The organism is Streptomyces sulfonofaciens, from assembly GCF_014656295.1.
In the GTDB taxonomy this organism is placed as follows: domain Bacteria; phylum Actinomycetota; class Actinomycetes; order Streptomycetales; family Streptomycetaceae; genus Streptomyces; species Streptomyces sulfonofaciens.
Map to the genome: position 1 here is coordinate 281,694 of NZ_BNCD01000009.1, position 48,363 is coordinate 330,056.

The window sequence follows — 48,363 nt, forward strand, 5'->3', positions numbered from 1 at the left end:
CCGGCCTCCGGAGCGCTTGGCGAGGGGGGTGAGGAGCGGCGGGGCCGCGAGGTGGCGGACAGCGATCTGACGGAGGGGATGCGGCGCCGCCTCGACGGGCCCGCGGTCGTCGGCGCCACGGTACGGGTCAGGGACCTGAAGGGGCTGCGTTTCGCACGGCAGGCGCACTGGGGTCCGGACACCCGTGTCCAGGTCGGCGCGCTGGGCCTGAGCCATCCGGACCGGGCGGCACTGGTGATGCGGGTGCGCGGACTCGACGACGACCTCGCCGACGCGCTGTGGAAGAGGCTCGACGACGAACGGCCGGCGCGCCCGAGGGTGCTCGTGCAGCAGGGGTACGCCACCGGCGACCAGTTCGGCATCGCCGCCGCGCTGATCGCCGACCCGAACCTGCACGTCGTCGTCGTGGCCGGACTCGACGTGGAGAAGAGCAAGCCGGGCACGGCGCGGACCATCGCCGACTTCTACCTCGCCAGCGGGGTCCCCCCTGCGCAGGTCCGGCTGGTCGAGGCCCGCGGCCGCAGGCTGGAGGAGGTGGGGCAGCGGGAGGCGGAGTCGATCCTCGGACGCAAGCTGCCCGGCGACTTCAACGACCACCGCAAGGTGCTGCTGCGCATCAACGCGGGCACCAAGTGGGTCGCCGGCAACTTCACCGTGGGTGTGCGCCGTGCGGTGCGCAAGGCATGGGGGGTGGACGACACCGGCTTCCCCCGTCAGAGCCAGGAAGCCGTCGGCACATGGCTGGCCGGCCAGGGCGCCGTGCCCTCCCCCCACCAGGACACCATCGTCCTGTGGTCACGCTTCAGCGGCAAGAAGGGCGACGCCCACGCCGAACACGACACCTCCTACGAAGGCATCCGCCAGATCCTGAAAGACCTCGCCACACGCTCCACCCACCACGGCGAAAACCCACTCGTCGTCATCGCCGGCGACGCCTACGCCGACCCCGCCCACCGCGACAAATACCAGCAGATCGTCCAGGAAGCCCGCGCCCAGGGCCTCAACGTCCACAACCTGACCAACTTCTGGAAAGGCGACAAGGACGCCCTGCGCACCTGGGGCGGCGACGACCGCATCGGCCAACTCAAGCTCTACGAATACCTCCACCGCCACAGCCGCACCACCCGCCACCTCGGCTTCCGCAGCGGCAACCTCGAATCCCTCGCCCTCATCGGCCACACCGTCCGCTACATGGAGGAACCGAACAGTGCGGGCGGCGACCGGATGGCGCAGTGGCACGCCGCAACGAACTCGCTGCGCACTCCGTGGGGAGCCCTGGCCACCGGCTACGAGCGCATCCTGGTGGCCGAGCCGCCGACCCGGACCGGCAAGGTGATGACCCGGCTGCGGGACCAGGCCGCGCGGATGTCGCGTGCGGACCTCGCCAGGAACCCCCTGCCGGACTTCAGGCGCCCCGCCTGGCTGTACGGCGCCTCCCACCGGCAGCCCAAACCGGCGAAGTTCTTCGGCCGCGTCGAGAAGGGGTTCTCCCCCGAGGACCGCCGCCAGATCGCCGACTACCTCCTGCCGCCACGGGCCCGCGCCACCACGGCACCCCGCACCACCACGGCACCCCGCACCACCACGGCTCCCCACGACGGCCCGGTGCGGCCCGGCCCCGCCCCGGCCGACCCCGTCATGCCGGTCGCCGTCCATCCGGCCGACGCCCCGCGCCGCCGCTCCGGGACGCTCGTCGACGACCCCTTCGACGCCGATCAGGCGCGCCGCTGGAAGATCCGCAAGCTGACGTCCGCCATCGGCAGGATGCTGAGCGACCCGGGCGTCGACGCCGTACGGCGCCAGGACGAGGCGGCCCGGATGGCGGCCGAGGTGGGCCGGCTCAGGCGGGCCCTGCTCGACACCGATCTGACGGCGTTCCTGAGCGGTCCCGACATGGACCTGGAAGAGGGCCTCGACGCACGCCAGACCCGCATCCGCGAGCTGCGCATCGCCCTGTCCGGCCGCGGTACGGACGTGCCGCCGTCCCAGGACCTCCTGGAGGAACTGGCGGTGCTGCACGCCGAGGCCGCGCAGATCCGTGCCGAACTGCGGCGCCGCGAGGAGGAGGTCCCGCACAGCCAGCGGATGGTGCCCTCGCTCGCCGACATGCGGATCACCAGGCTGCTGGTGTCCGGCGGCGACCCCGAGAAGGTCCTCCAGGAGATGTGGGCCGAGAACTCGGACCTGTCGGAGCGCAGCCGGCGCCTGGCGCCCGCCGGACCGGGCGGGACGGGCGCGGACGACGACGGCCGGGACGCCGTGCGCCTCCTCGTCGAGCACCGCGGGGAGCGCGCCGAGGAGGACCTGCGCGTCTACCACACCCTGGCCCGGCGGCGGGGCGTGTGGGACCGGGTGGACCAGACCCTGGCCCTGAACCTGGTGATGGCCGAACGGCGCGCGAAACAGCTCGGGGCGCGGGACATGCTGGCCGCCCGTGAGCGGATCGCGTCCACCCCGGCGACGGCCGGGCTCTACGCCCTGCCCGACGCCGAGGCGGAGCCGTTCCTCGAAGCCGTGCACCGGCACCTGGCCGGGGGCATGTCCCTGGTGAGCCATGTCGCGTTGGACGGCGAGGCGAACGGCGGCCCGCTGCTCACCGCGCTGACGGCCGGGCCCGACGTACCGCTCGGCGAGGTGCTGGCGAGCGCCGCGGGCGCACCGCCGGTGGCCGCCCCCGAGGAGCGCTCGCTGCCGGCCGCGCTGGTCTCCACCCGGTACCAGCGGGGCGGTGCCGCACACCCGGGCGGCGCGGTCATCCGCTGGAAGCCGGCGGTACGCGAGCGGACGGTCCACACCTTCACCGCGGACGACGTCCGCGCCCCCGCCGACCCCGGCCACGGCGCGACGCTGTCCTCGCTGTACCCCCTGCTCGCCCACGGCGACTCGAACGCGGTGCGGCTCGCCCTGGCGGAGGCGACGGGCTTCGCCGCCGACCGCGAGCTGCGCCGGCGGTTCGCGGCCGGACGGCCGGCCACCGACGCCCACTTCGGTGCCCTGATCCACGGTGACCTTCGCTGGCGGGACGTGCAGGAGGTCGTGCTGACCCACTCCGACGCCGCGTCCGAGCGGCAGGCGCGGCTGCACAAGGAGCGGCTGGAGCGCTTCTCCCGGCAGCACGGCCTGGGGCTGCGGGTCTCGCTGACCCGGGTGCCGGCCGCGCGGCCCGCGGACTCCGGGCCCGGGCAGGATCCGTCGGAGCCGGTGAGCACGGCGCTGACGGCGGACACCGGCAGTGGGCGCGGGACCGTGGGCCGGGACTACACACCGCTCCTCGAACGCGAGGCGGGCGGACTCGACGGCCTCGTGACGCACGAGGTGGCCCTAGCGGAGGAACGCAGGTCGGGCTACGCCCTCACCATGTCCAGGGCGCCCTGGTCGGCCCCGGGCACCCCTGCGCCCTTCCTCGTCAAGGCGCTGGGCACGCCCGGTGGCATCACGGTCCAGCTCGGCGACGGCACGACCACGACCCTGGACCCGGGGGAGTTCGCCGACCTGCTGGCCGACGACCCCGACCTGCGGCAGGCGCCACCGGGCACCCCCGTGGTGCTGGCCGTGCCCTTCGGCGGCGCGCACGGGCTCGACCTGCCCCGTCTGGTGGCGGCCAGGACAGGACGCGAGGTGTGGTCGGTGAGCGGGCCGGTCGAGGTGGTGCCCGCCGTCGGCGGGAAACGGCTCATCACGCGGTTCCGGCCGGCCGACCGTGCGGAACCGGTCGGCAACTGGATCGTCAGCCGGCCTGGCGACCTGCCGCGCGGGGACGGCGCGGCGGACGGGGCTGCGGTGGTGCCCGGCGTCATCCGCGCGGTGGACGGGGACATCGTCCTGGACACCGACGTGGTCACCCATACGATCACCGGCCCCGACCACCGGTCGGTGGGCCGCGCCTCGCACACCCCGGCGGCCCAGGGCGAACGCGAGGCGAGTCAGCAGGAGCTGCACCGGCGGCTGGGCTTCCTTCCCGCGGAGTTGGTCGGCGGCAGGCTGCGGACCACGTCGGAACAGGAGCGCGACCTGCCGTGGGCGCAGGACGTCGCCGAGGGCCGCACACCGTACTTCTTCAACGCGCACGCCGACTCGGCGGCGGTGGACCTCGTGACGGTCGTCGGGGGTCCGAAGCAGTCGGGGGGCCGCTCCGCACTGCGCACCGTGCGGGTGGGCGGCTCGGAGTTCGGCAGGTACCTGCGGCGGCGCCCGAGCCTGGCCCGGCTCGCCCCGGGGACACCCGTCGTACTGATGGCCTGTTCGACGGGGGACGGGACGGCGGACGGCACCCGGCCGGTGGCGCAGCTCGTCGCGGACAAGACCGGGCGGGTGGTCTACGCCCCCACCGGACCGTCGAACGTGGACGCCCTCGTGGCACCGGGGCAGCGCAAGCGCACGCCGGGCTGGGAGCGGTTCGAGCCGCGCACCCGGCCCGCCCAGGGCGCGGTGCAGGACGGTCGGCCCGGCGCCACCGCCGCGCACGGCGCTCCGGCACCCGGCACGCACCCGCCCGCCGGCCTCGTGCTCACCGGCCCGGCGACCGAGGCGCCCGCGGATCCGCAGCCCGCCGTGCCCGGGGCGGAGGGTGCCGTGCCCGAGCGGGAAGTCGGCACCGGGCGGGAGGCCGACGACGTACGGGAGGCCGAGACCGTACGGAAGGCCGACCCCGACCGGGAGCAGGACCCCGACCGGGCGGAGGACCCCGACCGGGAGCAGGGTCCGGGCCAGGAGGAGGGACCCGGTCAGGAGGAGGGACCCGGTCAGGCGGAGGGCGCCCTCGACGCGGCCGTGCCCGCCCGGGAGGGGGAGGCGCCCTACACGGTGTCGGGCCCCTCCGAACTGACCGCCCCGGACGGGACCGTGCTGGACCTGAGCGGGGCCCCGGGCGCGGGCAGCGGCTTCGTCGACGCGCTCGCCGATGCCCTCGAACGGGACGGGGGGACGGTGCGCGGGCTGTCCCCGGAACCCGGGGAGAGCCCTGCCGACGCGCTGCGGCGCACCCTGGCCGCCGGGCTCACGGAGGCCGATGCGCCCGACGGTCCGCTGCCCGTCGACGGTGTGGAGGTCTCCATCGCGGCGCTGGACGCGGCCGGGATCGCCCTGGGCGCACCGGAACGCGCCCAGGCCGAGTTGCTCGGCGGCCGGTTGCCCCTCGCCGAGGCCGGCCTGGCCCCGCACCGCCAACTCGCCGTCCTGCTGCGCTCGTCCCACGACCGGAACGACTCGGTGGCCCGGGCGGCCGCGAGCGTCGCGGCCGGGGTGCTGCCGATCGGCCTGCACCTGGTCGACACCCGCAGCGGTGCCGTGACACGCTTCCCCGGCGCGGACGGGCAGGCGCCGGTGGTGCTCGCGACCGACGGAAACGGCTTCCGGGCGGCCCTGCCCAGGCCCGGCGCCGCCGTGCCGGACGTGCCTGACGACGTCACCCCCGCCGGTCCCCGTCCGGACGGCGCCGACGGCCGGCGGCAGCCCGCACCGTCCGAAGGCCCACCGGCGCAGTGGCACGAGGCGGGCCCACCGGCAGCGACTCCGCCGAACACGCCCGTGACGACCGAGTCGCGCGGCTGAGTCGCGAGGAAGGAAGGACAGGTCGTGAACGGCCAGAGAACGGAAGCGGCCCCCGAACGGGATCCGCGTCGGCCCCCTCGGTCCCCGGGCCCCGACGGCACCGGAGCCGGTGCGGGCTCCCGGGACGCGGAGACCGGGGCGGCGCCAGGGGGTGCCGGAGCCGGTGCGCGGGAGGACCTCGGCGGGTGGGCGGCACGGCTGCGCGCGGTGCCCGTCGGCCCGGACGCCGTGCGCCCGGTGCCCGACAGCGCCGGACTCCCGGAGGCGACCGACGAGGTCCGCGAGGCGGCCCGGCTGCTCCCCGACCACTGGCTGGGCGTCGTCGACCCCATGTGGGACGACACCCAGGACCCCCCGGCGTGGGCGATCGTGGGGCAGTGGCGGTCCGACGCCGACGGCGAGGTGGTGGAGTGGGCCGACAACCCCGACCACCGCCCCTCGCCCGCGATACTCGGCTGGGAGGAACCCGAGGACGCCCTCGACGCGGCGGTCCAACTGGCGGCCACCGGATACGGTCCCGCCGGTGAGGTCGCGCGGGTGCTCGCCTCGGCCGAGGTCTCGGTGCTGGTGGACGCGTCCGGCGCGCCCGTCACGGCATCGGCCCCGGACGGCACGGCGGTGGTGCCGGTCTTCAGCTCGCACCCGCATGTGAGGAAGATGGGTGCCTTGCGGCACCGGGTGGTCACGGCCTCGGAGCTGGTCGCACAGATCCCCGAAGGGCACCGGTTGTATCTTAATCCGGCGGGGCCGGTGGGGTTCGTCGTGGACCACGGTGCGCTCCTGGAGGCGATCCGGGAGGCGGCCGCGTAGGGCACCCACCCACACCATCCTGCCGCCGCCCGGGGAACCGGGCCGGGCGGCTGCCGCCCAGGTCATCACAGGCAAGGACGAGAACCAGATGGAGACGCCCCCCAACCGGCCCGCGGAAGAGGCCGCCCGGCCGCGGGACCCGGTGGACGCGGTGCAGGGCCCCGGGACCCCCTCGAACACCGCACCGGCCGCCGTACCGGCCGCCGGGAGCCCCTCGCCGCCGACCGCCGCGGCAACGGTGGACGCACCGCGGGTGCCCGACGACATCCGCGAGGCGGCCCGCCTCGCCCCGGACCACTGGCTGGGCGCGGTGGACCCCGGGTGGACGGGTGACGAACCGCCGCCGGACTGGGCGCTCATCGGCGAGTGGCGGTCGGGCCCGACCGGCCAGGTCGAGGAGTGGCGGCCCAACGACGACTACCGCCCCTCGCCCCGGATGCTGGGCTGGCCGGAGCCCTCCGACCCGGTGGACGCCGCCGTCCAGCTCGCCGCCACCGGCTACGGGCCCCGGCAGGACGCCGTCCGCGCCCTGGCCGCGGCCGAAGTGACCGTGCTGCGTGCTCCCGACGGCGGACCGCTGGTCGCCACCGGCCCCGAGGGCACCCCGGTGGTACCCGTCTTCACCTCCGTCCCCCACCAGCCGTTCGCCCGAGGGCTGGCCCACGAGGCGGTGGCCGCCGGCGAACTCGCGCACCGGTGCGCGGGGGACGGCACCGCACTGAGCGTCAATCCCGCAGGCCCGGCCACCCTGGTCGTCGGTGCCGACGAGGTGCTGGGTGCCCTGGGCGGCACGCCCCCCGGCGACGGCTCCGGCACCGCGGCGGCCGAGGCCGCTTCCCACCCCCACCTCGCCACTTCCACCGGAAGGACGCCATGACGGCTTCCCCATCGCCCCCGCACCGCGACGGACAGGGACCTGCCGCCTCCGCGGCACCCGCGTCCGGCACCGCCGCACCCGCCGAGTCGACCTCGCGGGCCTCCGAGGCCGAGACAGCACTCCTCGCCGAGTCGGCACCCACCGCGGCTCCGTCGACCGCCGCCCGGGCGGACCGGGACCGACCGGAGGAACCGGAGTCAGAAGAGGGGGCGGCCGGGACCGGGCCCACCGAGGAGGCGGCAGCGGCGCCCCCCGCACAGGCAGCGGCCGGGCAGAAGGGTGCCGAAGCGAAGGCGGCCGAGACCGACGCCCAGGCCGACACGGACACCGACGCCGACACGGACACCGACGCCGACACGGACGCCGAGGCCGACACGGACACCGGCACCGACACCGGCGCCGAGGCCGAGGGCGGCTCCGCGACCGGCACCGCGACCCCCGCCGAAGCCGCCGCCGAGGCGAAGGCCGGCACAACGATCGGTACCAAGGCCGGTACCAAGGCCGAGAGCGGCCGGGAGGCGGAGGCACGCGCCGCCACCGCCGCGGAAGCCGCCTCGGAGGCGGTGGCCGCCGAAGCCGCCACCACGGAAGCCGCGGCCGCGCCCGGGCGGCCACGCAAGAGCATGCTGGCCGGCGCCGCCATCGCGGGTGCGCTGCTGATCTCCGTCCCGTTCATGCTGACCGGGAACGACGGCGGATCCGACAGGGCCGCCAGGACGAACGCGCCGGCCGGGACGGTGCTCTCCGACGGCCAGGTGGCCGGCTCGTCGTCGGGTGTCTTCAGCCCGGCGTCACCGTCCGCGGACGCCGGGCGCGGGCACCACCCGAAGCACCCGGGAGCAGGGTCCGCCGGGGCACCGTCCGGACACGGAACCGGCTCCCCGGGTGACGAGAACAAGCCCGGCACCGACAGCGGGACCGGATCCGACTCCGGGTCCGACTCGGGGTCGGGATCCGGCTCGGGTACCACGCACCACGACACCACCTCCAACACGCCGACGAAGACAGGCACGTCGTCCCACACCACGCACCCCGGCGGATCCTCCGGCAGCTCCGCCACCGTCCAGTACGTCACACGCATCAGGGGCCATGCCTCCGGCCGCTGCATCGACGTCCTCGACGGCGGGCAGGGCAACGGCACACCGCTTCAGGTGTGGGACTGCGGCGGCGTCGCCTGGCAGCAGTGGAGCTACTACTCCGACGGCACCTTCCGCACGATGGGCAAGTGCATGACGCTGGCCTCCGGTTCGACCGCGAACGGCACCCCGCTCACGCTGTCGGACTGCAACGGAAGCTGGACACAGCAGTTCCGCCTGGTCTCGGCACAGGACCTGGTCAACCCGCACGCCGACAAGTGCGTCGACGCGAAGGACCAGGGGACCGCCAACGGCACCCGGTTGCAACTGTGGACCTGCAACGGGCAGGACAACCAGAAGTGGAGCAGCTTCTGAGCGGTCACCGGACCCGCTGACACCCGGCCCGGTCGACCCGGACCGCCCAGGACCGCCCCGGCCGCGTTCGACCGGGGCGGTCCGTCCTGACGGCGCCCCTGGTCGCGGCCCGGGCCGCGGGGCCCGGACCGGGTGCGCCGCGGCGAGCGGCGGGAGCACAAGTATCTTGACATCGAGCTTTATCGCCGCGCAGGCTACCCATGGATCCCCTGCCGATCGAGGTGGTCGCGCCCGCGGCCCGAAGCAGCACCTCCGAAGCCCCGGGGCCCGGTCGTCCGGCTGAAGAGCGGTGTCGACGCCGAAGCGACGTGAGACTCCAGTCCCCGCCGACGCGGGCCTGAGAAAGGCTAGGAAAGAAGAGCATGAGCGACGCCAGTGGATTCGTGGACACTCCCCCGACCGCCCTCGCCGACGTCCTCGGGCGGGAGCAGGTCATGGACGTCGGCATACGCCCCCTCTGGTCCCCGATGCCGCGCGTGGCCGGCCCCGCGTTCACGGTGCGGTGTCCTCCCGGCGACAACCTGATGCTGCACGCCGCCGTCCACCGCGCGGAGCCGGGCTCGGTCATCGTGGTGGAGTCGGGAGACCTGGACTACGCGCTCGCCGGCGGGAACGTCTGCGCGGTCGCCCAGCGCCGTGGCGTCGTGGGCTTCGTGCTCGACGGGTTGATCCGCGATGTCGCCGAGGCACGCGAGCACGGCTTCCCCGTCTTCGCCCGCGGTGTGATCCCCGTCCCCGGCGCGAAGTCGGCCGTCGAGCCGCTCAACGTCCCGGTGCGGTGCGGAGGGGTGCGGGTGCACCCCGGCGACATCGTGGTGGCCGACGAGGAGGGCGTCGTGGCCGTCCCCCGCGCCCGCCGGGAGGAAGCGCTCCGCGGGGCCCTGGCGAAGGTGGCCAAGGAGGCCGGGGAATCCCTGGACGCCTGGGAAGAGGCCCACAGGACCCGTATCGACAGGATCCTGAGCGAGAAGGGCTTCGAGGTCTGACGAACCCGGGGCCGGCAGGCGCCCCCGGGGCCGACCGACGCCCCGTGCCGGCAGGAGCGGTGGACGCCCTCCGGCCGTGTCAGAAGGAGCGGTGGACGCCCTCCGGATCGTCGAGGGCGAGCCCCGCGAACTCCTGGAAGTCCATGTTGGAGACGTAGAGGTTGGCGTGGATCTCGCTCACGCCACCCGGCACCGTGCGGAACTGGCCGCCGTACTGGACCATCTCCTCGTACCACGTGTCGTCACCGACCAGTTCGGGAGTGGCGGTGGTGACGGCGAGCAGGGCGTGGTGGTCGGCCTGCATGGTGGTGCGGTCGGCCACGAAGACGGGGTAGGGACAGGTGTCGGCGCCGACGGCGGCCGGCAGGTCCTCGGTGGAGACCCCGGCGAAGCCCGGATCGTCCACGACGTGGACGGTCGCCTCGAACTCCCCGTCGCCCCATTTCGGGTTCTGGCACACATTCCGTGAATCACCACGCTGAGTGAGGATTGCCGGGCGGGCAGCACCTCGGGAAGCTGCCTAAAAATGATTCGTCCCCAGTGCGGTGTGGCTGACAGTTTGGCCCGTGGCAGAGGTGGTGCTCCGGCTGGAGGAGTTGCTGTTCCCGTCAATCGCAGATGTGGCTGTGCTGTCGGTCGACGTGAACGATGAGGCGGTACGTATTGAGGCCCGAAGCACGGTGGCCGGGTTCGATTGCCCTGGCTGCGGGAGCTGGTCTCGGCGCGTTCACAGCTCCTACCTGCGGTTTCCCGCTGATGTGCCCAGCGGCGGCAGACGGGTCGTCCTCTGCCTGCGGGTCCGCAGGTTCCTCTGCCCGGTCATCTCGTGCGGGCGCCGGACCTTCGCCGAGCAGATGCCGGGGCTGACTCGTCGGTACGGCCGACGGACCGAGCGCCTGCGGTCGACGCTGGCCGCGGTCGGCCTCGCACTTGCCGGTCGGGCCGGGGCCCGCATGGCGAGAGTCTTCGGCTTGTCCGTCAGCCGCAGCACGGTGCTGCGGCTGGTCGAATCCTTGCCCGACCCAGAAGTTTCCGCCCCGCGCGTCGTCGGCGTCGATGAGTACGCGACCCGCAAAGGCCGCCACTACGGGACCGTCCTGGTCGACGTCGAAAGCCGACGCCCGGTGGACCTGCTGCCCGACCGGAAGCCTCCAGCCTGCCCGCTTGGCTCGCGAAGCGGCCAGGGGTCGAAGTGGTCTGCCGCGATCGGGCACCGTTCTTCGCCGAAGGCGCCACCGCCGGGGCGCCCCAGGCAGTGCAGGTTGCGGACAGGTGGCATCTCTGGCACAACCTGAGCGAAGCCGCCGAGCGTTGTGTCGCAGACCACCGCGGATGCCTGCGGGTGCTGGCCCCAGATCCAGCCCAGCCTGCCCCCGAGCTGGAGAAGTTCGAAGACCCGTCCGGCTCGCCCTGGCCAAGGGGACACCGCTTCGCTGACCGAACCCGGGCCAACCACGCGACTGTCCACGAACTGCTGACCGCCGGACTCAGCCGGAGGGCGATTGGCCGCCAACTCCGCATGACCTCGCGTACCGTCAAACTCTTCGCCGACGCAGCCACCCCAGAGGACCTCTTCCGCGGGCAGTGGCAGGGCCGGCCGTCCAAGCTGGACGCGTTCAAGCCCTACCTGGATGACCGCTGGAACCAGGGCTGCACGAACGCCTGGGCGGTATGGGAGGAGATCGTGTCACTCGGCTATCAGGGCAGCTACCAGCGCGTTCGCGCCTACTTCCGGGAGAAGAGGACCTCTCCCAACCCGATCACAGCTCGACCACCATCACCCCGCGTCGTCGCCGGCTGGATCCTCCGACGCCCCGAGACCCTCCCTGAGATCGACCATCTTCGGCTCAAGGCAGTCTTGGTCCACTGCCCCGAGCTCGGCGCCCTCACTTCTCACGTCCGGTCCTTCGCCCGGATGCTCACCGAGCGCCAGGGCGAACGGCTTCCGCAGTGGCTCGACGCCGTCCGGCGCGACGACCTCCCCAGCCTCCACACCCTGGCCGCGGGCATCGAACGTGACCGTGAGGCCGTCATTGCCGGGCTCACCCTGCCCTGGAACTCCGGCGTCGTCGAAGGACACGTCAACCGGATCAAAATGCTCAAACGCCAGATGTTCGGCCGGGCCGGCTTCGCTCTCCTGCGGAAGAGGGTTCTTCTGGCCAGCTGACCACAGCCACCCATAGGGTGACGGGGACGAGAGAAGATGCACCATGGATCCCCGCATACCCCGCCTGCGTCGCAAGCTGGCCGCGATCCCGTTCCAACCCCTGCGCAGCCACTCCTTCGGAGAAGAGCAACACAAGTTCCGCCTAGGTCCGAAGCTGGCAGAAGCACGCGTCGCTGCGTTCGAGGCCGAGCACGACATCGCCCTGCCCGACGCCTACCGGCAGTTCCTCACGCACATCGGCGGCTCAGGCGCGGCGCCGTTCTACGGCCTCATGCCGCTGGAGCGGTGTTCCCTGCTGGTCATGAACCCGCGTGAGGAACCGGGGACACCCCGCGGATTCGACGACGCAGAACCCGGGGGTCAGGGACGCGACCTCTTCCTCCACGTCATCGAAATGGGCTGCACCGACGTATGCGTCATCGCGGTGACCGGTCCCCTCACCGGCCGCGTCCTCATCGGCAACAGCGACGGGTTCTGGGGCCCCAACGTCTCCTCCGCCACCGACTTCCTCGACTGGTACGAACGCTGGCTCAACCACATGAGCGCCGGACGCGACAACCGGGCCCTGGAACTCACCTCACCCCAGCTTCGTGCCCATCCCGACAGGCATCGCATGGCACCGAAGATTTGACTCTCCGTAACCACTCCACGGAAAGTGAGCCAGAACCCCATTTCGCGTTCAGGAGCGCCTTGACGGTCTCCCGCGCGTCGTCGTCCCCGAAATCGGTGCGGACGACCGGGGCGTCCCCGTCGTCGTGGTCCGTGATCGGGGGCAGAGTGGTCATGGGCGGCTCTCCTGTACTCGGACACCCGCGACGGTCAGCGGGCGGGCAACGTGCAATGGGCGACGGCAACTGCGGTAGACGGGCAGGGCTGTCGCACACCCCGCTGACACCGCTCCGCACGGGGCGAGGAGATCTCACACACCGTAGGGGCGTCGCGATGTTCGGTCACATTCCCGCGCGGTACGAAATCGTGAGCTTATTCCTTACGCGCTGCAAAACAGCCGACTTCGCACCTCGCATTACACGGCACCGTGCACCCGTACGTAAGATGACCGCCTGCCGGGACGCGCGCCGCGTTCCTCCCGCGTACCAGCGGTGCCACCGCCGAACGCGCGGTGCGGCGGCCGGGGCCGGGTCGGGCCGCAACCACGGCGAGTTCCTCCGGCGCGCGGTTCCGCGGGCCCGGTTCGCACCCGCTCTCACCGACCTCTGGTATTCCGCACTTTCCACCAGCTCTATGATCTCCCCATGGCACAGAAAATCGTCACCATCTACACGGACGACCTCACGGGCGAAGAGTCGACAGAGGCCGCCACTCACACCTTCGCGCTGGACGGCGTGACATATGAAATCGATCTGTCCCCGGACAGTTACGATCAGCTCCTTGAGGCTCTTGGCCCGTTTGTGCACGCCGGGCGTAAGACCGGGAAAGTCCGCGGGCAGCGGAAGCCGGCACCCCGCGCCGAGGACACCGGGGCGATCCGGGTCTGGGCCAAGGAGAACGGCTACGACGTCAACGAGCGCGGCCGTGTCCCCGCCAACATCCGCGAGGCCTACCAGAAGGCCCACTGACGCCACTCGCCGGCGCACGGGCCCGGCCGGACACCGCCGGGCCGCGCGTACCGCGCCGCGGCCGTCGGGCCCGGTGCGGGGGCCTCACCCCGGAACGTCCCGGACGGTCCACCCGGGAAACGGACTTCGGCGGGCGCCGGCCGCCGAGCGGGCGGCATTGGCGCACCCGCCCCGCGCTTCCCGCGGTAATGCGGCCGGCGGTTCGCCGGCCGCATTACCGGTGTCCACCCGGTTCTGGATTCGGCCGGGTCGATCCACGCGCCGCCCTCCACGTCGCGCCCACGGCCCGTCGTGGGATGCCGCCGAGCGGACCTTTGCCCGAACCGCCCGGCCGGCCTCCGGCGCTCACCTCGCGGGGAAGCCGTACACGCGCTCTGCGCCCGTCCGAAGGCTTTCCGCAATTCCCGCCGGCCCTGCCGGAAGTCCCGCGGCGCACGGGGGGCGTCCGTGTGCCGGAGGCGGTCGAATCGAGCGCTGCTCACCTTTTGGACGCGGTTCACGATGTTCTTATATGCGCGTGGCGAATCGGGAAAACGCGGCTCGAACCCGTTCCGTGCGGCGGTCCGACCTGCCCGCCACCGAGCTGCCCGCCACCGGCCTACCGGCCGGCTGAAACCGTCGGCACGGCGCCCTCCGCCAAGCGGGCGGGGCGCGGGCCGTTCGGCCGCTCCCCCTGCTGCACCCCTCCCACGGGCCGGGCGTGGAAGGCCGGCCGACCTGTCGACTCCCCCTTTGCCGACGAGCCGGCCAGCCGTCCATCAGACGATCCCAGCGGGACGTTGGCCTATCAAGGCCGAAGTGGTGCACAATCCATGAGCCACGCTCATCGATGCGGGGGGGCAAGGGGAGCACCGCATTGGACCTGACGGAGATAGAGACCTTCCTGACGCTGTCGGAGGAACTGCACTTCGGACGCACCGCGGAGCGCATGGGCCTGTCCCAGTCACGCGTCAGCCAGTTGATCCGCTCGCTGGAACGGCGCATCGGCGCGGCGCTGTTCACCCGCACCAGCCGCCGGGTCGCGATGACCCCGCTGGGCGAACACACCCGGTGCACACTGGGCGCCGCGTACACGGACCTCAGGAAGAGCTACGACGAGGCGTGCGCCATCGCGCAGGGCATGGTCGGAACCCTGCACGTCGGCTTCATGGGCTGCCTCAACGGCCCGCCGCTGACCGACCTGGTTCTCGCCTTCGACCGCCGCTACCCGGCCTGCGACATCACGGTGGCCGAGGTGCCCTGGCACGACCCCTACCGGCAGCTACGAGCCGGCGAGATCGACGTCCTGCTCACCCTGCTGCCGGTCGACGAACCGGATCTGGAGGTGGGCACCGTACTGGTGTCCCACCCGCGAGTGCTGGCAGCCGACCTGGACCATCCGCTGATGGAGCGCGACGAGATCGACATCGAGGACCTGGCGGACTGGGTCCTGCTCGACGGCCCCGCCGAACTGCCCGCCCCGCTCCGACACGGTTTCTGCCCGCGGTTCACCCCGCTCGGCCGGCCCCTGCGCCGCGGGCACGGCGGCCGGACCTACCAGGAGGCGCTGCACCGGGTCGCCACCGGCGACACGGTGTGGACGGCCCACGAAGGGCTGTTCCGCACCTACCGGCACCCCCGCGTCGGGCACCGGCCGCTCAGCGGACTGTCCCCGGCCAACGGCGCCCTCGTCTGGCGGGCGGACGCCAAGAACGCCAAGACCCGTGCGTTCACGTCCCTGGCCGCGCAGTCGGCCCCCGGCCGCCCCGTCCCGGCGGCGCGTGCCGCTGCGCGGTCCCCGGCCGGGGCGGCTCGGGCCACCACCCGCTGAGCCCCCGGGTCCCGGTGCCCGATCCGGGGGGTGCGGGTCCGGGGCTCTGCACCCCGGCCGCCCGCGATAATCCCACCAGTTGTTTCCGAAGACGTGGGGTCCCCGCGGGGGCCCGAGGGGGGTGGCTCGCCCGATGGCGATCAAGAAGTCCGTGGTGGACGAGTTCGTGGTGCCTGGCCTGGTCGGGTACTGGCTCGGTGCCAGTGCGCACGCCCTGCAGACGGCGGGTTTCACCGGGCTGTGGAGTCCGAACCCGCAGTCCGAGGTCGCCGCGCGGTACAGGAAGGCCACGGTGTACGGCGAGTTGCGGGTGGGCGTCTACGCGGCGAGCCCCCAGGACTCCAGGATCGTCATGACCGCCAAGGCCAACGTGGACAACGTCTACGCCCTGTTCAGGAGCCCCGGGCGCCGCATCATCGAGGCGTTCAGGACCTCGCTCCTCGGCCGTGCCGGTTAGGGCGTGCCGCCCCGGCGCCGGGGCGGAACGCGGGGGTGCCGGTGCCCTGTCACACCACCGGCCCCCGACGGTCGAAGGGGTACGGAGGCCGAGCAGACGGAGAGGTGAGCGATCTTGGACGTCTACGAGGCGGTCACGAGCCGGCGGGCCGTACGCGGCTTCACCGACCGGCCCGTGCCGAGGGAGGTGCTCCGGCGCGTGCTGTCCGCCGCGGCCCGGGCGCCCTCCGGCTCGAACCTCCAGCCGTGGCACTCCTACGTGCTGACCGGCGGACCGCTGGCCGAGCTCAAGAGGCGCACCGGCGAGCGCGTGGCCGCGGACGACGCCTGGGACGAGCGGGAGTACGAGATGTACCCGCCCACGCTGAAGTCCCCCTATCTGGAGCGCCGGTCCGCCTTCGCCGAGCAGCGCTACGGCGCACTCGGCATCACACGCGAGGACCTGGAGGCACGTCAGCGGGCCGCCCGTGCGAACTGGGACTGCTTCGGCGCGCCCGCCGCCCTGTTCTGCTACATCGACCGCGACATGGGACCGGCCCAGTGGTCCGATGTCGGCATGTACCTCCAGACCGTCATGCTGCTGCTGCGCGCCGAGGGACTGCACAGTTGCCCGCAGATGGCGTGGTCGGTGTACCGCAGGACCGTCGCCGAGATCCTGTCGCCCCCGGACGGACTCGTCCTCTTCTGCGGCGTGTCGATCGGCTACGAGGACGCCACGGTGGGCCAGGACCGCACGGACCGGGCACCCCTGCACGAGACGGTCACGTTCGTGGAGGGGTAGCCCGTCGCCGGGCGCGCGGTGGCCGGAGAGGGGCACCCCGGGAGAGGGGCGCCTCGGAGGCGGGGGCGCGCCTCCTTCTCCGGACACCGCTCGCCGGGCCGGCCCGATGCGGTCCGAACGACCTCCCCTACAGGCGGATCGACTTCTTGTTCATGAACTCCTCGATGCCGAGCGCGCCGAGTTCGCGGCCCATGCCGGAGCGCTTGATGCCGCCGAAGGGCAGGTCCGCCACGGAGCCCCCGGACCTGTTGAGGTAGACCATGCCGGCCTCGATCCGGTCGGCGACGCCGCGGGCCCGCTCCGGATCGGTGCCGAAGACCGCGGCGCCCAGGCCGAACGGCGAGTCGTTGGCGATGTCGATCGCCTCCTCCTCGGTCCCGGCCCTGAACACCAGCGCGACCGGACCGAAGATCTCCTCGTGGTAGGCGTCCATCTGCGGTGTCACATCCGTCAGGACGGTGGCCTCCAGATAGGCGCCGGGGCCGATCCGCCTGCCGCCGGTGCGCAGCGTCGCCCCCTGCTCGACGGCGGTCCGGACCTGGGCGGCCACCTCGTCGGCCGCGGCGACGGACGCGAGGGGCGGCAGCGTCGTCGACGGGTCGGCGGGGTCGCCGGGCCGGTAGTACTCCGCGACGCGCTTGGTCAGGCCGTCGACGAACTCCTCGTAGATGTCGGCCATCACGATCATCCGCTTCGGCGCGTTGCACGACTGCCCGCAGTTGCGCATCCGGGCCGTCGCCGTGGCCTTCACGGTCTCGTCCATGTCGGCGGTGTCCAGCACGATCAGCGGGTCGGACCCGCCCAGTTCCAGGACGGCGCGCTTCAGGTTCCGTCCCGCCTCCGCGGCGACCGAGATCCCCGCCCGCTCGCTGCCGGTCAGGGACACCCCCTTGATGCGCGGGTCCGCGAGTACCGACGGGATCTGCCTGCTGGACGCGAAGACGTTCACGTAGGCGTCCTCGGGCACTCCCGCGTCGTGCAGGACCCGCTCGATCGCGGCCGCCGACCTGGGGCAGATGGAGGCGTGCTTGAGCAGGATCGTGTTGCCGAGCACGAGGTTGGGCGCCACGAACCGGGCGACCTGGTAGCACGGGAAGTTCCACGGCATGACGCCGAGCAGCGGGCCGATCGGCTCCTTGGCGATGACGGCCCTGCCGGTCTTGAGCGTCAGCGGCTCGTCCGCCAGCAGCGCCGGGCCGTTGGTCCCGTAGTACTCGAAGATGTCGACGACGATGCCGATCTCGCCGCGCCCCTCGTTGATGCGCTTGCCCATCTCCAGGGTCATGATCGCGGCCAGCTCGTCGGAGCGTTCCGCGAACAGCTCCGCCGCCCGCAGCGCGATCCCCGCCCGCTCGGCGACCGGACGGCGCCGCCAGGCCGTGTATCCGCGGTGGACGCGGTCGATCGCCGCCAGGACCTCCTCGTCGCTCGCGTTCGGGGTCTCCTCGACCAGTTCACCGGTGGCCGGGTCAGTCACTGAGTACATGGGGGACGCACCTCCGTTCACTGCAGCGTGGTGCCGGCGGGTCCACCGACAGCCCGTACCGTATACTGTATACACGGCACCGACGTGTTCCGGCCAGGGTGCGAGGGCCGGTACGCACGGGCCGGGTGCATGCCCGAGCGGGCACGCGGACCGCGGGAGGTGCACGCCCCGGCATGCATGCGGCGATCAGCAGGGCTCCCGCCACACCCCGAGTTCCGGCTTCTTCACCATCGACGACAGGCCGAGGCGGCGGGCCTGGGGGCAGAAACTGCGCCTCGGCTGCGTGTACTCCACGTGGAACACCGCCTTGCCGGCCGCGATGAACGGAGTGAGCAGCGCGCACTCGTCGTACTGTGCGCACTCCTCGTTGACCGCGAAGTCGAAGTCGGCCAGGAGCCGGGGGATCTGGGGGAGGTCGTTCTTCAGCCCCACCGACAGCCCTCGCTCGTGGGCGATGGCCGCGATCATGCGGTTGTACACGAGCTGGTGCCGCGCGGTGAGCGGGAAGCCGGTCTCGTTGCCGTACCCCTCCACAAGATCGGGCTCCACCGCGTCGAAGCCCTTGTCGCGGCACATGTCGAAGCGCCGCTCCATCAGGGGCCGCAGCACGGAGAGCCGCCGGATGTCCAGCCACCGCTCACCCGCCCAGCCGTTGGGCCGACCGCGGACCGAGCGGGGGAAGGCGTCCTTGTCCGGCCGGAAGTCCTCCCAGGCACCGACGTTGACGTAGCAGACGACCTTGCGGCCGTCCCGGTGCAGACGGGCCACGTCCGCCGCGGAGTTCTCGAAGCCGTCGATGTCGTAGACCGGCACGTCGGCCGAGGGGTCGGCCCTGCCGTCGAGCTGCCACTGCCAGGCCAGGCCGGGCCGGGGCTTCCAGAGGCCCTTGGCGCGGCCCCCCGGGGTGTGCGGCGGGGATGCGGGGCGGCTCCGGGCCGGGGGCCTGCCCGTGCCGGTCGCGGCCCCCGTGCCGGTCGCGGCTCCTGTGCCCGGCGTGGCCCCGGGCGCGGCCGTGGCCCCGGGGGCGGTCGGGCGCGCGGCGGCGGACCCCGGACCGCGGGCGCCGGCAGGGCGCTCCGCATCACGGGCACAGCCCGTCAGTACCGAGGCCACCAGGACGGCCAGGACGGTCAGGGCCGTCAGCGGTACGGCGTTCGCCGGTGTCGTCTTCCTCATGGCTCCGTCCCGGTCAGTGCCGGCGTCAACCGGTCCCATGGGTTGGGCGGTTCACCGGTCACGGGTCCGCACACGGCCGCACCGCGCTCGTGCGCCGTGCGCACGGCGAGCGGTACGAGCGCCTCGGGGACGCCGTAGACGAGGTGGCACAGCCTCTCGGGCGGGTGCCGCGCCGTCCAGGCGGGTCTGCTGAACGCCGACACGTACGTCGACCAGTGGCCCTCGAAGGTGACCGTCAGGTCGGCGAGGCGGGCGTACCCGGGCGCCGGATGCACCCCGGGGTTGAGCACGACCGTGCCGGCACCGAGCCGGCGCACGGTCCTGACCAGGCGGCGGCAGGCCCCCAGGCCCTCCGGCGTCGCCGTCACCCGGTCGAGGAAGCAGCCGTCGGCCGCGTACCACTCCTGGTGCCGGCGTACGTCGTCGGCGATCTCGGCACCGTCGCGCACCCCGTAGTCGGTGTCGACATAGCCGAGGAGCCGCGCCCCTGCCGCGCGCAGGGCCCCCGCCGCCGCGGTGAACGCGGGGTCGGGGCCCGCGCCGGGGCCGTCGGCCGGGTTGAGGACGACCCCGTAGGTGCGGGTCGCGGCCGTGATCAGACGGTGCCAGGCACCCGGGTCCTCGGCCGGGTGGACGTACAGCGGAACCAGCAGGCTCACGGCACACCGCCGCCTTCCCACAGCGCGGTCAGCGCGTCGTCGAGGGTGTGGACCGGACGCCAGCCCAGGGCCCGGCCGGCGGCGGTGATGTCGGAACACTGCCATGACACCTCCGCGGAGCGGGCCGAGCCGGCGGCGCCGGCGGCGTTCTCCTCGATCCTCCCCCGGAAGCCGGCCCGGTCGGCGAGGCCCCTCACCAGATCGCGCACGGGGGTGGCCCGGCCCCCGCCGATGTTGAGGACACCGGGCAGCGGGCCGGGTGCCGTGACCGCGTACGCCACCGCCCGTGCCACGTCGCGCACGTCGACGAAGTCGCGGTGCGCGGACAGGTCGCCGAGCCGCAGCACGGCGTCCGGATCGGGGCCCGCCGCGCGCAGCAGCCCGGCGATCCGGCCGGGCAGCCCGGTGGACGGCGCCCCGGGTCCCACCGGGTTGCCCACCCGCAGGACCACGGCGTCCAGGCCGGAGGCGGTCACCAGGGCCGTGCCCGCGAGCTTGGTCGCGCCGTACGGGCCGACGGGGCGGGTGGCCGCGGACTCCGCCACCGGGGTGCCCGGGGTGCCGGGACCGTACTCCGCGGCCGAGCCCAGGTGCACCAGGCGCGCCGCGGGGGCCGCCTCGCGCAGTGCGGCGCACAGGACCGCGGGTCCGCGGACGTTGACCTCGGCGAGGGTCACGGCGTCACCGCCGGTCGCGCCCGCACAGTTGATCACCGTGTCGGGCGCGGCCGACACGAGGGTCTTCGCAAGCTGCTCCGGACGGGCGGACGCCAGGTCGACGACGTACTCGGCGGCGGGCGAGCGGCCGCCGCCGAGTACGAGCGCGCCCGGCACGGCCCCCAGCCGCCGGGCGACGTGGGCGCCGAGGTAGCCGGTGGAGCCCAGGACGAGGATGCGCATGCGGTGCTCAGGCTCCCTTGAGCAGAAGCGACTTCTGGGTGGTGAACTCGGCATTGGCCCGGTCGTAGTCGTCCGGGCGGCCGATGTCCAGCCAATAGCCGTCGAACTCGTAGGCGTACGGCTGGTTGCGGGCGGACAACAGGTCGAGGACCAGCTCGTCGAAGCCCAGGGGCAGTCCGGGCGTGTAGCCCTCCAGCGTCGAGCGCGACAGGCCGTAGACGCCCATGGAGACGCGGTAGTCCATGCTCGGTTTCTCGGTGAACGCGACGACCCTGCTCGCATCGGTGGTCAGCACGCCGAAGTCGATGTGCACCTTGCGTGCGTACGTCGCGATGGTCAGCGGCGCTCCCGAGGCACGGTGGTGGCGCAGGACGTCGGCGTAGTCGAGGTCGGTGAGGACGTCGCCGTTCATCACCAGGAACGTCTCGGGCAGGCGGTCGCGCAGGGTGAGCAGCGGGCCCATGGTGCCCAGGGGGCTCTCCTCCGTGGCGTAGTCGACGGTCATGCCCCACTGGGAGCCGTCGCCGACGTAGGCGCGGATGATCTCGCCCAGGTGGCCGATGGCGATGGTGCAGTGGGTGAAACCCGCCGTGGAAAGCTGCCGCAGCACGATCTCCAGGATGGCGTGCTGGTCGCCGATGGGCACCAGCGGCTTGGGCAGGGCGGTGGTGTAGGGCCGCAGTCTGACGCCCTTGCCTCCCGCCAGGATCACTGCGTGCATGGAGCTCCTCCTTCGTGGACGTGCGGTCTTCGCACACACAGGGGCGGCCCGGAGGGCCTATGTCGAGGGTGGTGGGGGGTGGGTGACGGGTCGGCGGGTCAGATGTTGTAGATGCCGGTCTTGTAGCGGGCCAGGTTGGCCGGGTCGCGGAAGAACTCCACCGTGGCGGCCAGCCCTTCCTCCAGGGTGTGCGCGGCCCGCCAGCCGGTGGCCGCGGTGAGCCGGCCCGCGTCCGCGACCAGGCGCATCACCTCGGACTTCGCGGGCCGGACGCGGGCCTCGTCCGCACGGACGTCGAGCGCGGTGTCCATGACCTTGCCGATGAGCGCGACCAGGTCGCCGACGGAGATCTCCCCGCCGGTACCGGCGTTGAAGGTGCGGCCGACGACCTGCCCGGCGGGCGCGGTGCCCACCGCGAGGAACGCCTGTGCGGTGTCCCGGACGAAGGTGAAGTCCCGCGTGGGGCGCAGGTCGCCGAGCGTGATCGTGCGCTGCCCGGCCGCCACCTGCCCGATGACGGTCGGGATCACCGCGCGCATCGACTGGCGCGGTCCGAAGGTGTTGAAGGGCCGCAGCGTCACCACCGGGGTGTCGAAACTCGCGTGGTAGCTGTCGGCCAGCCGGTCCCCGCCCGCCTTCGAGGCGGCGTACGGCGACTGGGTGTTGATGGGGTGGTCCTCGGTGATCGGCACGGTCCGCGCGGTGCCGTACGTCTCGCTGGTGGAGGTGTGCACCAGCCGGGGCGTACCGAGGGCGCGCACCGCCTCCAGCACGTTGAGCGTGCCGGTGACGTTGGTGTCCACGTAGCTGTGCGGCGCCCGGTAGGAGTACGGGATCGCGATCAGGGCGGCCAGGTGGTAGGCGGTGTCGGCGCCTTCGAGGAGGCCCCGGACGGAGCCGGGGTCGCGGACGTCGCCGAGGACGATCTCCACGTGGTCGAGGACGTCCGGGGGCAGTGTCTCCAGCCAGCCGTAGGAGGAGAAGGAGTTGTACTGGGCCATGGCTCTGACCCGGTGCCCGGAGGCGACCAGCGCCTCGGTGAGGTGCGAGCCGATGAAGCCCTCGGCACCGGTGACGGCGGCGAGCGGGGCGGAGGTCAACTGGTGTGTCCCTTCCCGTGGAACGAGCTGAGGTGAGCTGAGGTGAGGTGCGGTGGGGTGAGGTGCGGTGGGGTGAAGCGACCTGGAGCGGGGTGGAGCGGGGTGGGGCGAGGTGCGGTGGGACGAGCTGAGGAGAGTGGAGCGAAGTGCGCGGGTCGAGCGTGTTTCGTGGCGGCGGGCCCGGGACTCAGGCGTGCCGTGCGGGCCGTCCGAGGAACCACAGCGCGCACACCGCCAGGCACAGCGCCGCGGCACCGCAGCACAGCGGCAGCGCCACCGGATCAGGTGGCGGGCGCAGCAGTGCGGCGGTCCCGGCACCGCCCGCGGCCGCGAGGCAGATCGCGGCCGACGTCCAGGCCGTCCCGAACGCCTGGAGCAGCAGCGCGGTCCACAGGGTGGCCGCGAGCAGCAGCAGGGCGACCGGTTCGGCGCCGGTGAGCAGGGCCGCGGGCAGCAGCGGCAGAAGGTAGGCGAGCAGGCAGAGGGCGAGGATGCCGACCGAGCGCAGCAGGAAGGCGGCGGGCCGAGCGGTGGCGCGCAGCGCGGCGACCGACAGCCCGCGGTAGCGGTACAGCAGCCACTCCGCCGGCCCCATGCTCACGGTCAGCACGATCACCGCGTAGGGCTCCCGCCGGCCCTCCAGGAGCACCAGCACCCCGGCCGCAAGACCGAACAGGCCGTAGGGCAGGGACTGCACCAGGCGCGGCCGGGTGCCGCCGGGCACGGCCGGGACGGCGAGGGCGGCCCCCAGGGCCCGTGCGGTGACGGCGAGCGTCGCCAGCAGCGCCAGCAGGGGCAGTGCGGCACGCAGCAGGGGGCCGGGCTCCCACCACGGCAGCAGCGCCGCGCCGGCGATCAGCGGGCTGAGCGCGGCCAGCAGCAGCCGTTCCCGGGCCAGTACCAGCAGGACGCCCGCCGCCGCCAGGTACAGCGACTGCGCCGCCGCCACCAGGGTCACCGGGCCGGCGCCGTGCCCCTGGTGGCCGGTCAGCACCGCGGCCGCCGTGGCCACCGCCGCCCCCGCGGGGGCACCGGCCAGCAGTGCCCGGCCCGCCTCCCGCCGCCCCGTCGCCAGCCGCAGGTGCGCGCGGTGGCCGAGCGCCTGCCCCCAGGCCCAGGAGACGAGGCCCGCCACGATCAGCGCCGGGGCGTGCCCTGCGGCGTTCCACAGCGGTGCGGTGAGCAGGTAGGCGAGGCCCGGCAGTGCGAACAGCACGCCGCGCAGCAGGCAGCGCACGGTGTCGGGACGCCAGGGATCGGACGCGGGCGCGGGCTCGGGGAAGGTCCGCGGCACCCGCTCGTACAGGGCGGAGGCGAGCGAGAACAGGTTCGGGTGCCCGTACCGTTCCTTGATCACGGAGGCGGACATGCCCTCCGCCTCCAGCAGCGCGGCCACCTCGTACGCGTGGACGGCGGGGCCGACGCGGTCGGCGAGTTCGGCGGCGAGCCGGCTCACCGCCTCCTCGTCGGGGCCCCGTCCCGGCAGCCGGATGGCGAGCGTGGTGTCGTCGAGGCTCCAGCGGGGGCGGCGGCGCGGCCGCCCGGCCAACCGGATGGCCAGCGTGTCCTGGTCGGCACCGCCGGGTTCCAGTGATATCGGCCCGCTCATCCGGCCAGGCTCCCGGTTCCCGTGCCCAGCGGCGCGAGGGTTCGCGCGCGGGCCCGCAGTGCCCGGGAGCGCCGGTCGAGCAGGGGCAGCTCCCGGTAGATGGACCGGAAGGTGTCGATGGTCTGCCGCAGCGTGAACTGCTCGATCACCCTGAGCCGGGCGGCCTCGCCCATCGCCCGCCGCCGCCCGGCGTCGCCCAGCAGTTCCAGCGCCGCCGCGGCCATCGCCGCCGGATCACGCGGCGGCACCACGAGCCCCGTGTCACCGACGGCCTCCCGCACACCGCCGACGTCGGTGGAGACGGTCGCCCGTCCGCACGACATGGCTTCGATCAGGGTGAACGGGAAGCCCTCGCTGATGCTGGAGAGCATCACGACGTTGCCGGCCGCGTAGGCGTCCTTGATGTCGTCGACGCGTCCCTCGAACGTCACCGCGTCCGCGTGCCCGAGTTCCGCGGCCAGGGCCTCGCACCGCTCGCGGTACGCCTCCCCGCCCCGCGGCGTCCCGCCGAACATCCGCAGCCGCACGTCGGGTATTCGCTCCCTGACGAGGGCGAAGGCCCGGATGAGGGTCTCCAGGTCCTTGATCGGGTCGACGCGGCCCGCCCAGCTCAGGGTGAGGGCGTCCGGCTCGGGCCCGGCCGGCGGGAAGGCCGCGGGGTCCACGCCGTTGTAGACCGTGCGGATCGACTCCGGGGCGGCACCGCCCTGCTCCTCCCACAGCCGGTTGTAGCGGTTGCCCGGTGTGATGAGGGCGGCCCTGCGGTAGCTCTCCTCCGCCAGCAGCCGGAAGAAGCCGAGGACGACGGCCTTCACGGGCCAGCGGTAGGACGCCGTGCGGTAGCCCAGGTAGCGCTCGCGCAGATAGACGCCGTGCTCGGTCAGCAGCAGCGGGACACCGTGCCGTTCGAGGGCGGCCAGTCCAGGCAGTACGGCGACCCCGCCGCTGACCGCGTGCGCGACCCCGTTCTCGGGCGGCGGTGCGGCCAGCGGGCGCAGGGCGTGTTCCAGCAGGGCGGTCGCGGTGATCGCGTCGTGCAGGGTCGGCCCGGCCTCGCGCACGGCGAGCCCGGGGCGGTTCCACACGGCGGTCAGCAGGGCGATCGCCCGGTCCGCGCGCAGGAAGGGGCTCAGCGTCCCGTCCGCCGCGGCCCGGGCCATCGTGTACAGGGCGGGGGCGAAGGCGTCCTCGGCGCCCGGATCGAGCAGGGCGGTCAGGAACCGCTCGTACGCGGCGGCGAGTTGGACCCTGGCCCGGCCCCGGGGCGGGCGGCCCTCCGGCGGGGCGCCCCACATCGGCACGGACAGCACTCGCGAGACGTGCCCCGGCAGGTCCCACACGACGGGTTCGCGCCCGGTGCCGGTGACGGCGATGATGTCGAAGTCGAGGTCGGTCATGCCCTGGACGAGTTGATCGCACCAGACGCTGACGCCGCCGTGACTGTGCGGATAGGTGCCTTCGGTGAGCAGGGTGACACGCGTGGCGCCGGGTCTTCGGGCGCCGTGCCGAACGGGCATCGATGGGCTCCACGGCCGAGGTGTGGACGGTTCGTACCGGTCCCGGCCACCGTGTGCGGCCGGGACCCGCGGTCGTTCCTTCGGTCGGTCCTCGGAGCGGCCCTCCCGCTGGTGCTGGGGGGCCGGTCCTCGGTCGGTGCGCCGTTCAGCGCTCCGCGGCGTACGCGACCCGCTCGGTCACGCCCGCGGGGACGCGGGTGGCCGGCGCGGGGTCCGTGGCCGGGACGGGCCGCCCGGCGGAGCCGGCGGCCGGTGCCGCGGCGGACGCCGGCAGCACCAGGCCGATCGGCGCGCCCGTGGACGGCGTCCAGCCGGACACCGCTCCCGCGTACGCCTCGCCGAAGGCGGTGCCGGCCAGTGTGGTCCCGGTGGGCAGGGTCGCGGTGACGGCCAGCCCGCTCGGCGCCTCGACGGTCACCGTGTCGCCGATGCGGTAGGCGGTGACGCCGCCGTCGCCGAGGGCGGCCTGCCAGGCCGCCCTGCGCTGCAGTTCGGCGCCGATGTCCCTCATCCGCAGGTTGACCACGGGCGTGTTCTCGGCGAAGAGGGCCTGGTAGCCGTCGAGGACGCCGTTCAGCACCGGGTAGGCGATGCGGTCCTCGGCCAGGTTCGACTGGTGGATGAAGTGCGGCTTCGGGTCGTTGGCGAGGACGTGCCCGAGGGCGATCCGCGTCTCCAGCGGCACGATGTGGCCGGCATAGCCCGTGGCGGTGTCGAGCGGCGCGGGCAGGCACGTGGTGGTGGCCGGATTGTCCTCGCAGATGCCGCTGCCGCCCTGGGCGCGGCTGGTGTAGATCCAGTTGTACTCGTCGACCTGCTCGGCCGCCCGCCCGGCGTTGTAGAAGACGTTCATCGGGTAGCGGGGGACGGTCGTGGCCGGGCCGACCCGGCGCTGGGCGGGATCGCGTGAGTTGTCCGAGGCGAGCCAGGTGATGTCGTTGTCGTCGAGGGCGAGGGCCAGGTTGGGGTTGTCCTCGGACTGCTGCGGCAGCACCCTCATGCCCGAGTGCTCACCGGTGACCAGTTCGCCCTCGTCCAGCGGGAGCCCGGCCCTCTGCCCCCAGACGCGGTTGGTGGCGATCTCGTCGTCGATCTCGTTCCGGCTCACCCACCGGGTGCTGCCGTCCGCGTTGGTGGCACACCGCCAGGGCACCACCGCGGTGTCCTGCACACAGCCGAGGAAGGCGTGGGTGTAGGTGTGGTTGATCCAGTGGAACGTGTCGCGGTCCGCGATCAGCTTGTCGGCGAGCGCGTCGGCGCCGTTGTTGTCCTCGCGCTGCTCGACGGTGCCCGCCGCGTTGTAGGCGAAGCTGAAGGTGAAGTCGTGGGCGGCCTGCCAGCTCTCGGCGTGGTCGACGTCGGCGGCCGTCATGCGGATAGGGTCGGGGGCGGCGCCGGAGTCCGTGCAGTCCACGTCGCCGGGCGTGCAGTTGAGCGCGGTGTTCCAGCGGTCGTCGGCGGCGAAGACGTCGTCCACGTCCACGGCGAAGTAGTTCCGCGAGGCGCCCAGGTGCACCCCGCCGGTCATCCACTCCACGATGCCGCGGGCCAGCAGCCGGAACTGCTGCTGGTACCGGTTGTACACGAACGTGACGACGAGTTCGCGCCGCCCGTCGTGCCGGTACTCCCCCACCAGCGTGCCCCGCGTCGACAGACCGGGGACGGCGGCCTCGACGTAGGGCGTGAAGTCGGCACCCGCCGCCGGCCTGGACAGGTAGGCGTAGCTCTCGCCCACGGCGGGGTCGTTGTCCTCGAAGGGCACCGGCCCGTCGAGATAGCCGAACGGGCCCGCCTTCCCCGCGGCGGTCACCTCGGCCCGCACACCGTCGACGCTTCCGGAGTAGCCGCCCGCGGTCGGGTACTGCAGACCGGCTTCGGGGCGCGCGTAGGTGTAGGCGTCGACCTGGGGGATCCCGTAGGTACGCTCGTACGCCGCGAGTGCCGCCATCTCGGCGGAACCGGCCGGGAACGGGTTGTCATTCGGCAGCACGACGGCCTGGAACCTGGCGCGCGGCCGCCCGTCGACGGTGTCCGCGAGGAGGCCGGCGTCGATCACCGGCCGGTCGGGCCGCGTGAGGTCGATCTCGGTGTACGGCGTGCCGGCCGCGGCCAGTTCGGCCGCGATCGCCTCGGTGGCCGGGCCTCCGTCGCTCGCCACCAGGACCCGCAGGTCGACGCGTGGCGCGGGGTCGGCCTGCGCCGCGGCGGCCGGCAGGCCGAGTGCGGCGACGAGCGCGCCCGCCGTGAGCGCCGCGGTGCATAAGGTCCGCTTCATTCGGTGAAGTCCCCTCCCGGGCATGGGTGAGCACGGCTCCCGCGGAGCGGACGCACCCCCTTGCGTGACGCCTGCCTCCCCCTCGGAGCCGGTCGCCGACGCATCCGTCGCGTCACATAGTGATGTCCGTGTGGAGCTTTCGTGGTCCCATTGTGAAACATGACGGAAAAGCGCATGTGTCCAACAGACCTGGTTTCCAGGCGAATTGAGCGCTCCGCTAGCGCCGCGGAGCGCGGGGCGCGGCGGCCGAGGGGGCCCGGGCGCTGGTCCGGGCCGGGTGCGGGGCACCGGCGGGCCGGTCGGGCCCGCCGGGCCGGGCATCAGTGGTCTATACCAGAACACCTGCCTGATCGCAGGCTGTTTCAGGTCACCGCCACCTCGGCCGCCCTCGCCGCGGACGGGCCGTCAGGCGCAAAGCACCCGCGTCTCGGGGGTGTAGACCGGACCGCCGCTGATGTTCGTGCTGTCGCTGAACTCGGCGTAGAAGTACGAGTAGAAGCCGATGTTGCCGTTGCAGCCGGAGTCGGCGGCGATCTGGAGCGTCAGCGTGACGGTACGGCTCTGGCCGGGCGGAATGGTGGCACCGTAGTTGGCACCGAGGTCGGCGGGGCCCGTCCCGGAGCAGGGGGTGGGGCCGGCGGTCGTGGCCAGGGAGCAGCCGGTGAAGCTGTACTTCAGGTCGGGGCGCTGGGTGGTCAGCCAGGTCGGCTCTATGGTCTGGTACACGAACCACACGTCGTAGGTGTGGTGATTGGTGATCGTCATCGACAGGTTCACCGCGCCGCCCGGCGTGGTGGTGGCACTGTCGGTGGCGAACGCCAGATCGGCCGGCGCCGGGTCGGCCGCGCTCGCGCTGGGCACCAGACCGAACACGGCGAGGACGAGGGCGAGGGCGGCGCTGAGGCCGAGACGTCTCATCAGTGGTGATCGCATGGCCCGGGAGGCTATGCGGGCGGCGGGCGCACCGTCTCTCCCACCGGGGGCACACCCGGCACCACTCGGCCGGAAGTGTGTGTTGTGTGAAGGCAACGTGTTGAACTTGTGGCGGACCTGAGGAGGGGCATCCACGCACGGCAGGGAGAGTGCGACGGTCGGCTCGATGCGGCCGGTGCGGCCGGACGACGCCGCGGCGCGGGCGGGGGCTTTTGGCGTGTATCGGTCCCGAGGGGACCTCCCGGCGCCCGGCGCGCTGCGGAGGTTCCCGGCCATCCGCAGCATTCCGGCCCGTTCACCGCCCCTCGCCACGCGCACGCGCGCCGGGGCTTCGAGGGCGCGCATGCGTGCCGGGGCTTCGAGGGCGCGCATGCGTGCCGGGGCTTCGAGGGCGCGCGTCCGCCCGCGCCTTGGAGGGTGCGCACGCGCCCCGCACGGTCGACGGCACGCTGCCGGGGGCCGCGCCGCAGGACGGCGGGTCCCGTCGAGCGTCCCGTCGAGCGGCGGGCGGAGGCGGGGGCGGGCCGGCGGCGCTCCCGCGCCCCGGGGCCCGCACCGGTTCCGAGCCGGGGCCCGCACCGGTTCCGCACCGGTTGGGAGCCGGTTCCGCACCGTTGCGAGCCGTCGGCGGAGGCCGGCTCAGCGACCCCGCCGCCCGGGCGGCAGAGCGGTGTGCCGGGACAGCCCCCGAACACACTTGGCATAGGTCATGTCTTGCTGGGCACGCGCTTCTCACACGAGCTTCACTTGCCGACCCTATGGACGAGGCCATGCCGACACCAGAAAGCGAAGCTGCACCAAGTGGGCATCTCCGCAAGAAGAAACGTATCTCCGCACCGGAGGCGATGCGCCGTGCGACGCGGCGACTCGCTGCCGGGCAGGGCACCCTACGACGACCAGGTCGTGCAGGCCCTCGAAAACGACCGATGCCCGCACGGCCCGGCCCACCCAACTCGCGGACTGCCTTGAGTTCAACCCCGAAGCTCGGACACGACGAGGACGATCTGCTGCGCGAGGCGGCACCGGGGCCCACGCGGATTCGTGACCTCAATGAACTCAGTGAACTCAGTGAACTCGCCAGGGCGAATCCTGACGCGCACAACGGGAAAGCGCGCGGTTGGTGAGCTGACCACCCCATGAGGTGATCGCACGTCAGCAAGGGAGCAGAGGAACGATGGACCGCCTCGCCCCTGCCGCACCAAGCACCATGGCCCGCGAACGGACGAAGACTGCTTCCTGAACAGGTCGTTCCTGGTGAAGCGGGGTAAGGCAACCGCCTTCTCACAGGCGGTGGCCGACGAGCCGCGAGTTCTCGGTTGAAGGGGTCGCTGCCGCCCTACGGTTTCCACCCGAGGACATCGGCTCCCGAATGGGATCAGGGTGCCGGTCCCGGGATTGAACAGGACGGACTCGCGGGTTTCGCCAGTCAGGTTCTCGCCCTCCCGGCCGTGCCCGCACGCGGAGTGCCCTGGGTTCTCCGCCAGGCCCTCCTGGCCGCCGAGCAGGAGTTCCACGACCCGGGGCCCGCACCTGGCCGATCGGCCGGACTGGAGCAGGAACTCGTCGCGGATCGGATGGCTGAAGAAGAGTTCGGACTTCATGAGGACGAGCCGCTCGACCGGAGTGGATCCATGACGGGGCGCAGGCGGCTCCGTCTCGTCACTCGACGATGAAGCGCGCTGCGGGCACGCACTACGGCGTCCTTCGACGTCCGTCACAAGGCAACAGCTTTCTTCACGGGAAGAACGAGGTGCGCAAGAAATGATGAGCCATACGAAAATCGGCGCGGCCCTGGTCGGGGGCTATCTGCTCGGACGGACGAAGAAGGCCAAAATGGCCATAGGTCTGGGCATGTTCCTGGCCGGGAAGAAGCTCAAGCTCGACCCCAAACAGCTCGGGTCGATGCTGGCCGAATCGCCGTTGCTCGCCGGTCTCGACGGCCAGGTTCGCAAGGAGTTGCTGGACTCCACCAAATCTGCGGCAACCTCGGCACTGAGCCATCGGATCGGCCGTCTCGCCGACTCGCTGCACCAGCGCACGCTGGCGCTCGACGGCAAGGGCGAGGAGCCCGAGGAGCGCGGCCACGAGGACGACGTCGACCCCGAGGACCATGACGGGGACGCCGCCGACCGCGGCGAGGAGCGCGAGGAACCGGACACCGAGGTGCGGTCGCATGCGCGTACGGCGTCCCGGCCCGGGGCGCAGGCATCTTCCGGCGGCAGGACCGCATCTACCTCCCCCGCGCGTACGTCCGGAAGGGCTCACAAGAGGGCGTCCGGTGCGAGCAGGACCGCCTCCGGGGGGACCAAGAAGGTCCCCTCCGAGCACAAGGCCACCGCTGGTGCGGCGAAAACGACCCCGCGCGCGAGGAAGGCGGCCTCAGGTACGGCCCGCAGGGCGAGCAAGCGAGGAGGAAGCAATGCCTGAGTCAACGATGTCGGGTGTACGGGAGAAGATTTCGGACAATCCGGCGATGGACCGGCTCAAGGAAGAGCTGCGCAACTACCTCGTGGCCCGCGCCACACACACGGTGACCACTCTGGGTCAGCGGCTCGGCGAGGGCGTCGGCGAACTCGCGCGGCCCGGTGGGCCGATAGGCGGCCTGGCCGGAAGCCTGGCCAAGGGCAGCCAGGCGCTCACGGAGGGCAAGTCGCCCGCCGACGCGCTGAAGACGGTAGGAAAGGACCACCTCAAGAGCACCTTGACGGAGAAGGTGAAGGGGCTGTTCGGCAAGGGTCGCAAGGGCGGCGGCGGAAAATCCAAGTCCGTCACCATCAGTGAGGACATCGACGTCGGCGTGCCGAAGCGCGAGGCGTACGACCAGTGGACGCAGTTCCAGGAGTTCAGCACGTTCGCCAAGGGCGTGGTGAGCGTGGAGAAGTCCGACGACACATCGAGCAACTGGAAAGTCAAGGTCGCCAAGTCCACGCGGAGCTGGAAGGCGAACGTCACCGAGCAGGTGCCGGACGAGCGCATCACCTGGACCACCGAGGGCGCGAAGGGCACCGTCAAGGGGGTCGTGACCTTCCACGCCATCACGGACGACCTGACCAGGGTGCTGTTGGTCCTTGAGTACTTCCCGAAGGGACTCTTCGAGAAGACCGGCAACATCTGGCGGGCGCAGGGACGCAGGGCGCGCCTCGACCTCAAGCTGTACCGGAAGTTCATCATGATGCGAGGCGAGGCCACGGACTCGTGGCGGGGCGAGATCCGTGACGGCGAGGTCGTGGTAGACCACGACGAGGCGATGCGGCGCGAGGAGACGCGGGCCCGCGATGAGGACGGCTCCTGTGACGGCACCGGTCCCGGGGACAACACGGAGCAGGACGGCGAGGACGACCGACCGGAGGACGGCGAGGAAGGCCGACGGGAGGACGACGAGAGCGACGACACCGAGGTCGACGAGGACGCCGAGGACGACCGACCCGAGGACGCCGAGAGCGACGACACCGAGGTCGAAGATGTCGACGAGGACGACGAGGACGACGAGGGCCGCGCGTACGACGAAGTGGAGCCCAAGGACCCTGAGGTCCTGGAGGACGAGCCGGGTGACGACGACCGCGAAGGCGACGACGAGCTCTACGAGGACGAGGAGCCGTACGACGACGAGTTCGAAGAGGAAGGCGCCCAGGACCACGACTCCGTGGGCCGAAGGTGAACGCGTCGCGCCCATGGGCTTGGTTCCCCACTTCGGGGCGCGGGGTGCGGCCTGTGCCGGCCTGTGTGGCGGCGGGACCGGGCCGCCCACCTGCTGACCGCGCACCCCTGCCGGCACGGAGCCCCCGCGCGAGCGGGTGGGAGAACTCCCTCGCGCGCACCCGGCGCGCACCAGGAGGCACACGGCGCAGGCACGCCCCCACACCCCCACGCTCCGCGCCCTCGTGTGCTTCGCTCGCGCCCCGCGTGTTTGCCGGACCTGCGGTCACCCGCCGTAAAATCACGGACACTCTTTGGCATATGCCGCAGGCAGATCCGCGCCGGGCCCGGAGCCACGGGAAGCAGGGGCCCGACGCCGACCCAAGGAGATGGATCTTTGTCCAGCAAGTTACCCACGGGCGGCCAGGACCCCACAGCGCCCCGCACCCTCGCCCTGACGACCGGCTACCTCGCCGGATACCTCACCGCAGCCGGGGGCCTCACCCGGGTCACCATGGCCGGCGCCGTGGTCGGACTGCTCGCCTGGCTCAACCGCCGGTGAACGGCTGCTGATGAACGGCTGCTGGTGAGCGATCGCTGGTGAACGACCACCGCTGAACGACCACCGGGGGCACCGTCGTCCCGCCGCACACCGGCGGCGGGACGACGGAGGCGCCGATGAAGGAACCGAAGAAGGAACAGACGGAGCCAGTGGCCGACGCACCGGGGAAGGCACCGACGGCTGAGAACCGCCCGGGCGCCCCGTGCGCACCCCCTCGGCCCCGACCGGAGCCGCGGCACGGAGATCGTTCGCAGAGAATTCGCAGAGAGAGTGGCACTGGTCCAGAATGTAGGCAAAATTACCGATCTGACCCTGGTCCGGCTCTGGTCCGGCTCTGCTCGGGCTCTGGTCCGGCTGCCCGTCTGGGAGACCGTTGTGATTGCACTGCAAACCATCGGCTACGCACTGGGCGTCATCGCCATCGTGATCGCGACCCTGGTGTTCATGATGGGCGGCCTCTCGTACCGGCGGCCTTCGCCCCCCGAGGAGAACACCACGCCGACCACGCCCCCCAGCCGCCCGAACGGCACCGAATGAGCGCGTCCACCACCCCCGGGGACCCTGCATGCGTGATCTCCCGGCGTCCGGCTCGCGAAGGCTTCAAGAGGGTCCTCGGCGCTTACACCTGACGTCCGCCGAGGGGTGCGGCGCGGGGCCGGTCCTCCTGCCGCTGTCGACGGCCGCCCCGCCCCGTACGGAACAGCCGGAGGGGCGCAGCCGACGCCGCCTTCCCGATCCAGAGGCACGAGGACCCCGACGCACCGCTGTCCGCGTGCCGCGCAGGCCACGTCCTGACCGCAGGCTCCGCGCAGGTGCGGAAGGCCGCCGAGAGGAGCCCGCCGACCGGACGCGAGACGCGCCTGCTGCCGCAGGCCCGCCGCGCCGCGCGCAGTGACGCGACGGAGGGGCCCGATCCGCCACCCCGCACAGGCCCGCACGGGCCCGCGCAGCCCGCACAGCCCGCGCAGCCCGCACAGCCCGCGCCGCCCGCACAGGCCCGAGTGGCACCAGGCGGACCGAGCGGGACCAGGCGGACCGATCGTGATTGGGCGGAACTGGGCGGAACCGGGCGGACCGATCGTGATTGGACGGAACCGGGCGGGACCGGGCGGCAGATCCGTCCGAGCCGGGACGGCAGCCCATGACGACATGGATCTCGGCGCGTGCGAACGAGGGGCGGGTCGTCAGGCGACGCACGGGCGGGCCCGGACAGCACGCGCATACGCTGGCCGCACTCCGTACCGTCGAAAACACGTGCGCCAGGAAAGGAAATCCGTGAGCAGTGGGGAGCCAGCAGAAGCGATACCGGACCACCCCTCGTCGGATGCCGGGCCGCAGCAGGCAGTGGCCACCGCACCGGCCGCACGCGGTCGCGGCCCCGTCGTCGCCGCGCTGATGCTCTCGATGGCACTCGGCGCCATCGACGGCACGATCGTCTCCACCGCAGTCCCGCAGATCGTCGGCGACCTCGGCGGGTTCTCCGTCTTCTCGTGGCTGTTCTCGGGCTACCTGCTCGCCGTCACCGTGACGCTCCCGCTGTACGGGAAGATCTCCGACACGTTCGGCCGCAAGCCCGTCCTCATCGTCGGCATCATCGTGTTCGTCATCGGTTCCCTGCTGTGCGCCACCGCGTGGAACATGGCCGCGCTCATCGCGTTCCGCGTGGTGCAGGGCCTCGGCGGCGGTGCCCTCCAAGGCACCGTGCAGACGATCGCCGCCGACCTCTACCCCCTGAAGGAACGCCCCAAGATCCAGGCCAAGCTGTCCACGGTGTGGGCGACCTCGTCCGTGGCGGGCCCCGCCGTCGGCGGCCTCTTCGCCGGCCACCTCGACTGGCGCTGGATCTTCCTCATCAACCTGCCGACCGGCGCGCTCGCCCTGTGGCTGATCGTCAAACACCTGCACGAAACGAGCCGCAGCGCCGCCGCCCGCTCGGGCACCGGGGCCGCGAGGGGGGCCGCACCCGTCCGGCGGCCCCGGCTCGACTGGGCCGGCGCACTGGCCGTGTTCGCCACCGGCGCCCTGCTGGTGACCGCACTCGTCCAGGGCGGTGTGGCGTGGCCCTGGCTCTCCGCACCGAGCTTCGCCTTCTTCGGTGGCGCCGCCGCGCTCGCCGTCGCCACCGCCGTCATCGAACGCCGGGCCGCGGCACCGATCATCCCCGGCTGGGTGTGGCGCCGCCGGACCATCGCCGCCGTGAACCTCGCGCTCGGCGCCATGGGCCTGCTGACGGTCGCGCCGACCGTGTTCGTCCCCACCTACGCGCAGTCCGTACTCGGCCTCGGGCCGATCCCCGCCGGCTTCGTGCTGTCCGTGATGACGTTGAGCTGGCCCATCGCCGCCGCCCTCTCCAGTCGCGTCTACAACCGCATCGGCTTCCGCCTCACCGCCGTCACCGGCATGTCCGTCGCCACGCTGACCCTTCTCTCTTTCCCGTTCCTGCCCTTTCCCGGACAGGCCTGGCAGCCCGCGCTGGTCATGCTGGTGCTCGGCTGCGGACTCGGCCTCTTCCAACTCCCGCTGATCATCGGCGTCCAGTCCTCGGTCGGCTGGTCCGAGCGCGGCACCGCGACCGCGTCCATCATGTTCAACCGGCAGATCGGCCAGAGCGTCGGCGCCGCGCTCTTCGGCGCCGTCGCCAACGGTGTGCTGGCCGGACGGCTCGCCCACGCGCACGGGCTCAGGCTGTCCGGCGACCTCGACTCCGTGTCACGGACCCTCGGCAACCCCGACTCCCTGGACACGGCCGTCGCCGACTACCTGCGCCGCGCCGTGGACTCCGCCGTCGACAGCGTCTTCCTCGGCGCCGCCGGAGCCGCCGTACTCACCCTGCTGGTCCTGCTGTTCGTCGCACCGCGCCGCTTTCCCGTGATCCAGGAGGAGAGCAGACAGGAGAACGCGGACGCCTCGTGACAGCGGCGGCGTCCGGGAACCCGCGACCGGCGCGCCCACTGACGGCCGGACCGGCCTGCCGTTCGTCGGCCCGAGCACGACAAGGTCGGCACCCACCCCTCCCCGCGCCCCCGACGGGGAGGAACAGGACCGACCGACCCGGCACAGGACCCGGCACTGCGCCGTCGGCTGATGGTGATCGACTCCCGGTCGCCGTCTGCCGGTCGCCGACTCGCAGTGACCGGGCCACCGGTCGCCGACTGACAGCGGCCAACCGTCGGTGATCGGCAGACAGCGGCCACCGGTCGACGGTCCGCAGACAGCGGCCAACCGGACGACGGTCGGCAAACGGAAAGGCCGGCCCGTACCCCTGTGCTCCAGGTACGGGCCGGCCTCTTACCGGAAGGTCACTTCTCGAGGTGGCTCAGTTCCAGGTCGACGTCCTCGGCTCCCCGGCCCTCGACCCTGACAGTGGTGGTCGCCGGCGGGTAGCCACTGGCGATGAGGGAGTACCCGCCCTCGTCCAGGTCGGTGAACGCATACGCACCGTCGGGGCCGCTGGTGGCGGTGCCGACGACGTTCCCGGCCGCGTCGAGCAGGGTCAGCCGGGCATCGGCCAGCGGACGGTGGTCGGCACCGGCCCGGACGGAACCCTGCAGTTGGGCACCCGCCTGCAGGACGATCTCCATCCGGGTGATCCCGGCACCGCCGACCTGGACGAAGCGGGCGGTCGGCCGGCAGCCCGCGGCATGGACCGCGACCGTGTACTCGCCCGCGGGCAGTTCGGCCAGGGTGAAACCACCGCCCGCGTCGCTCTTGCCGGTGGCCAGCACGTTGCCCGGGACATCCGTCACCACGACCATCGCGCCCTCCACGGGCAGGCCGTCCAGCGCACCGGTCACGACCCCTGCGAGTCCACCGCTGGCGGACAGCAACACGTCGTGGGACACCGGCTCCCGGCCGACCGTGACGGTGGACGCCTGCGGTTGGCAGCCGTCGGCGGCCGCGATCAGGACGTACGAACCGGCGCCCGGCACCGGAAGGGTGTAGCTGCCGTCCGACTGTGCGGCGGCGCGGCCCAGTTGCTGTCCGGTGTGGGAGATCAGGGTCAGCGTGGCGGCCGCCACCGGTGTGCCGTCGAAGCCCCGCACATGGCCGTGGACGGCGTCGCAGGCCGCCGGGATGTCATAGCCGCCGGCCGAGGCGAAGGCTGCCACCCGCTGGAGCTGTGCGGCTTCGGCGCCCACGAGGGCCGGCTCGGGCTGCGGCTCCCGCTCGGGCTGCGGTTCCCGCTCGGGCTGCGGCTCCCGCTCGGGGTGCAGTTCCGATTCGGGCTGCGGCTCCCGCTCGGAGCCCGGCGCAACACCCGCCCCGTCGGCGGCACCCGCCTCCAGAGCGGACGCCGCCTCGGCGGCACGCGCCTCCAGTGCGGAGATCTGCCGGAGCGGTACCTCCTTGATGAACAGGATCACCACGAAGGCGACGGCCATCACGATGGCGGCCAGCAGGAACACCGTGTGCATGGCGTCCGCGAAGCCCGCTTTGAAGGGTTCGGCCAGGCGCGGGTCCAGCTTCTGGATGAAGGAGGAGTCACTGAGGACACTGGCGGAACCGCCGCCGGAGCCGCCCTTGAGCATGCTCAGCACCGGCTTGTTCGCCGGGTCCGCCAGCACCGCCGGATCCCTCAGCGCGGCCTTGAAGCTCGCGGTCGACGCGGCTTCGGTGAACGCCGAGGCGATCTTGCCGCTGACCGTGCTGAAGAGCACCGAGAGGAAGATCGCCGTACCGGCGGTGCCGCCCATCTGCCGGAAGAAGGTGGACGAGGACGTCGCGACGCCCATGTCCTTCAGGGGCACCGCGTTCTGCACCGCCAGGACCAGCGTCTGCATGCAGCAGCCAAGGCCCAGGCCGAAGACGGCCATGTAGACCATGGTCTGCCACAGCGGCGTGTCCCACATGACCCGGTAGTAGAAGAGCCCCATCGCGATGACCATCAGGGCGCTGCCGATGATCGGGAAGATCTTGTACCGGCCGGTGCTGGAGGTGACCTGGCCGGAGGCGATCGAGGCGGCCATCATGCCGGCCATCAGCGGCAGCATCTCCAGGCCCGACATGGTGGCACTGGCGCCCTTGACGATCTGCAGGTACTGCGGGATCACCAGCATGCCGCCGAACATGCCCATACCGATCAGTACCCCGACCAGGCTGGTCAGGCTGAAGATCGAGTTGCGGAACAGGCGCATCGGGATCAGGGCGGCGTCGCCCATCCAGCGCTCGACGAAGACCCAGGCGATGATGCCGACCGCACCGATCACGTAGCAGGTGAGGGACCGCGTCGAGCCCCAGCCCCAGCCACGGCCCTGCTCGGCGACGAGCAGCAGCGGCACCACACCGATGATGAGGGTGAGCGCACCCCACCAGTCGATGCGGGACGGCCGCCGGGTGTGCGGGATGTTGAGCACCTTGGCGACGACGAACAGCGCGATGATGCCGATGGGCACGTTGACCAGGAAGACCCAGCGCCAGCCGACGACGCCCAGGATGCTGTCCGTCCCCGCGAGGAAACCGCCGATCAGCGGCCCGCCCACACTGGAGATGCCGAACGTCGCGAGCATGTAGCCCTGGTAGCGGGCGCGTTCGCGGGGCGAGACGATGTCACCGATGATCGCCAGCGCGAGTGACATCAGACCACCGGCGCCGATGCCCTGGAAGGCCCGGAACACGGCCAGTTCGGTCATCGAGGTCGAGAAGGTGCACAGTGCCGAGCCGACGATGAAGATGCTGATCGCGGCCAGGAAGTACGGCTTGCGGCCATGGAGGTCGGACAGCTTGCCGTAGAGCGGTGTCGAGATCGTCGAGGTGATCAGGTACGCGGTGGTGGCCCAGGCCTGCTGGCTGAGGCCGTGCAGATCGTCCGCGATGGTCCGGATGGACGTACTGACGATGGTCTGGTCGAGGGCGGCCAGGAACATGCCCAGCAGCAGGCCGCTGAGGATGGTGAGGATCTGCCGGTGGCTGAGGCCGCCCGGCGACGCTATCGGTGTGGGCCCCGCGCTCTGCGCGGGGGCTGCATGGCTCATCGTGCTGTTTCTCCCTGTCCTCCACCGACACCCCGGAGCGAGCTCCCGGGCAGTGCCGCGCATGGTGATGTGCCGGCTGGTCCTCATTGAGACGGTTCAACGACCGGACGAGCTGGAAGCGGTCCTCGGGTGGCCGTCCCTGGGGACGGCCGCGACTTCGCAGTGCCGCTCACGCCTGTACCGCTCCGGGGCGGCGAACCCGGCGCCGGTGGCGGTCAGCAGCGTGCCACGCCCGCCTTCCGGGCCCGGCCGGCGTTCGACGGGGCCCGTGGTCCGCACGGGACCCGGGCCGACGGCCGACCGTCGAAAGAGCGAGCAGGGCGCCCGCGGCCGGATCGGTGAACCACTGCGGACCGGCCATCGCGAGTCGGACCGGCAGTGGCCGATCCGCGCCGCCGATCCCGGGCGTGGCGAGGCGTTGTTCCCGGGCTGACACCAGCCGCATGAGCCGTATCACCTCGCCTCCCGCACCGGGGGCGGCCTCCGTTGCTGTCAGCCGGCGGGGGCTCGCGCCGACAGCGGTACCGGGGCGGCTGTTTCACCGCTCGTACCGGCGGGGCGGGGCCTGGTCCCGCGGCCATGGGCCACTCTCGTATCGATCGCCTGTTCCCTACGACATTTGCTTGGTCTCAGCAAGTATAGGACCAAGTGTTTGCCCTGGGCAACTTGGTGAGGCGAAGGGGACGAGGGGTGAGACGAGGGGGCCTCCGGCGCCGACCAACCCGGCAGACATCCCCGCACCCGAAGCCGGCAACCGATCCGGGGGCGCCGTTCACCCCCGGCCCGAACACGGACGGCGGGCACGACACCGCCATTGGCACCCCCGAGGAGAACCGGAAACCCTCCGCGAGCACAGGAACATATGTGCGATCGTCATCGCGCTTCACCGTACACGGGCACGACCCGCGGCCACCGCACGTCGTCCACCGCCCCGCGGGCCCACGCTCACCTGCCTGACTCGACCGGCCTGGGGGGAACGGAATGTCCTACCACCTGTGTTCGCGCGCGAGATCCGCGGCGTACACCGCACTCCTGCTCACAATGTCGATCCTGCTGTCCGCACTGCTCCCGATCGGAGCCGCGTGGGCATCCGGGGCCACCACGGCCACGCCCGCCGCCGCCACAGCCACGCGCGCGACCGCCATCGCCACGCCCACGACCGCCACCACAGCCACGCCCGCCGCCACCACCGCCACGCGCGCCACCGGCACCACCACCGCCCCCCGAACCGCCAGCGCCCCCCGAAGAACCACCGCCAACGCCACCGACTGCCCCGCCCTTCCGCTCGCCCCCTTCGGCGACCCGGGCTCCGCGGTGGGCAGGGCGACGGTCCCCGCGCAGGGGAGCGCCTGCTTCGCCTTCACCGCCGAACAGGCCGCGCTGCACAGGGTCCTGCTGGACGACCAGCACAACGAGACCGCGGCCCAGGTCTTCGACGGCGAGACCCCGTTGGACTGCTACGACACCGAGTGGAGCAGCGCCGGATGGTGCCGCCTCCCCCGTGCGGGCGCCTTCACCCTGGAGGTCGTCAACAACGGGTGGACCGAGGACGAGGTCAGCGTCGCGGTCGTCCCGCTCGCCACCACCACCGGCTGCGAGCCGGAGACCGGCACCTCCTGGGACCTCGGCCCCGTCACCGGCTCCGCGGCCGGTCCCGTGGCCGTCGTGTGCCACCCGTTCACCGGGAAGGCCGGCGAGAGGGTCACCGTCGACTTCCACACCGCCGGGTACGGCAGCAGCGAATCCTGGATCACCGACGAGACCGGAGCCCGGATCTGCCCGCACTTCAACGACGACGACAGCACGGGCTGCGTACTGCCCGGCGACGGCCCCTACCGGGTGCTCGCACGGGTGACCGACATCGAGGGAGGCTTTCCCGCCGCCTACACCCTGACGACCCGCCGGCTGTCCGACCCGGCAGGCTGCGCGGACGCCCCCGTCAACGCGTACGGGTCGGCGCCCACCACCGCCGATCCGGCGACGGGGTGCAGGATCCTGACCGCCCCGGCCGCCGGACGCTATGCCGTGTACGAGGTCCAGTCCGGGGCCCGTACCGCGCTCGCCGTGTACGACAAGGCCGGCAGGACCGTGTGCGAGCGGTGGGAGTCCCCCTGTGCGCTGCTCGCCGCCGGTGACTACACCCTGCTCACCGATCACGCGACTCTCGTCATCGACCGTTCCTCCGGCGCCGGCTGCGAGTCGGTCGACCTCGGTCTCCACCAGGGCTCCCTCGGCTGGGCCGGCGAGATCGACTGCCTCACGCTGCCGCTGCCCGCGGGCGCCCGCACGGCCGCACTGAAGGCACTGGGCGGATCCGCGCCGAGCCCCGACGCCATCGCCGTCGACGCGGACGGCGTGCAGCAGTGCGACTGGACCACGCTCTCCGAGGGCACCTGCGAACTGGGCGGGAAGGCCCCGTTCCGTGTCCTGGTCTCCACCGATGACGAGAACCACCCGACCGGCTCGTACAGCCTCGCGCTGTTCCGCACGGACGTCGCGAACGACTGCACGGCCGTCCCCGCGGGCGACTTCACCGACAGCACCGACTCGGCCCGGTTCAGCACCGGTGGCGGTGTCTTCGCCCGCTGCCTGTCCGTTCCGGCCGACGACCACAGCGCCGTCGAGAACCTTCAGCTCCGGACGGTCTCCGGCACGTCCACCGCCGAGTTCTCGGTCCTGGACGAGCACGGCAGGCGGGTGTGCGGCATCACACCCTCCCTGACCGCCTGGACCACCTGCCCCCTCACCGCGGGCGCCGCGCACACGGTGCTGGTCACCGGTCGCGACGCGGCCGCCGAGTACACCCTGACCCGTCGCGATGTCACCGCGACCGCGAAGGGCTGTGCGCCGAACCCGGCCACCGCGGTGGGCGGCCCCTCCACGGGCGGCTCGCTGGGGGCGCCCGGCCTGCTGCACTGCCGCAAGGTCACCACCGACGCAGCCGCCGACACGCTGCACCTCAACGTCCGGGACCCGCTCGGCACCGCGAACATCACGGCCTTCGACGCGGACGGCAAGACGGTCTGCTCGTCCGGAAACAAGTCGTGCGCGGTCACCGGTTCCCGCAGCTACCAGGTGCTCGTCACCGTCCCGACGTACCTGGACGCCGCCGACGCCTACCGCTTCGACGCCCTGCGCATCGCCACGGCCGACGGGCCGGCCGACGAGTGCGTGAAGGTCCCGAACATCAGCTACGGGTACGGCCCGATCACCGGGAGCCTGGACGAACAGCACACCGCCGTCTGCGCGGCGCTGCCCACCGCGTACCGCGACCGATTCGACCTGGCGATCAGCGACACGGCGGGGGGCAGCGAGACGGCCGTTCCCTCGCTGTACAACGCGGACCTGGACAACAACTGCGCCCTGTACATCCCCACCGGTTACCAGTGCTCCGTCGACGAGCCCTACACGAGCGAGGTCACCCCGGCCCTCTTCGTCCTCAGCCTGCCCGAGAAGGCGTCGCGGACCGACTACAGCGCACGGCTCGACTGCGTGAGCACGCTGTGCGGCACCGAGAAGATCACCGTCGGTCCGGTCACCCCGACGAGCGGCGAGAGCGGCACGAAGACCACGGTGGTGGTGACGGGCACCGCTCTGCACGAGGACGACAAGGTTCGGATCACCCTGTCCGGCAGGACGATCGAGTCCACGACGACCTCGGTGGCCGACGACCGGAAGTCCCTGAAGGCCGAACTGGACCTCGCCGGGGCCGCGGCCGGCAACTGGAACCTCAGCGTCATCACCCACAACAACTGGGAGTACCTCCGCGGCACCTTCACCGTCTCCCCCGCCGCGACGCTCAGGAACACCGCGGCTCCGACGACGGCAGGACCCGCGCGGGCCGATACCGGGCCCACCACCGCCCCCGGCTCCCGGGCGCCGGTGCCCGGCTCGTACGCCCACCGGACGCCCGACTTCTACGGACCGCCGCCGGCCGCCCACCGGGGTGGGGAGGCATAGAGCGGGAACGAGGGCTCGACCGGACCGGTCGGGCCCTCGTTCCGCGTGGTGCGACCGTGCCGTGCGAGCGGGCCGGTTCATCCGTGCCGGCCGTCCCGCACGGCTACGGGCCGTCCACGTCCGACCCGCCCGCGATCATGACTGATTGGCGCCCTTTGCGGACCCTGAATCCCCATTCATGCTGACAGCGGGGAGATGACAGGGATCGCGGTGAGGGGCCGTCATGTCCGGAGCGCTGTACTTTCCCGTCCTGCCGACCCGCAAGCATGCGGCAGACGCCTACCGTGCCCTGCCTCCCGGCACACAGGCGAAGGTCGCGCCGCTGTGGACCCTGCCGCCGCGTCCGGGCATGATGCCCGCTCCCCTGGCCGGGAGGATCCACGACGACGTAGGCCGCGTGGTCACCGCGCACAAGCACCGGGCAGCATGGCTGGACGCACCGTTCGTCGACGCCGACGAGGCGACTGTGCTGGCCGGCGCACTGCCGCCCGGATGGTGGGCCCTGCGGAACCTGCGCCCTGTGACCGGGCCGGGCCGGCCTGCCGCACAGCAGTCCCTCGCCCTCGCGGCCGCTCAGCACCGGGGCGACCGCCTGGGCATCCGGGTGCGGGTTCCCGACGAGTGGCACGATCGGGACACGGCGCCGACACGCCACCTACTCGACCGAGTCGGCCCCACCGTCCCCGTCGACCTGTTCCTCGACCTGTGCGCCGTGCCCTCGCCGGCCGGGACGCCGCCAAGGAGGCGCTGCGCGCCCTCGACACCCTGGTCCCGCTTGCCCCCTGGCGGACGGTCGCCGTCATGTCTGGCGGCTTCCCCGAACCGCCCGACGGATTCCGTGAAGGCACGTCGTACGAGGCACCGCGGGCGGACTGGGACACCTGGCACGGGATTCACCACAGCGGACGCCTCTACCTCCCCTTGCTGCACTACGGCGACTACGGCGTCCTCCCCGCCCGGTACACCGCCCGGACACCGCCCTCGGGCAAGGGCGGACCGTCCTGGGGCGTCCTGCGCTACACCACCTCGCGTTCGTACCTCTTCGAGAAGGTGCTGCAGCGCGGTGACCACCGCGACGCGGTCAACCGTGCGGCAGCCGGGCGCATCAGGAGCCTCACGGACTTCCGCGGCCCGTCGGCCGGCACGGGGGAAGGCTGGCTTCGCGACTGCGCCCATGGATCCGGGACCACAGGCAACCACTCGGTGTGGAACCGAGTCGGCAACATCCAGCACATGACGTTCCTCGTCAAATGCCTCGAAGAGCGTCCCGTGCACTGAACCGGCGGAGATCGCGCCGCGCGTCCAGGCCGAGGACGCCGCGGGTGTTCGCTCCAGCCGGCCCGCCGCCGTCCTCCGCGGTGCTCACCTCGCGGGGGAGGCGCAGCGGCGGTGCATCGCAGACCGTGGCCTCCGGTGAGCCGGTGAGGGTTGGGACCGCGGAGGCAGGGCGAGGCCACCCTCGCCCGGACAAGGGCACATCGGGCAGGCCGTGGGGGGATCGCCCATTGCGCGGCCGTCGGCGTCCCGGTGCAGTGCCGTCCTGCCTCGCATGCCCTCACCCTCACGCCGTCCGCAGGTGCGCCGAGCCGCCCGCTCGGCCGTCCGGACCGGCCGAGCCCGGACTGCGGACCGTGCCCCGCTTTCCCGCCATGGGAAAAGGGGGCGCACAACCCTTCGCGCTCCTGACGGGTCTGGACAGGCGCGTGACGCGCTCTCGATGCGCTGTCATGCGCCTTTTCGTGCGTTCCAGGGAGCAAGGAGCGACGTGATGCCACCGCGGGCGGGCCGCGGGGCGCGGGGCGACGGTGGCCGCGGGGCGACGGTGGCCGCGCGGGCGTGCGCCCCATGAGCACCGGCCCGGCCCACCGGGTGGTCACGTCCGGTCCGGGAGGATATTGATGAACTTGCGCAGAGCGGCAGGCGGTATCGGTCTGATGGCGGCGGTCGCGGTGAGCCTGTCGGTGACCGCGCCCGCGGCCCTTGCGGACACCGCAGGCAGTGGCACCGCCACCACGACCGGCGCCGGGCTCCGGGACGACTTCAACGGCGACGGCTACGCCGACGTCGCCTTTCCCGTGCCCGCCGCGGGACTCGCGAGCTACGAGGGCAACCAGGACGGGGGCGGTGCGGCGTTCGACGGCTACGTGGCCGTCATGTACGGCTCGGCCGACGGCCTCGTGACCTCCTCCAAGCAGGTCTTCGACCAGAACAGGCCCGATATCCCGGGGGACGCCGAGCAGGGCGACGCCTACGGCAGCTCGGTCACCTCCGCCGACCTGGACCGGGACGGGTACGCGGACCTGATCGTCGGGGCCGGCGGTGACAACGGGGACCAGGGATCACTGTCGGTCATCTGGGGAGGCCCCGACGGGCTGTCCGGCTCGACCTGGCTCTCCGAGGGCGCCACGTACGAGGACGGGCTCGGTGACCTCACCGTGGCCGGGGACTTCAACGGCGACGGTGCCCCCGACGTGGCGGCCAGTGTCCGCGGGACGAGCCTGCGCGTCCTGACCGGCCCCTTCCACCGCGACGGTACGCCGGCCGGAGGCACGCACGACGTCAAGGGCCCCGACGACGGAACACCCGATGCGGCCAGGATGAGCGACCTGGCGGCGGGCGACGTGAACGGTGACGGCATCGCGGACGTCGTCTCCGCGGGCGGCAGGGGCGACGGCAGCCATGTCGGCTACTTCAAGGGCGCGCCCGCGGGCCTCACCCCGGGCGCCACCGTCAGCGGTCTCGACGGCGCCGGCGACAACCTGGACGTCGGCGATGTGAACGGCGACCACCACGCCGACATCGTCATCGGCCGTCCGGACGGCAACTTCGGCAGCGAAGACCCCCTGCCGCAGGCCAAGGGCGGCATGGTCACCTACCTGCCGGGCAGTGCGGACGGACCCGATCCCGCGGGGCTCAGGAGGATCAACCAGGACAGCCCCGGTGTGCCCGGCGTCGCCGAGGAGAACTACGTCGAAGGCACCGTCGACGGGTTCGGCAGGGGTGTCTCGGTGGGCGACATCGACGGTGACGGGTACGCGGACGTGTCCGTCGGGGTGCCCAACGAGACCTACGACGGCATTGAGATGGCGGGCAGCGCGGTCACGTTGCGGGGCACCGCGGACGGTCTGACCGGCCAGGGCGCGCAGGTCTTCAGCCAGGACACCGCCGGTGTGCCCGGCATCCCGCAGGCCTACGACAACTTCGGGTCCGGCACCAAGCTCACCGACACCGACAGCGACGGCATGGCCGACCTGGTCGTCGGGTGCTCGGGTGAGGGCGAGGGCGGTTCCGAGGACACCTACGACGGCTCGATCTGGGTGCTGAGGGCGACGGCGGACGGCGTGACGCCGACCGGTTCGATCACCTTCGGCGCCCGCACGCTGGGCGTCCCCCAGCACAACGGAGGCGGACTGGGCTCGGAGTTCTCTTCCTGACCCGCTGCCGTGCCCTGACCTTGAGCCGGTCAACGGCTCAGAGGTCGTTCTCTCCCGATGTCTTATCCCGGAATCCGGGTTTGATCCTGGTCTGATGGGTCGCGCCGGGAGACCGTGGCTTCGCCGGTGAGGCATCGGGCCAGGCTCCCCACCCCTGCGTCGAACTGGCGGCCGGCGAGGCGATCGGGAGGGTGCCGACCCATGCGACGGGGCCGGACACCCTGCCCAGCCGCACCCCTCCACCGCGTCGGACAAGCGCCGGCGCCGCCGACTGGTGGCCAATGCCATCGGGAAGATGGTGCAGCACCCCGCCCTCACCGGAGCGGTGCGGGAGCAGTCGCGGCGGTGGAGCCGGGCCGCCCCGCCCCGAGCGCAGCCCGCCGACCGTCACGACAGGGGTCTGGCCGCCACGTCCCCGTACCTCACACACCACGGAATACAGCCACCGCTCCGGACCTGTCAGGGACTTCGAGGAAGTCACCCTGACCGAGCCGAAGTCAGTAACGCTGCGCCGGTGACCACCCGCGCGGCGTGCGCGTCACGGAGGCGGGTGGCGGAGCACCGGACGCCCTCCGTCGCCCCGCGCGGCCCGGCCGTCACCTCTGCGGCAACCCGGCGGCCGCATGACTGGAGGATCCGGTGGCCCGTCAGGGCGCCACGAGGACGGTCAGGAACTCCTCGGAACGGAAACCGACGGAGGCGTAGATCGGCTTTCCCATGTCGGAAGCGTACAGAAAGACGGTGGACGCGCCGGCTTCCCTGGCGAGCCGGACCAGTTCCTCGGTCATCAGCCGTCCGACTCCGCGCCGCCGGTAGGCGGGCAGGGTGGTGATGGCCCAGATGCCTGCGATATCGCCGGACACGTCGAGATACCCCGTGCCCACTGCAACGCCGTCGATTTCCGCGAGGTGCAGGGTCGTGCCCGGGATGCGCGGCACGAAGGGACCGGCGAACGGCGTGTACCCCAGGCGGGGCTCCTCGTTCCCCGCCGCCAGCGTGTCGACGTAGAGGTCGAGATCGGGGGCGGACAGGGTACGTATCCGTGCCTCGTGGTCCACCGGCCGAGAGGGTACCTGTGCATCGGGGGGCAGAATCATGAGCGGTTCCCGCACGCTCACGGTCAAGCCGTGCTCGATGGCCAGCCGAGCCGTGTCCGGATCGGGGACACCATGCACGACCAGGCTCCACGGAGCGCCCTTGCCCGCCAGGAAGGCCGCCGCCTCGGCCATCTCATCGGCGTCCGGCTCCGGAAGCGAGCTCACGACGGTGTTGAAGAGGGGGGTCGGCAGGCCCGTGTACACCAGGACCGTGTCGTTGGGTGCCCGATGGACATGTGCGCCGTCCATCCCGGCGCTGAGGTTTTCCAACACGACGCCGTAACGCGGCGCTATTCGTCGGAGGAGATCGTTCTGCGTGTCGAGCATGTTCATCTGCCTTGGCGGAGTGTGAGCGCGGTGGCCGACCGGGGGCGAGCCCTGACAAGCTACGTGCGGGACGGGAGCACCCTGCACTGCCCGCCACGAGCGGGTCGTTCGGCCACCCCTTTCAGCCCGGTCACCGCATGGACTTTCGAATGGGACTGTAGTGATTCAGTCGATTTCCGGCCATTCGCCACGCCGGGAGGCACGGCGGCGTAGATCGCGCGACACCGACAGCCCAGCGTTCCTCCTTCTCAGCAACCTTCCCGGAGCCACACTCCAGCGGTCGTTCCCCCAATTCGCCAATCACCGTCCGCTAAGGGCTGTCCCGTAAATGGTCTTTGACGTGTCTGGTGGCCTGGTGGTTTCTGCGTCACCCGGCCAGCGTGTGGTTGTGCAGGCGGGCGATGCCGAGCATGGCGTGGTGGACGCCGTCGCCTTTGGGACGGCAGTCGCGGAGGATCTTCCAGGTCTTCAGGCGGGCGAAGGTGTGCTCGACGCGGGCGCGGACCTTGCGGTGTGAGCGGTTGTGCTCTTCTTT

Annotated in this window: 33 protein-coding genes and 2 pseudogenes (1 of these 35 cut by a window edge); 21 read left to right on the forward strand and 14 right to left on the reverse strand. The window is 72.4% G+C overall.

Going from position 1 to position 48,363, the window contains the following annotated elements; all coding sequences use genetic code 11:
• From IE313_RS17195 to IE313_RS17215, 5 genes are all read left to right on the forward strand, one after another.
• Positions 1 to 5,550: the final stretch of a hypothetical protein gene (locus IE313_RS17195; RefSeq protein WP_189933040.1), read on the forward strand. Its footprint begins 15,474 nt before the window's first position; only the last 5,550 of its 21,024 coding nucleotides appear in the window; the start codon falls outside the window, past its left edge; its stop codon occupies positions 5,548 to 5,550.
• 24 nt (positions 5,551 to 5,574) lie between these two features.
• On the forward strand, positions 5,575 to 6,360 hold the full coding sequence (locus IE313_RS17200) for a type VII secretion system-associated protein (protein ID WP_189933042.1): 786 nt from the start codon (positions 5,575 to 5,577) through the stop codon (positions 6,358 to 6,360).
• An 88-nt stretch (positions 6,361 to 6,448) separates the two neighbouring features.
• Positions 6,449 to 7,237 carry a type VII secretion system-associated protein gene (locus tag IE313_RS17205; RefSeq protein WP_189933044.1) on the forward strand — a complete coding sequence of 263 codons (789 nt, stop codon included), beginning with the start codon at positions 6,449 to 6,451 and terminating at the stop codon, positions 7,235 to 7,237.
• Entirely contained in the window at positions 7,234 to 8,688 is a 1,455-nt protein-coding gene (locus IE313_RS17210) for a ricin-type beta-trefoil lectin domain protein (RefSeq protein ID WP_189933046.1), read from the forward strand. Before IE313_RS17205 ends, IE313_RS17210 begins: the two co-directional genes overlap by 4 nt.
• A 362-nt stretch (positions 8,689 to 9,050) precedes the next feature.
• A complete protein-coding gene (locus tag IE313_RS17215) occupies positions 9,051 to 9,674 on the forward strand; it encodes an RraA family protein (protein ID WP_189933048.1) in 624 nt (207 codons plus the stop codon).
• Between the two features lie 79 nt (positions 9,675 to 9,753).
• On the opposite strand, the gene IE313_RS17220 is transcribed toward IE313_RS17215, so the two are convergent.
• Positions 9,754 to 10,134: a DUF6924 domain-containing protein gene (locus tag IE313_RS17220; RefSeq protein WP_189933049.1), complete on the reverse strand. Its 381-nt coding sequence runs from the start codon at positions 10,132 to 10,134 to the stop codon at positions 9,754 to 9,756.
• A 106-nt stretch (positions 10,135 to 10,240) separates the two neighbouring features.
• Between IE313_RS17220 and IE313_RS36620 the strand changes: the two are divergent.
• The 6 genes and pseudogenes from IE313_RS36620 to IE313_RS17250 all read left to right on the forward strand — a co-directional run bounded on the left by IE313_RS36620 (position 10,241) and on the right by IE313_RS17250 (position 16,465).
• Positions 10,241 to 11,841 (forward strand): annotated as a pseudogene (locus IE313_RS36620) (ISL3 family transposase).
• Between the two features lie 43 nt (positions 11,842 to 11,884).
• The gene (locus tag IE313_RS17230) at positions 11,885 to 12,472 is read left to right on the forward strand and encodes an SMI1/KNR4 family protein (protein WP_059267212.1); all 588 of its coding nucleotides are present in this window, start codon (positions 11,885 to 11,887) and stop codon (positions 12,470 to 12,472) included.
• A 622-nt stretch (positions 12,473 to 13,094) separates the two neighbouring features.
• Complete coding sequence (locus IE313_RS17235) at positions 13,095 to 13,418, forward strand: histone-like nucleoid-structuring protein Lsr2 (protein ID WP_189933051.1); 324 nt, start codon at positions 13,095 to 13,097, stop codon at positions 13,416 to 13,418.
• A gap of 856 nt (positions 13,419 to 14,274) precedes the next feature.
• On the forward strand, positions 14,275 to 15,228 hold the full coding sequence (locus IE313_RS17240; RefSeq protein ID WP_189933053.1) for a LysR family transcriptional regulator: 954 nt from the start codon (positions 14,275 to 14,277) through the stop codon (positions 15,226 to 15,228).
• Between the two features lie 133 nt (positions 15,229 to 15,361).
• Positions 15,362 to 15,685 carry a hypothetical protein gene (locus IE313_RS17245; protein WP_189933055.1) on the forward strand — a complete coding sequence of 108 codons (324 nt, stop codon included), beginning with the start codon at positions 15,362 to 15,364 and terminating at the stop codon, positions 15,683 to 15,685.
• 114 nt (positions 15,686 to 15,799) lie between these two features.
• Positions 15,800 to 16,465, forward strand: a complete 666-nt coding sequence (locus tag IE313_RS17250) for a nitroreductase (RefSeq protein ID WP_189933057.1) — start codon at positions 15,800 to 15,802, stop codon at positions 16,463 to 16,465.
• A 127-nt stretch (positions 16,466 to 16,592) separates the two neighbouring features.
• On the opposite strand, the gene IE313_RS17255 is transcribed toward IE313_RS17250, so the two are convergent.
• The 10 genes from IE313_RS17255 to IE313_RS17300 all read right to left on the reverse strand — a co-directional run bounded on the left by IE313_RS17255 (position 16,593) and on the right by IE313_RS17300 (position 28,825).
• Positions 16,593 to 17,951: an NAD-dependent succinate-semialdehyde dehydrogenase gene (locus IE313_RS17255; protein WP_189933059.1), complete on the reverse strand. Its 1,359-nt coding sequence runs from the start codon at positions 17,949 to 17,951 to the stop codon at positions 16,593 to 16,595.
• A gap of 186 nt (positions 17,952 to 18,137) precedes the next feature.
• Complete coding sequence (locus tag IE313_RS17260; protein WP_229924705.1) at positions 18,138 to 19,127, reverse strand: endo alpha-1,4 polygalactosaminidase; 990 nt, start codon at positions 19,125 to 19,127, stop codon at positions 18,138 to 18,140.
• A complete protein-coding gene (locus IE313_RS17265; protein ID WP_189933061.1) occupies positions 19,124 to 19,786 on the reverse strand; it encodes a spherulation-specific family 4 protein in 663 nt (220 codons plus the stop codon). The genes IE313_RS17260 and IE313_RS17265 overlap by 4 nt, the downstream gene beginning before the upstream one ends.
• Positions 19,783 to 20,685 carry an NAD-dependent epimerase/dehydratase family protein gene (locus IE313_RS17270; RefSeq protein WP_189933063.1) on the reverse strand — a complete coding sequence of 301 codons (903 nt, stop codon included), beginning with the start codon at positions 20,683 to 20,685 and terminating at the stop codon, positions 19,783 to 19,785. Before IE313_RS17270 ends, IE313_RS17265 begins: the two co-directional genes overlap by 4 nt.
• Before the next feature lie 7 nt (positions 20,686 to 20,692).
• The gene (locus IE313_RS17275; protein ID WP_189933065.1) at positions 20,693 to 21,406 is read right to left on the reverse strand and encodes a nucleotidyltransferase family protein; all 714 of its coding nucleotides are present in this window, start codon (positions 21,404 to 21,406) and stop codon (positions 20,693 to 20,695) included.
• A gap of 98 nt (positions 21,407 to 21,504) precedes the next feature.
• Positions 21,505 to 22,506, reverse strand: a complete 1,002-nt coding sequence (locus tag IE313_RS17280; RefSeq protein ID WP_189933067.1) for a GDP-mannose 4,6-dehydratase — start codon at positions 22,504 to 22,506, stop codon at positions 21,505 to 21,507.
• Between the two features lie 187 nt (positions 22,507 to 22,693).
• Positions 22,694 to 24,115 carry a hypothetical protein gene (locus tag IE313_RS17285; RefSeq protein ID WP_189933069.1) on the reverse strand — a complete coding sequence of 474 codons (1,422 nt, stop codon included), beginning with the start codon at positions 24,113 to 24,115 and terminating at the stop codon, positions 22,694 to 22,696.
• Positions 24,112 to 25,632, reverse strand: a complete 1,521-nt coding sequence (pelF, locus tag IE313_RS17290) for a GT4 family glycosyltransferase PelF (RefSeq protein WP_189933071.1) — start codon at positions 25,630 to 25,632, stop codon at positions 24,112 to 24,114. The genes IE313_RS17285 and pelF overlap by 4 nt, the downstream gene beginning before the upstream one ends.
• A 145-nt stretch (positions 25,633 to 25,777) precedes the next feature.
• Positions 25,778 to 27,907, reverse strand: coding sequence for a hypothetical protein (locus IE313_RS17295; protein ID WP_189933072.1), 2,130 nt, complete (start codon positions 27,905 to 27,907; stop codon positions 25,778 to 25,780).
• Positions 27,908 to 28,312: 405 nt separating this feature from the next.
• Positions 28,313 to 28,825: a hypothetical protein gene (locus IE313_RS17300; protein WP_229924706.1), complete on the reverse strand. Its 513-nt coding sequence runs from the start codon at positions 28,823 to 28,825 to the stop codon at positions 28,313 to 28,315.
• A gap of 1,331 nt (positions 28,826 to 30,156) precedes the next feature.
• Here IE313_RS17300 and IE313_RS36010 point away from each other — a divergent pair.
• The 6 genes from IE313_RS36010 to IE313_RS17330 all read left to right on the forward strand — a co-directional run bounded on the left by IE313_RS36010 (position 30,157) and on the right by IE313_RS17330 (position 35,951).
• Positions 30,157 to 30,513: a gas vesicle protein GvpG gene (locus tag IE313_RS36010; protein ID WP_268256712.1), complete on the forward strand. Its 357-nt coding sequence runs from the start codon at positions 30,157 to 30,159 to the stop codon at positions 30,511 to 30,513.
• Between the two features lie 91 nt (positions 30,514 to 30,604).
• Positions 30,605 to 31,267, forward strand: coding sequence for a hypothetical protein (locus IE313_RS17310; protein WP_229924707.1), 663 nt, complete (start codon positions 30,605 to 30,607; stop codon positions 31,265 to 31,267).
• Positions 31,260 to 32,498: an SRPBCC family protein gene (locus tag IE313_RS17315; RefSeq protein WP_189933078.1), complete on the forward strand. Its 1,239-nt coding sequence runs from the start codon at positions 31,260 to 31,262 to the stop codon at positions 32,496 to 32,498. The genes IE313_RS17310 and IE313_RS17315 overlap by 8 nt, the downstream gene beginning before the upstream one ends.
• A 375-nt stretch (positions 32,499 to 32,873) precedes the next feature.
• Positions 32,874 to 33,038, forward strand: a complete 165-nt coding sequence (locus tag IE313_RS17320) for a hypothetical protein (protein ID WP_189933080.1) — start codon at positions 32,874 to 32,876, stop codon at positions 33,036 to 33,038.
• Positions 33,039 to 33,413: 375 nt separating this feature from the next.
• Entirely contained in the window at positions 33,414 to 33,575 is a 162-nt protein-coding gene (locus IE313_RS17325; RefSeq protein ID WP_189933082.1) for a hypothetical protein, read from the forward strand.
• 765 nt (positions 33,576 to 34,340) lie between these two features.
• Positions 34,341 to 35,951 (forward strand): MFS transporter, encoded by a 1,611-nt coding sequence (locus tag IE313_RS17330; RefSeq protein ID WP_373317011.1) that lies wholly within the window; start codon positions 34,341 to 34,343, stop codon positions 35,949 to 35,951.
• A gap of 386 nt (positions 35,952 to 36,337) precedes the next feature.
• On the opposite strand, the gene IE313_RS17335 is transcribed toward IE313_RS17330, so the two are convergent.
• Positions 36,338 to 39,010 (reverse strand): MFS transporter, encoded by a 2,673-nt coding sequence (locus IE313_RS17335; RefSeq protein WP_189933085.1) that lies wholly within the window; start codon positions 39,008 to 39,010, stop codon positions 36,338 to 36,340.
• A gap of 981 nt (positions 39,011 to 39,991) precedes the next feature.
• Here IE313_RS17335 and IE313_RS17340 point away from each other — a divergent pair.
• The 4 genes and pseudogenes from IE313_RS17340 (at position 39,992) to IE313_RS17350 (ending at position 46,404) form a co-directional block, all read left to right on the forward strand.
• Entirely contained in the window at positions 39,992 to 42,970 is a 2,979-nt protein-coding gene (locus IE313_RS17340; RefSeq protein ID WP_189933087.1) for a hypothetical protein, read from the forward strand.
• 223 nt (positions 42,971 to 43,193) lie between these two features.
• A pseudogene (locus tag IE313_RS36415) lies at positions 43,194 to 43,616 on the forward strand (beta family protein); the annotation flags it as partial.
• A 59-nt stretch (positions 43,617 to 43,675) separates the two neighbouring features.
• Positions 43,676 to 44,248, forward strand: coding sequence for a beta family protein (locus IE313_RS35245; protein WP_229924708.1), 573 nt, complete (start codon positions 43,676 to 43,678; stop codon positions 44,246 to 44,248).
• Positions 44,249 to 44,868: 620 nt separating this feature from the next.
• Positions 44,869 to 46,404, forward strand: coding sequence for an FG-GAP and VCBS repeat-containing protein (locus IE313_RS17350; RefSeq protein ID WP_189933092.1), 1,536 nt, complete (start codon positions 44,869 to 44,871; stop codon positions 46,402 to 46,404).
• Positions 46,405 to 47,051: 647 nt separating this feature from the next.
• Here the strand turns inward: IE313_RS17350 and IE313_RS17355 are convergent.
• Together IE313_RS17355 and IE313_RS17360 are read right to left on the reverse strand one after the other, a co-directional pair.
• Complete coding sequence (locus IE313_RS17355; RefSeq protein ID WP_189933094.1) at positions 47,052 to 47,834, reverse strand: GNAT family N-acetyltransferase; 783 nt, start codon at positions 47,832 to 47,834, stop codon at positions 47,052 to 47,054.
• A gap of 361 nt (positions 47,835 to 48,195) precedes the next feature.
• Positions 48,196 to 48,363, reverse strand: a 168-nt coding sequence (locus IE313_RS17360) for a transposase (RefSeq protein ID WP_308439185.1), incomplete at its 5' end; no start/stop codon positions are given.

Excerpts from the sequence above, each read along its gene's own strand:
- IE313_RS17270 (WP_189933063.1), bottom strand. The coding sequence starts at position 20,685 with ATGCGCATCCTCGTCCTGGGCTCCACCGGCTACCTCGGCGCCCACGTC.
- IE313_RS17355 (WP_189933094.1), bottom strand. The coding sequence starts at position 47,834 with ATGAACATGCTCGACACGCAGAACGATCTCCTCCGACGAATAGCGCCG.
- IE313_RS17285 (WP_189933069.1), bottom strand. The coding sequence starts at position 24,115 with ATGAGCGGGCCGATATCACTGGAACCCGGCGGTGCCGACCAGGACACG.
- IE313_RS17235 (WP_189933051.1), top strand. The coding sequence starts at position 13,095 with ATGGCACAGAAAATCGTCACCATCTACACGGACGACCTCACGGGCGAA.
- IE313_RS17335 (WP_189933085.1), bottom strand. The coding sequence starts at position 39,010 with ATGAGCCATGCAGCCCCCGCGCAGAGCGCGGGGCCCACACCGATAGCG.
- IE313_RS17340 (WP_189933087.1), top strand. The coding sequence starts at position 39,992 with ATGTCCTACCACCTGTGTTCGCGCGCGAGATCCGCGGCGTACACCGCA.
- IE313_RS17230 (WP_059267212.1), top strand. The coding sequence starts at position 11,885 with ATGGATCCCCGCATACCCCGCCTGCGTCGCAAGCTGGCCGCGATCCCG.
- IE313_RS17260 (WP_229924705.1), bottom strand. The coding sequence starts at position 19,127 with ATGAGGAAGACGACACCGGCGAACGCCGTACCGCTGACGGCCCTGACC.
- IE313_RS17205 (WP_189933044.1), top strand. The coding sequence starts at position 6,449 with ATGGAGACGCCCCCCAACCGGCCCGCGGAAGAGGCCGCCCGGCCGCGG.
- pelF (WP_189933071.1), bottom strand. The coding sequence starts at position 25,632 with ATGCCCGTTCGGCACGGCGCCCGAAGACCCGGCGCCACGCGTGTCACC.
- IE313_RS17210 (WP_189933046.1), top strand. The coding sequence starts at position 7,234 with ATGACGGCTTCCCCATCGCCCCCGCACCGCGACGGACAGGGACCTGCC.
- IE313_RS17310 (WP_229924707.1), top strand. The coding sequence starts at position 30,605 with ATGAGCCATACGAAAATCGGCGCGGCCCTGGTCGGGGGCTATCTGCTC.
- IE313_RS17275 (WP_189933065.1), bottom strand. The coding sequence starts at position 21,406 with ATGCACGCAGTGATCCTGGCGGGAGGCAAGGGCGTCAGACTGCGGCCC.
- IE313_RS17255 (WP_189933059.1), bottom strand. The coding sequence starts at position 17,951 with ATGTACTCAGTGACTGACCCGGCCACCGGTGAACTGGTCGAGGAGACC.
- IE313_RS17245 (WP_189933055.1), top strand. The coding sequence starts at position 15,362 with ATGGCGATCAAGAAGTCCGTGGTGGACGAGTTCGTGGTGCCTGGCCTG.
- IE313_RS17295 (WP_189933072.1), bottom strand. The coding sequence starts at position 27,907 with ATGAAGCGGACCTTATGCACCGCGGCGCTCACGGCGGGCGCGCTCGTC.
- IE313_RS17300 (WP_229924706.1), bottom strand. The coding sequence starts at position 28,825 with ATGAGACGTCTCGGCCTCAGCGCCGCCCTCGCCCTCGTCCTCGCCGTG.
- IE313_RS17350 (WP_189933092.1), top strand. The coding sequence starts at position 44,869 with ATGAACTTGCGCAGAGCGGCAGGCGGTATCGGTCTGATGGCGGCGGTC.
- IE313_RS17315 (WP_189933078.1), top strand. The coding sequence starts at position 31,260 with ATGCCTGAGTCAACGATGTCGGGTGTACGGGAGAAGATTTCGGACAAT.
- IE313_RS17215 (WP_189933048.1), top strand. The coding sequence starts at position 9,051 with ATGAGCGACGCCAGTGGATTCGTGGACACTCCCCCGACCGCCCTCGCC.